This is a genomic window from Legionella cincinnatiensis (assembly GCF_900452415.1).
Lineage (GTDB): Bacteria > Pseudomonadota > Gammaproteobacteria > Legionellales > Legionellaceae > Legionella > Legionella cincinnatiensis.
Map to the genome: position 1 here is coordinate 173,015 of NZ_UGNX01000001.1, position 57,671 is coordinate 230,685.

A 57,671-nucleotide genomic window follows, 5' to 3' on the forward strand; every position below is an offset into this window, starting at 1 on the left:
TAATGTGAGTTCGACATAAAAAATAAGGTAATTTTTTATAGGGAACTATTTCAATTTTAAAAAGGGATCCCGTATAAATGCTGCGCATTTTACGGGGTAACGTTCGTTTAGCGACATAAGACATTTCGATGCCTTTTATGTCGAACTCACGCTATTTAATTCGATTTTTTTTCAAGTATGTTAAAATTCGCACTTATTATATCCATGAATTAAATTGATGCACGCTTTTATTAACAGTTCTTTGAAAATTGGATCTTTAACGCTACCTCATCGACTTATCCAAGGTCCTTTAGCCGGCTATAGTTGTGCTCCATTTAGAACATTATTTCATAATTATCACCCGCCAGCGTACTGCGTGACTGAAATGAGTTCTGCAATGGATATTCTTTACAAGCATTCACGGAGTTCTCGCTATGTTTATCGGGCTCCAGAAGAACAAATTCTCTCTTATCAAATTGCAGGCACAGAACCACGCCTTTTGGCACAAGCAGCGCAAAAGCTACAACTTTATGGCGCAGATATTATTGACATAAATTGTGGTTGTCCTAAGCCTAAAATCCGTAAAAAAGGTGCTGGAAGCGCATTACTTGAAGTCCCTGACCAATTGGTGAAAATTGTTAAAGAAGTACGTGCGGCCATCACGATACCTTTAACTATTAAAATTCGCATCCAAGGGAATGAACAGGATTTTATTTTGGCAAAAAAAATTGAAGAAGCTGGGGCTGATGCATTGATTGTGCATGGTCGTCGTTGGATGGATGATTATGAGGTACCCCCTGATTTACGACAAATTGCATGCATCAAGCAACGTTTAGGGATCCCAGTTATTGCTAATGGTGATATTCATGATCGTGATAGTTTACAAAGAACTGTGGCACTAAGCGGTTGTGATGCTTATATGATATCGCGTGCAGGAAGCGGTAAACCCTGGCTCTATCAAGAGTTATTAGAACAACAAAATGTGGCAGTGAGTTTCTCTGAAAAAGTTAATCTGTTTATAAGACACTTACAAGGCCTAGCTCTATTAGAAGATGAGTATAAAGCTGTTTTACAAAGTAAATCTTTGATACGTTACTATTTTGGAAAAGTGTTCGATACCTCATTGTTGAATCGTTTTTATCAATTGGATTCTTTAGAAAAAATAGCGCATTTTTTCATGTTGCTGCAGCAGGCGCAATTGACTGAAAGGGAGATTTAGTAATGGTAAAAAATAGTATTCAGTGGGGAATTATCGGGACAAGTTATATCTCTGATGTTATGGCACGGGCCATTGAAGAATCTTCTTCGGGTCAATTAGAGGCTATAGGTAGTCGTTCAATAGTGACGGCACAATCATTTGCAGAAAAATTTGCAGTGTCTCATTATTATGATGATTATCAAGCGGTACTTGATAATTCAGAAGTTGATGTAGTTTATATTGGGTTGCCGAATCACTTGCATCACGAATGGATTATTCGTGCTGCTTTAGCAGGGAAACATATTCTATGTGAAAAACCTTTAGTAATGAATGTACATGAGTTGCAAGAAGTTATTTCAATTACTGAAGAATCTCAGGTACTTTGTATGGAAGCATTGATGTATCGATGTCACCCTTTGACGCAAAAAATAAAAGAAATTATTCACAATAAAAGCATCGGAGAGGTCAAACTATATAACGCGACTTATACCGCAAACATTGCTGAAATTGCTAATCCTATTGCCGGTGGATGTATTCGTAATCTAGGATGTTATCCCATTTCGTTAATACGATTTTTATCTGATGCTGAACCTATTGAGATCAAAGCAATGGGTAGAATAAATCCTAGAAGTAAGAATGATAATCAAGCAAGTATTCTTTTAAAATTTGAAAATAACGCAATGGCAGTTGTATCTACGGCCGATGATATTGAGATGTACTGGAAATTTGATGTTTATGGGACTGAAGGTCATTTGACCGTAGTAACTAATCCTTGGCTTCCTACTCAAGATAACAATCAGCTTTTAATTTACCGACATCATGAACCTGCAATGGAAATTCACGTATCGGCTGAAGCTTCTTTATATACATATCAAATTGATTTAATGAATCATATGATTCTTAATGAAGATGCATTAAATTCAAAACGGATATCTTTATTAGAAAGTTATGGCACTATCTCTGTTTTAGAAACCTGGCTTCAGCAAATAAACGCTCAAAATTAATGACAAGGCCTCCATCAACATGAGGACCCATGTTGATGGAGGCTTAATACTCCTATAGGAATGGATTTTCCGCTTTCGCGAAAATGACGAAACTCTTAAGTCAATGGCCAGTGTTCCTCCTGCTCGAACACAGCCAGGTAGGCCTGGAGCTAATAAAATCCCTATCCCGAACTTATGTTATACGGCGTTAGGCATAGGTAATGCACTATCAGTATTTTCTTGATCTGATTCATCATCATCCTTCACCGTTTTGTTTTGATTGTGTACGTTCACTATACTCGGTTCAGTAGATGGTCTTTGAGGTTGCATTTTTTTTGCGAATAATCCCATTGTTATAACAAAAGTTGTGGCGGCAACTGCAGTAATAACAACCGCTGCAGCCAAAGTAATTGGAATAAGGGGTGGAAATGCGATTGCCAGGACACCAACTGCCAATGCGCCAACACTGATCCCAGAAAGTGCTCCCAAGCATTTCAATTGAAATGAATGATTATGAGAGAATTGGGCATCAAAATTAATCTCATAATTTCTTCTCGTTTCTTTTTGAAAAGCGTCAATGATCTCAGGTTGTTTAATGTTGTTACTATGCAGCTTATTAACAAGATTAGCTAAAATTTTTATTTTATGTTCATAACTTATATCAACTAATTCTTGATTATATTCATCAATAAGGTGTCGGATTTCTCTCGGCAATTCATCAAATTTTGGCTCACCTTTTTTGAAATGAGATAAATAGTTAGTCTCAATTGAATCAAGTGGTTTAGGTGCAATACCTGCATTTCTCATTAAATCGCGAGCTTTTTCATTGAGTTCCGATAGAGTAACTTGGACTTTAGCCATATAGGCATCGTATAAAGAGGGATCGGTTACACCAAATTTTTCCAGTTCATTAGTGGAACAAAAAGCAGTAATGCCGCCTTGTTCGAGTAAAAAGCGAGAATATCCAGCGCAATTGTGATACCTACTAAAAAATTTATAATAGGTTTCTTTGACTCCTCGATGTACAATATTTTCTGGATCTTCAAATTTTTTTATACCGTTTTCTATTCCTTGTACATTTAATCCGAATAAATTTAAATGCTCAAGATAATCATCTTTATCATCTAAGGTAAGTGAATTTCCTAACGGTAAAACCCACTCTTTAAGAGGCAATTTACCATACATCGTTTCTTCATCGGCGCCGTCCACGTCAATTCCCAAGCCTTTTTGGCTCTTAAGTTGCTCTACAAATTCTAAAATAATATATTTTTTTTCAAGGGCTGTTTTCTCTTCTCGAAGTTTCTCTATCAGAGGATGTAATGCCTCATAGGCTTCTGCTTTTATTAATGATTCAGCGCGTTTTTCTGACCCTGTTTTAGCAGCAATCCCTGCTTGTCTCAAGATATCAATGTCATCGTCTTCATAACCGTCTTCTAAATCTTCATCATCATCAAATGCATGGTGCTCAATCATGATTTGATAAAGTGATTTTAATAACTCCACCTGATCTTCACGAATATAAAGCGAACAATCCTCCCAAAAATCATCAATAAATGAAGGATGTTTTCTTTTTTTATTATCAAAATAAGTGTTAATAAAATCTTTAAGTGTTTCTGGGACAATGGTTGATGTGCATTTTAACTCCGGATCGCTATCATGTGTCAGCGCTCGGAATTTTTCAGAATGCAGTCGATTTTCTTCCTCATCATACTTGGCAGAAAATGTGCCATCCTTATAAACATGTTCGCCTTGGGTAACATTAAGCGCAATATGATTCGCGCTCCAGTAATATACCGTAACACCTTTCAAGTAGTTCATTTGAAACCCTATAAAATTGTTATGTAGGCATGTATTGTAGTTGACTTATATTAAGGCAATATGATTAAATCATGATAAAAATATATAGGGTATTCTTTTTTGGAAAAATCAAATAAGAGTATTGCTTGATAACAAGCATCACAGTACCGATGAGAAAGATATTTGCATCGATGGGGGACTAGGTAAGTATACTTCTTCCCCCATCAACTTTAAGAATTTGTCCAGTGATATAAGGATTTTCAGCCAGAGCTAAAATGGCTTGAGCAATGTATTTTGGATCGCCGTGCTTTTTTAAGGGTATTTTTGCAATGATTTTTTCTTGTATTTCTGGGCTCAATGCATTGGCGCTTTCTGGCCACATAATCGCCCCCGGGGCAATTGCATTCACTCTGACTTGAGGCGCAAATTCGCGAGCTAAGCTTTTTGTTTGCATTTCCAAGGCAGCTTTGCTTTGGCAATAGACAGAATATCCTTTCAGGGGGTTTTCAGCATGGATGTCAGTGATATTGATAATGGAGCCGGATTGTTTTGCTAGTAAAGGACGGGCTGCAAGACTTAGCAAAAAAGGGGCCTTAACATGAATATCGAACAAAGCATTCCAATCTGTTGTGCTAAAGGAGGTAGTTTTGGTACGTATGAAAAGAGATGCATTGTTAATGAGTAAATCCAAGCGTCCAGCCCAATCATTTACTGCAGCCATAAGGTCTTCAGCAGCGGTAGGCTCAGATAATTCCTTTTGGACCACAAAAACACTGTTTGCGCGTTGGGCATTTAAGTTTTTTGCAAGGAGTTGGGCTTCTTGCAATGATTGATGACAATGGATAACTACTTTATATCCTATGACATGCAATTTTTGAACTATTACAGCACCAACACGGCGTGCTCCACCCGTAACTAAAGCAATTTTTGCTTCTTGTATTTTTTCGGATTTCAAGGTATTTTTCCTGGATTTTTTGGTCATTTTTGTTATGAGTATACTACAAACACTGCAAGTACAGCTGGCGCAACGACAAGCAATTCCCTTTGCAGAATTCATGCAACTTGCATTGTACGCTCCAAGTGAAGGCTATTATAGTTCAGGATTGCAAAAATTGGGGAAGTATGGCGATTTTATCACGGCTCCTGAACTAACCCCTTTATTTGGTAAAACTTTAGCAAATCAATGTTTGCAAGTGTTCGATGTTCTTGAATCACCTTCACTCTTTGAGTTTGGTGCGGGCTCTGGGGCACTTTGTGTCTCTATATTAGAGCATCTTGCAGAACATAAGTCTTTGCCCAAAGCTTATTACATCCTGGAGGTCAGCGCTAACTTATGTCATCGTCAACGTGAGATGATTACACAAAAAATCCCTCATTTAGCGCATCTTGTCACTTGGCTGGATCGTTGGCCAGAAACTCCATTTAATGGTGTGGTTTTGGCAAATGAAGTTCTAGATGCAATGCCCGTGCATCGTTTCATGAATACTGAACAAGGAATTATGGAAAGTTATGTGTGCCTCAATGAGCATCAACAGTTGGTTGAGATTTTCAAACCTTGTCACAATCAACGTTTGCAGAACTATATAAATCATAAAATACCTGCGTTAGGTGTCCCTTATCTTTCAGAGGTCAATCTTTTTATTGATGATTGGATTTTAAATAATTATCGTATGTTGAAGCAAGGTGTGGTTTTTTTGATTGATTATGGATTTCCGCGCCATGAGTATTATCATCCAGATCGAAATCAAGGGACGTTGATGTGTCATTATCAACATCATAGTCATGCAAATCCTTTATTGCATCTTGGTGAACAAGATATTACTGCGCATGTAGACTTCACTCATGTAGCAGAAGCTGGGCAACAGGCAGGCTTTCATATCGCCGGTTATACCAACCAAGCCTCTTTTTTGCTGGCCAATGGTTTGTTAAGCTTTATTAATTCCTTGCATAGTGAAGTGGAACAGATGCGCGCCAAACAAGCGATAAAACAATTGACACAACCGAGTGAAATGGGTGAGTTGTTTAAAGTAATTGCGTTAAGCAAAGAGATAGATGTTGCTTTCCAGGGGGTTCAACTAAATGATAAACGAGTGAGTTTATGAACGAGAAAAAATATCTTACTACGGTAGAATTACAAAAAGAATCAATGAAGTTTTCTGCGGGTCATACTACAATTTTCTCTGCCACAGAAAGAGAACCATTGCATGGTCATATGTATGGCGTTTATCTTGCATTGACTACCTGGGTTGAAGAAAATGGGATGACCTTTGATTACCGTTATTATAAAGAGCGTATCCATAAATTATGTCGTTATTTGAACCAAACTTTTTTGATGCCGCAATTTTCACCTTTTTTGGAATATGCTGAAGATGAGGCATATTATTATTTTACGTTTAACCATAAAAAAATTCCTTTTCTTAAGGAAGATGTGACTCTATTACCAGTAACCAATATTACCGTCGAAGAGCTTTCAAAGTGGTTTGTTCATGAGTTAATTCAAGATAAGGAGGAGCTGGAGAGGCATCGCATCGAGAAGGTTATAGTCAAAGTTTTCTCTGCTCCGGGACAATCAGCCAGCCATGAATGGCAAAGAGCGGATGAATAAATCTCTTTTCCAATTTACTGCGGAGCTAAAAATGCCAGAAGACACAGAGTGCAGAACTGGAGCTCCTATGAATTTAGGCGAAGAATCAAGTGTCTCATTAATACCTAAAATGACAGTGAATACTGTTTATCAAGTGTGTATCCCCCATACCCATCGAGATTATTTTGATTATATTGCAGACGAATTTACTCCATGTATAGGTGCTCGAGTTTGGGTTCCGTTTCGTAAACAAACCCGATTGGGAGTTGTAATCAGCGCCAATGAATCTTTGCAGGATAGTGGAGCCTTATTAAAAAATATCAGTGCTATTATTGACGAAGAGCCTTTAATTGATGAAAAAATATTGATTTTATGCTCATGGATTGGGAGTTATTACCAATCGCCTTTATCGGAAGTATTGCCTTTGGCTTTACCCAAGAAATATCGTCTAGGCCAAGCCTGCCAATTGCCGATGGGCGATTTTTATCAATTAGCATTACCTTTGGATGAGGCTAAAAAACGCATTCCCATTCGTGCACACAAGCAGCTACAGCTTATCGAATTTTTAAGTACTCAAAAAGAACCTGTTGCTCAACGAGATTTAACCCAAAAAGGATTTAATAGTACTCAATTGGGTCACTTACTTGCAGCACAAGTTCTTTCTTTATCACAACAAATCTTAATTCCTCAACCAGCAGAAATGTTGCAGTTACCGCCACTGATGCTGAATTCAGAACAAGCGGTTGCTGTCACTGCGATTAAAGAAAAACTGAATCATTATCAATGCTTTTTATTACAAGGAGTTACGGGTAGTGGTAAGACGGAAGTTTATTTGCAGGTGATTGCTGAAGTTTTAGAGCAAGAGAAGCAGGTTTTAGTTTTGGTTCCTGAAATTGGGTTAACACCACAATTGGTCGCTCGTTTTACGGCACGCTTTAAACAACCTATTGCGGTGATCCATTCTGGCTTAAATGAATCCGAACGCCAAGTTTCTTGGCAATTAGCAAAAGAAAATAAGGTTAAATTGGTCATCGGCACCAGAGCTTCCATTTTCACACCAATGCCTGATTTAGGATTAATTGTGGTTGATGAAGAGCATGATCCCTCATTAAAACAAATGGAGGGGGTGCGCTATTCAGCTCGTGATACGGCATTAATGCGGGCAAATTTGGCAAATATTCCTATCATTTTGGGTTCAGCGACACCCAGTCTTGAAAGCATTTATAACAGCAAACAGCACAAATATAAATTGTTACGCTTAACTCATAAAGCGTTATCGACGACGCCACTGCATTACCAACTCATTGATCTGCGCTCTCAAGTAGTGCAACATGGTTTAGCCACTCCAACCTTACATGTGATTCAAGAACATTTACAGAAAAAGAATCAGGTTTTAGTATTTATTAATCGGCGTGGTTTTGCACCGGTATTGTTATGCCATCAATGTGGTTGGATGGTTGATTGTCGTGCTTGCGACAGCCATTTGACGCTTCATAAACAAGTAGGTCAGATGATTTGTCACCATTGTGGTTTGACGCAAAAAAAACCAGCGCATTGCTCGAGTTGCCAAAGTATGGAACTGATTCCCGTAGGAGCAGGTACTCAGCGTATTCATGAGTTTTTAAGCGCATATTTCCCTAATACAGAAGTTGTGCGTATCGATAGGGATGTAGTTCGTAAAAAGAATTCCATGGATGAACATTTGGATAAAATCCATAGTGGAGAGGCTCAGCTCATTGTTGGTACGCAAATGTTGGCGAAGGGCCACCATTTCCCACGTTTATCTTTAGTGGTGGTACTTGATACGGATGCTGGACTTTACAACCAAGATTTTCGTGCTCTAGAGCATTTAGGACAATTATTAACTCAAGTTTCAGGTCGTGCAGGACGTGAAGATGATGCAGGGCAAGTTTTAATTCAAACCCATTTACCGGATCATCCATTACTTAATGTGTTGATTCAGCAGGGCTATGATCAATTTGCAGATGTCTTATTAACAATGCGCCAACAAGCTGAAATGCCTCCGTTTCACTATCTAGCAGTAGTTCGGGCACAAGGAAAAGCAGCAACAAAGGTATCAAAATTTTTACAGGCGGTTAAAGATCAGATAAAAACACACTCTATTATCGTTATGGGACCCGCACCAGCACCTATGCCTCGTAAAGCCAATCAATACCGCATGCAATTATTGATTAAATCCTCTTCAAGAAAAGTTCTAAAAAATGCTTTAACCCAATTGCGTGAATGGCTCACAAAAAATAAATTAAGTAATGGTATACGTTGGAATGTAGATGTGGATCCTATCGATTTATCTTAATAAAAAGTCAAATTGGAATCTAAAATGAATGAGCTAAAAGTTGAAATCCATAAAAAAGTGTTCTCTATTGCGTGGGGCGACATGGATGCATTAGGGCATGTAAATAATGCACGATATTTTGAGTATTTTCAGGAAGCCCGGATTGAATGGTTAAGGGACTTAAATATTAAGATGACGGGAAAAACAGGTCCAGTAGTGATTCATGTTGCTTGTACCTTTTTGAAACCGGTAATTTATCCTGCTACGGTTACTTTATGTTCTAAAATTCATAGCCTGGGTAATTCCAGTATGATTATGGATCATGAACTTTATCAAAATGAAGTGCTTATGGCCCACGGTAGTTGTAAAATTGTTTGGGTGGATTATACGCAAAATAAATCAATACCATTACCCGATATTTTTCGTACTCTTTATGCAACACCCTACACTTGAAAAATATTTTTGATTCTATCCATCATCATTACAATGGGTTTATTACCCTACCGCTGAATTTGATCGGTTATGTATCAAAATTGTTGATGTCTTATTACGCTAGAGTTTCATCATCCTTAGTTTTGACCGAAGGATCCATCGATGAGCAAAGACCTTGGAGCTTCCGGTTAAGCCGGAAGATGAAGTAATAAATGTAAATCAACAAATTTGTTACACCTCCAATGTGATCTGACAGACTTTCGCATTAAGGATTCGCAATAGTTGGAGAAGAATGCTGCTCCGCTAGTTCAATTGCAATAGTATTGATGTCTGTTTTGATCTCATTATATCGTTTTGTGGCTTCTTCCAGTTGATTTTTAGCGATCATTTTAGGGAGCTCACTTTCCAATTCGGCTAAAGCATTTTTTTGCAAGCTCTCTACCATGGGTAAAATTTTATTAGAATCAAAGTCTCTATTGATGAGTGCTCGAATTTTTATTATTTGAAAAGTCGCTTCATTATAATTTATTAGGTCGCTCGTATCTTCAAGATCTGGTTTTTGTAGATTAGCCAGTTTGATTAATGTACTTCTTACTTTTTCAATAAGTTCTTTATGAGACATAATATTCTTCCTAAAATGTGTTGGAGATTTGTGGAGCTACTTCTTTTTCTAAGTTATTGTTTTCTGCAGAAGTGTTTTTTAATTGGGCAAATTGATTTTTATAATTATGGAATTGGCTTATCTGCTTTAATTTGAGGCCTTCCATATGTTCGTTATATTTCTCCATAGTCTTAGGTGGGATAGTTTGTTCTAATTGAATTTGTCGTTCAATAACTCTTCCCCAACCCGCACTCATATTGGCGCCATGGCTAATCTCTATATGATTTTTTGCTAAGAAATCGCCAGTCAGTAATACTTCAACTAATTGTTCTTGTGTCTCTCCATATAGGGTACTGCCATCTGCAGTGATTAAAAGCCATGCTCCCTCTAAATTACTCCCGTATGGATTTCTCATATCAAAACCATGCTGGTATAAATCATGGACATTTACATCATGATGTAGATGAGGGATAACATAAGGAATTTCATTTTTAGTAGCGAAGACGAAATGTGAGGCCATATGCTCAGTAATTTTATTCAACATGGTTGAGGATATGTTATTCTGTACCAGCATCATTTCTGCTTGCACTAATCGTCTAGATACATCCATAATATTATCCGGGGTAATGACATCTTTTATAGATACTAATATATCCATAGCTCTTTGCACTGCATCAGTATTATATTTTTCACCGTAGTGAGTATTTAATTTATCTCTATAAGCATGATTTAACACTTGTTGAAAAACAAACTCATGAGGGGTAATACAACCTGCACGCGCTAGAGCGAAATCACTTACTATTTCAGTAATACTTGGTATGGATAATGTTTTTTCTTCAAATGAAGACAATGGCATATTCTTTAAATTTTTCTCTTTGGCTTTATCTTGGATTTCTTTTAAATAGGCATCTGAGTATGCTAACAATTTTTCCTTATTTTTTATCCCTTCTTCTTTTGGTGCAAATACATTGATCACTTCCGCATATTTAGAATCTAAACCAGGAGGATGGCCTAAGGCCATGCCATCCCAATCACCAGCGACAATACGGCCTCCTTTGTTATATACCTCTAAAATGACCTGATTTGCTGTTTCTTCCTCTAAATGAGTTTTTAATTTATTTAAAACTTTTTCAAGTGATGTACATTCTTTTATTAAACTATAGTGGGGATGATCGACTCCCATCGCGTGTTTAAACTCTTCAGCACTACGAGCCCTATTGGCAAAAACTTTCGCACTTTTAAGTTCAGATTCGTTTGGATTAGCACTTTTAGATTCGGTATAGTGCAGTTTAAAAGTATGATTAAATATTTGTTTATAGAGTTCATCGGGTATTGCTTCGAGTTCAGGAGGTTTTTTAATAATACCTTGACTCGCATCCCAATTTTTATCGTGTTCCGCTTTATCCCATTCGCGTGAGTAAAAAATAGGATTATTTTCCCCTGCTGATAGGTTTACAACAAATTGACCATTGAATCCAGTGGGAGAATCATCGGTTTTCGGTCCATGCCCTTTTTTATATTCAAATCGTAGCAGTCTACTTTCTGGATTAAATCCTAGGACGTGTAAATCGCCATCTGGACCAACTTCACGCAAAATATCTCTCATATTAATATCAAGTTGCATAGTATGTTGGTAGTCAGTATGCGTCGGCTTTAATAAAAGATGGTCCCTATCTTTGGCGTTATGAGGCAGGGGCTCTCCATTTTGCTGGATACGAGCAAAGCGAAGTTCTTCTGCAAGTGACCCTTTAAAGAATCCTTGTTTGCTGGTTTTACTTAAGTTAACCCCACTTTTCGGACTCCTATTTTTATTATATTGAGGAGGATCTCCTGCTCTTAATATGATGCTACTGTTAAGTGCATGAGCTTGCATAATATTTGCAGTTACAAATTCAGATTGAGCACCCGCAGCAATCATGGCCTGTGCACCTATAAGAATTCCCTCGTTTGTTTTGTTATTCGCTACGGTAACTTTTGGGTTAGAGGCTACTTGCATTGCAAAAGGCAGACTGCCTCTTGCTTTAATATCTTCACTTTTAGAGTTACTCATGATCTTGTCTTCATAAATAAGATGAATTTCTTCAGCCCTTATTAAAAATTGTAACAAGCTAATATTATGAAATGCTGACAACAGAATTCCTATTTGGAATGATATTTCTCCCAATGGAATACTGCTCTGAGGAAGGGACAATCAGAAATTAAGCGGAGTAAAAAAGGAGATAATACTGGTTTTGTATTAATTCAAGATATCGATCAAAATCAATTTCAGCGAATCATAGCGCTTAAATTAGGGCAATTAGAGCCCATTTTCGAATTAGAATTACTATTGCAAGCAATCATTGGGATAAAAACTCCCGAGCCATGGTTGCTTCTCGCTCTCATAGATGTAACTATAAACGTTGCGCTGCCGATGTATCATTGATTTGAGATAGTTGTTTGAGGATACCATGAAAAAACAAAGGATTGTACTTAGCTTATTCTGTTCGTTTTATCTCATTTTAAGTTTTGCCGATAACTCATTAAATAAGGAAAAGCAAACAACAGGGGTTAATAGTAATCCTTTATTTTATCTGCAAGGCATTTATAGTTATCGAGATTTCAAATTTAAATCCGTTAAATCTGCAAATTATAACAGCTTTCAAGGCCATTCCAATTTCTATGCATTAGGGGCAAATAACCTGCAAATAATGAGAGGGCTTACTGGAGGTTTATTTATTTACAGGGCCGATATGAGTTTGGGCTCCGACGTGCTTATTTTTCCCACGTCGCTTATTCAAACAACGCAATCAATCCATAATAATTCACTTTTTGGCCATGTAACAAAATCGATTAAGCCACATCTATTTGTCGATTTTTATGGTGGTTATGGACAAAATAAGCTTAATTACCTCACATTAATGGCGCCTAATACGTCCAATCAACAAATTGCCTCAGCTACGAATCATAGCAATAATTGGTTTGTAAGTTTAAGTACTTTATATAACACTATTTTTCATAATTTTTTAATTACCGGTGCTTTTAGTGTTTTGCATAATGAAGTGAAACAAAATGGATTTACTTATTTTTTTCGCCCTAATTTAGTATCAAATACCATAGCACCACTAACTAATAAGTCCTCATATCTTTTGGAAAATGCAGAAATAGGCTACAAGATCACGCAAACCATAGCGCCTTTTATCAATGGAGGTTTAATTCAGGTTGTCCAGTTTTCCAATAGCCGACCACTCATATCAGGTACTTTAGTGAGTACTGCGCCTGAATTTAATTTAAATCAAAATGGATTCCAAGTGGGTGGGGGAGTGAATTTTACATTGAAAAAGGTGACTCTGCGTTTGGAACAACAATATGTACAACGTACTAATGTTTATCATAGCAATCTTTCCATAGTTTCATTAAAGATTGCTATGGATTAGGGGCCTTTCTTTGATTAAAGCAATTAAAACCAGAACAATACAATTAGGTTTGGGGAGTTTATGCCTCATTTTTATTCTTTTATTACAGAGTGAACAGCCTTCTTTTTTAAATCGTATTAATGGTCTTATCTATGATTATTTATCCAAGTTGAGTTTGCATCAGAAAAAAAACTTCCCTCGAGTAGCGATTATCGATATTGACGATTATTCTGTCCAACAAGAAGGTCGTTGGCCGTGGCCGCGTGATAAAATCGCTCTCCTATTGAATAATCTAAAAAATCTTGGGGTAAAGATTGTTGCTTTTGATATCGTGTTTTCTGATGTTGAAAAAAATTATGCCCAGAGCCTAAAAGAAAAAGTAGCTCAATTACCTTTTGCACAAAAGGATATGCAACGGCAAATTATGCACTTGTTGAATGAGATAGAACCTTATGTCGATAATGATCAAATTTTCGCCTCCACTTTATCAAGTAACAATGCTGTTCTCGGTTATTTATTACATTATGATGCCCAGGTAAAAAAAGGTTCTTTACCTCAACCTTTGCTTAATCAAAATGCGAAACCTATTGATGCAACCCATTACATTGTACCTGAATTTTTGGGATATAATGGGATTTTACCCTTGTTTTTAAAGGCATCTCCTCATGCTGGTTTCGTTTCCAATATTCCAGATCTTGATGGCGTTATTAGACATGGAAGCCTATTAGGAAATTATGCCAATAAATTGTATGCAAACATTGCACTTGCAGCAGCAATGCAATATTTAGCGACGGATCACGTAAAATTGGTGACGCATACGAGTCATGGTAAAGAACTTTTAGATGGGATCACCATTAAAAATATTTTTATACCCACGAATCATAAAGGACAAATACTGATTCCATTTTGGGGATTACCAGGTACCATTGATTACTATTCAGCAAGTGATGTGTTACAAAATAAACTGTCTCCTAATGAACTTAGTGGTTCAATTGTGATTGTTGGTTCTACCATGGTGCTTTTAGCAGATCTCCACCAAACGCCTTTATCTCAAACTTTTCCAGGCGCTGAAATAAATGCTAATATAATTACGGCAATTTTGACTCAAGAGGTATTGGTCGAATTTAATTGGAATACTGTTACGGGCATACTGGCGATTAGTGCATTAGGAGGTCTTTTAGTTATTCTATTTCCTTTTTGTAGCCCTTTTATCTTGTTACTTTTTTATTTCCTTATTCTTACTGTAATTTCAGGCATTTCTTTTTTAGTGTTTAATTATCAAAATACCTTTATTGCCCCCGCGATAATATTTTTGTTAACTACTTTATTAGCAATCATTAATTTTTCTTATGATTTCATTCTGGAAAAGCGGCAAAAAAATAAAATAAAACAATTGTTTGGACAATATGTTCCTCCTTCTTATGTAAAAAAACTCACTGATTTTTCTGAAAACTACAGTATGGAAGGTGAAACGCGTGAGATGACGGTTTTTTTTGCTGATATTCGTGATTTTACTACCTTAAGTGAACATTTAGAGGCTAAAGAGATTAAAAGGCTACTCAATGAATTTTTTACGCCAATTACTGATATTATTTTTAATCATAAAGGCACAATCGATAAATATGTGGGCGATATGATCATGGCTTTTTGGGGCGCTCCTTTAACCGATAATGAGCATTGTTATCATGCTATTTCAGCTGCTTTAACGATTAAAGATAATCTAGAAGAAATTAATAAAAAATTATTAGAGGTGAATTTGCCTTACATCAGGATAGGTATGGGACTTGCCACTGGATTAATGGATGTAGGGGACATGGGGTCAGAGTTTCGCCGCTCCTACACCGTTCTTGGTGATACAGTAAATTTAGCCTCCCGGTTACAAGATCTAACCAAATACTACCAAATTTCCATTTTGGTTAATGAGTCATCACAAATGTGGGATACTCCTTTTCTCTGGTGTTTGGTGGATCAAATTACCGTGAAGGGACGGCATATTCCAGTGAAGATTTATGAGCCCCTAGGCTATAGACAAGAGGCTTCACCAGAGCTTTTAGCAGAGTTACAAGAATATGAGCAAGGATTAAAATGTTATTATGCCCAAGAGTGGGAAAAAGCAAAAGAACGATTCCGAAATTTACTTGCACAAAATCCTGAACGGCATCTGTATCAAATTTTTTTAAGTCGTATTGAAGATTTTATTCAACAGCCACCGCCGAAAGACTGGAACGGAGTATTTGTTCATATGCAAAAATAAGAGTTGTTTATTATTTAATCAATATATTGCTAGGAAAGCAAATGAAAAAATTAATTGTTATCAATGTGCTTCTCTATTCTATCAATGTAGTTGCACAACCTGTCGCCAAAGTATTAAATGTCACCAATACAGCAATCGCTAAAAAGGGTAACATACAACGAATACTATCTCCCGGCTCACCAATTCATATAGGTGAATCAATCATCACTAAGGCGAATGCCAAAATAGATATTCAATATGAAAACGGTACTCTTGTAGCGGTACAAAAGAACTCCAATTATGAAACGGTGGCTTATAAACCAAAGGCAGAATTAAAATTAAAAGCCAAATTAAATACAGGTGCAATTGAATACAAATCAACTGGAAAAAAGAAAGGCCTCATACAAACGCCCGTGGTTGCACTCGCTATTGAGGGAACGCAATTCAAACTTATTGCAACTCCACAAAAAACATACATTCAAGTTACTGAAGGAATGGTAAAAAGTGGTAATGAACTTCTTGGCCCTTCACAAAAGTTTGCCAGTGGTTCGTTTGATAAAAATCAAAAATTTACTCCAGGTTCTATTCCCTGGAATACTTATAGCAGTTTAGGGGCTACAAACATGACAGTGCCCACTCAGAATCAGACTGTTATGCTCAGTAATGAAATCAATATGGACTTAGTTGCGAATATGAGTACAAGTGCTGCTGTAGACAGTTTAGTGACTATGCCACCAACTGAACTAGCAGAGCTTATTATAGGTTGCCCATAGAAGGACATAGCGTTTCTTAAATAAGTTCATCTAAAGAATAATTGAGCCCATTTAAGATGAAACAATTTATAGCGCCACCCACTAAGTTTGATACAGCGTTAAAAGCTCTCTCGGCTCCATCATGTACTTAAGTACATGACTTCACCTCACTTGACTTGCGCCTTGTCAAGAACTTAGTGAATGACGCTATAGAATCAAAGATTTCCAGTGATTGCAATGCCAGTTGGGTTATTAAATCCACTTCCAGTTGTTCCAGGACAACTCAATTCACCAGTACTTTGAGTAATGTTACATAGAGATACTGCACTATTGCCACTATTGGCTATATAAGCAATAGTATTTGCGGAATTGATAGTAATGCCAAAAGGTTGATTAAATCCACTTCCGGTTGTGCCTGGACACGTTAAGCCTCCCGTACTTTGCTCTATGCTACAAAGAAAAACTTCACTAGGGCTACCACCGCCAAAACCGTTACTCACATAAGCAAAGTTTCCCCCTGGATTAAGCGTGATACGATTAGGATGATTAAAATCCCCTGCATATACAGCGCAAGAAGTAAAATTACCAGTACTTTGATCGATAACGCAGGCAGAAATATTATTAGCCAGCTCATTAACTATATAAGCAAAAGTACCTGCTGGATTTACTGTAATACCCCCAGGGCCGTTAAACCCACTGCCTGTTGTACTCGGGCAAGTTAACTCACCAGTAGTTTGGTTAATAACACAATGAGAAATGGTATTATTTCCACTATTAGTGACATAGGCCATAGTGCCTGCAGGATTGATAGCAATGTCAATAGGACTCTGAAAGGTGCCGCCTGTGGTTCCCGGACAATTTAATGTTCCTGAGGTTTGATTCACATTGCAAAGAGTAATTAAGCCATTATTTTGATTCACTATATAAGCAAAAGTACCTGTTGGATTAATATGAATGGCACGAGGATTGTTAAAGCCACTACCTGTTGTTCCTGGACAAGTTAATACCCCGGTAGTTTGATTAATATTGCAAAGAGATACAGTGTTTGCTCCACTATTGGTTACATAGGTATATAAAACCACGCAAGTAACGCTTATGTCCGTTACATCTGCCATAACATTGGAGCCAGAACCATTATTCACACTACATTTTAGCCCACTAGGTTGTTGCAGTACGGTCACTTCATAGCCTCCACCTTCTGCAATAGGTGTAGAAAATTGAAATGAGGTTGCATTCGCAGGAACGGATAGATTATCGCCGCCATTATTTTGGAGTACCAAGCCGTCCGCGGTTAATCCCGAAATGGAACCTCCAATTGTATACGTCGTTACACTACAGACAATGCTTATATCGGTCACATTCGCCATAACATTGGAGCCTGTCGCATTATCAATGGTACAGGTTAATCCAGTTGGCTGTTGTTGGATGGTAACTGCATAACTTCCCCCTTCTGCAATAGGTGTCGCAAACTGGAATGAGGTTGCATTCGCAGGAACGGACAGATTGTCGCCGCCATTATTTTGGAGAACCAATCCACTCGCTGTTAATCCCGAAATGGAACCTCCAATTGTATACGTCGTTACACTACAGACAATGCTTATATTAGTCACATTCGCCATAATATCAGTGCCCGAAGCGTTATTGATGGTACAGGTTAATCCAGTCGGTTGTTGTACTATGGTCACATCGTAGCTTCCCCCCGCTGCAACAGGTGTTGAAAATTGAAAAGAGGTTGCACCAGCAGGTACCGATAAATTGTCACTCCCATTGTTTTGGAGAATCAAGCCACTCGTTGTTAATCCAGAAATTGAACCTCCTATTGTATAGGCCGAAGCAACAACTTCCATGGCAATGTAAGAAGTACTTGTTCGAGTACCGACAATAGGTATAGAAGTGACTGTATGTGCCGTATTACCAGGCAAAAATTTAAGGACACAACCCTTTTGTGGGGGTAAAACAGCGCAATTAGAGGCATCTTGGGAAACATCGGTCCAATCAGAAGGTAAAATAGCGCGAATATTAGATGCGGTTACTCTTTTCGAGTTATTAAAAATGGTTACAGTAGCTGGGACATTAGAACCAGCGGTCATTTGTACGATACAATCACCAAGATGATTTCTGCTCAGACAATTTTTATTAGGTATAATGGACAAAGAGGCATTAGCCTGGACTAGAATTACTAACCAACCCATTAAAATCATTATAAGCTGTGCGATTTTATTTTTATTCATTAAAGATCCCTTTTCTTTTTAGAACAATGCTTGTCGTACGTATTCAGATGTATGTTTATTTCCTCTTTGCGATATTAAAACTCGACTTCGTGCGGCTAAACCGGTTAGAAGTCGAAAGTTAAATGAACAATATTTTACACAGCAATTGGGGCTTTAATCGCAGGATGCGATTGATAATTCAAAAATTCAAAATCATCAAAAGTATATTCAAACAACGATTGAGGCTTACGTTTAATCTTTAAAGTGGCTAAAGGCAGTGGCTCTCTCGTTAATTGAGTGCGTGTTTGTTCCAAATGATTCAAATACAAATGACAGTCACCACCCGTCCATATAAAATCGCCTGTTTGTAAATCGCATTGCTGGGCAACCATATGGGTGAGCAAGGAATAAGAGGCGATATTGAAAGGTACCCCCAAGAATACATCAGCAGAGCGCTGATATAACTGACAAGAAAGAGTATTATTGGCAACATAAAATTGGAATAAAGCATGGCAGGGCATTAGCGCCATTTGATCCAGTTCACCTACATTCCAAGCACTGACAAGTAAGCGACGCGAATCAGGATTGGATTTAATTTGTTGTATCACTTCACTAAGCTGATCGATTGTACGCCCATCCGTTGTTGGCCAACTTCTCCATTGTTTGCCGTAAATAGGGCCTAAATCTCCTTTGCTGTCTGCCCATTCATCCCATATAGTGACCCCGTTTTCATTTAAATAGGCGATATTTGTATTACCGCTTAAAAACCAGAGTAATTCGTGCACAATACTGCGTGTATGCAGCTTTTTGGTGGTTAATAAAGGAAATCCCTGGCTTAAATCAAAACGCATCTGATATCCAAAGATTGATAAGGTTCCAGTTCCTGTTCGATCTGTTTTTCTTGTCCCATTTTTTAAAATATGCTCTAACAAATTCAAATAAGTTTTCATCGTTTAATCCACCATAACCAAATTCCCAGCACCAACATGGGAAGAGATAAAATTTGTCCCATTGTCAACCATCCGAAGGCTATAAAGCCTAATTGAGGATCGGGTTGTCGAAAAAATTCTGCAATGATACGGCATACCGCATAGCCCATTAAAAAAACAGCAGACACTCGCCCAGTAGGGCGAGGTTTACTTGCATAAATCCATACGAGTAAAAATAAGCACACTCCTTCCAACCCAAACTCATAAAGTTCTGAGGGATGACGCGGCTGATTATCTACATGGCTGTAAACCATACCCCAAGGCATGTCTGTGACTCGCCCCCAAAGTTCGCCATTAATAAAATTACCGATACGCCCCGCCCCTAAACCTATAGGAACTAATGGTGCAATAAAATCGCCAATTTCCCAGAAAGGTTTACTTTGTCGGGAAGCAAAGATCCAAAGTGCCGCTACTACGCCGAGCAAACCACCATGAAAAGACATCCCACCTTGCCAGATTTTAAACAAGGACAGAGGGTTATGGGCCAGTTCAGGAAAATCATAAAAAAGCATATAGCCTATACGACCACCAATAATTACTCCAAGGGCGGCATAAAAGATCAAATCGCTGATTTGTTCGGAGGTCCAATCTAATTTATAGTGTTTACTGCGCCAGTGAGCCAATAACCAGGCGCTGACAAAGCCAAGTAAATACATTAACCCATACCAATGAACTTGTAATGGCCCTATTGAAAAAGCTACTGGATTTATATAGGGGAAAGTGAGCATATATTTTTAGGTTCCTTTTTTATATAGCGCCACCTTCTAAGTTCTATACATCGGTGCAAGTTCGTGCGGTTCAGTCATGTACTTTTGTACACTTCTTCACTCCCTTTACTTGCGCCTTGTCTTCGTGGATAGCGCTATAGCCATGCTTCGTGTAATAAAAAATGGTGTCCATTGTAGCTTGGGTGGAGGTGAAGAATCCAGATTTAGAGCGCATAGAATTCCAGGGCTTACCTCATTTCCCAGGATATAATTTTTATCATATTGATATTTATAAAGATTTTCCAGCTCTGATGAGACTACCTAAGCCTACTTCTTCCAGAGATTTTTGCAAATGAAAGCGTATTTGTGCGGGATGTTCAAACTCTAGGACTTCTGCAAGTATTTTGCGTGCACTGGCAATAGCAAAATTACGAATAACCCATTTTACTCTTGGTAAACTAGATGAATTCATACTCAAGGTATCAAAACCCATGGCAATTAACAAAATGACTGCTAATGGGTCGCTAGCCATTTCGCCACAGATGCTCACCTCAACTCCTGCAGCGTGGCCTCCTTCTACTACTTTGAGTAAAACCCGTAACATTGCTGGATGCATCGCATCATAAAGACCTGCGACGCGAGCATTATTTCTATCTACAGCTAAGAAGTATTGAGTTAAGTCATTGCTACCTACAGAAATAAAATCAACTCGTTTAGCAATTTCACGTGCTAAATAAGCAGCCGCAGGTACTTCGATCATCACTCCTAATTTAGGTTTTTCAATGATGCATCCTTCTTCCAATAACTCAGTAAAAGCTTGTTCAATAAGATAAGCAGCTTCCTCGACTTCACTTAAATTGGTCACCATAGGTAACATGATACGCAGATTATTTAATTCTTCACTTGCACGCATCATGGCACGTACTTGCATTAGAAATACATCAGGATGATCCAGGGTAACCCGAATTCCTCTCCATCCTAAATAAGGATTATCTTCTTTTACTGGGAAATAGGGGAGTACTTTATCTCCACCGATGTCTAACGTGCGCATAGTTACAGGGCGTGGTGCAAAAGCTTTTAATGTTTGTCTGTAAATAATGGTTTGTTCGTCTTCCGAAGGGAAATGATCGCGACTCATAAAAGGGACTTCAGAGCGATATAAACCAACTCCTTCTGCTCCCACACTCATTGACAAGCCTGCATCCATCGCCAAACCGGTGTTGACTTGCAAAGAAACTTTATAGTTATCAATGGTTTCTGCGGATTTATCCCGTAAACTGATTAGACTTTGATTTAATGCCTGTTCTTCTTGCTCCAGAAGTTTAAATTCGGCAAGAACAGATTTAGAGGGTGAAATATAAACTTGGCCATAATATCCATCAACAACAATAGCACGCTTAGAAATAGACTCTAATTTTAAACCACGCACTCCCATAACGGTGGGTACACCCAAGGCACGAGCTAAAATAGCAACATGCGAGTTATTGGAGCCTTTTGCTGACACTACTCCGGCTAAATAACCTTCGGGTACTTCTGCTAGGGCAGCGGCGGTGACTTCTTCTCCGACAAGAATAGTTCGTTTAGGATAAATAATTTCTTCTTGTTGCGACCATTGTAATGCAGCTAAAACACGACGTCCCAAATCACGAAAATCACTGGCACGTTCGCGTAAGTAAGAGTCTTCCATGCTTTCAAATTGCGCGATGTGTTTTTTTACAACTGTAGCTAAAGCTGCTTGGGCGCCAATTTTTTCTTTGCGAATGACATGCTCTACTTCGACTCCTAAGCTGTCTTTATCGAGAATGCGTAAATATACGTCAAAAAGTGCATGCTCATCTTCTGCTACAACTGCTTTCATGCGCCTGCTTAAACGATGCATATCCTCTCTGGTGGATTCAAGCGCTTCATAAAATGCTTTGATTTCTTCATCCAATGTTTCGACAGGATGAAGTGGAACTGCATCGATATCTGCTTGAGGATACACCACTACAGCACTGCCTATTCCAATACCTGGTACTGAGCCAATTCCAGTTAGAGCTGCTGAGCTTACTTCGACTTTGGCCACTCCTATGGGCTTGGGTAGCGTTAATTCGGCTAGTTCTCCTGTAGCCTCTGCGTGGGCAATGATCCCCCAAGCTGAGCGGCCAAGGTAATTAAAAAGGACTCTTCTGTATCATCAAAATGACGTTGTTCTGCCTGCTGAACAATGAGAACACCATAGAGTTTTCGATGCTGAATAATCGGCACGCCTAAGAAGGCCTTAAGATGTTCTTCACCTAATAAGGGATTATGGTAAAAATCAGGATGAGCGGGGGCATCTTCAATGTTAATCGGTTCTTCACGTCGTCCAACAAGTCCAACAAGACCACTATCTAATGAAATGCGTACACGAAACTGAGCTTGCTTGTTTAAACCTTCGGTAGCGATAAGTACATATTCGGCATGTTTGGTATCGATAAGGTAAACGGAAGCAGCCTCCGCATTTATGGCTTTATTAATTTGCTGCACTAAAACACCAAGCGCCTCGGAAAGCTGCCTTGCTGCAGTGACTTCTTGAACTATCCGTTTAAGTACCTTGAGCATCTCTAGCTTATTACTACCTCTTTCTTCGTTTGATACCGTAAGGTGTACGGCGATTTTTTATTTTTAATAAAGGCTCTAGCTCTTTTAAAGCCTGAATATATACTTGGCGTTTAAAAAAGATAACCTGTCCTTCGGGTTCATGAAAATCAACCCAACGCCAGCTGTCAAATTCAGGAGAATCACTAAGATCAAGCTTTACTTTTTGTTCGCTGGCAGTAAGCTTTAACAAAAACCATTTTTGTTTTTGTCCAATGACTAAGGGTTCGCTGCCATGGCGTAGATATTGTTTAGGTAATCTATATCTAAGCCAACGTTTCGTAGAGCCTATGACCTCAACATCTTCTTTGTCTAATCCTACTTCTTCATGCAACTCTCGAAACATTGCTTCTAGTGATGTTTCACCAGCAGCTAATCCTCCTTGTGGAAATTGCCAAGCATCATGACCGCTTCTTCTTCCCCAAAAAACTCTGTTCTGTGAGTTGACAAGGATAATTCCTACATTCAGCCGATATCCGGCACGATCAATTACCATGATGTCACTGTTTTCAATTAAACCACTAATATATTGATTCTTTCATAAACTACAAGACCTTGGCAATTAAATCTGTAATTATTATTTAAAAATGGGTTTTATTCGATGAGGGAAAATATCACAAGGGGTTTAGATGAAGCATTTATAATAAAAATAAGGTCTGAATGCTCGTTATATAAATCCCAATTGCTGTTTTAAGGTGCTGATTTGGAGGTATTAAAAAGCCATTCCGAAAACACTATTCTGTGGCATTTTTGAAATGCTTGGTGGTTATTCCGAAGCGGGGAGTTAAATTTAGAGTCAATCTATGTCTCATTTTATATCCATCTTTTTTTCCGGTGAGATGGCACCTTCTTATCTACTGAGGTCAAGTGTGGGCTAAGTGACCGAATCATTAAGTAATGATTCGGTTTCAGGTAAATGATTACTCTTACATACGTATTTCAGTGTTTTTCACTTCTTTTTCTATTTCTGTACTTAGTTGTTTGTTCAGCTCATTTTTATAATCTTTAAATTTTTGAGCAAGTGAAGCTTCGCCCACAATTTTTTCCTCCTTCTTGTCGTGAAGCGCATCATGTAAATAACGACTAAATGAATTCTTGTTTGTGCCGGAAGTGTTAACCGTTTCATTTGCCACTTTTAATATATTAGCCATAGGTGTATCTTGATTATTAATCATGTCTAATAATTTTTGAGCTTGTTCTCTCCCATATGAGCCATGAGATAAAAAACTAAACCGAAAACCTGAAGCGTTATTCTTAGACCATTCTAAATAATTTGTCGCAGCACTTCGAATTTGCTCAACCATTTCGCGTACCTTGATTTTTGCGTCAAGCTGGCTTCCAGCTTGTTGTTTTAGGGTCTCAATTTTCTCTTGCAATTCACCATGGAATTTGTCTGGCAGGGTATTTTGTTTCTCTTCAACATCTACTATTTTGTTTAAAATCTCTTCATATTTCTCGTGTGCTCCTTTCAGCGTTCCAAATTTATTTATATCTTCGGGCTTAATGTCGTTTAATTCTCGAATCAACGCATCAAGAGGTTCTCTTTCCTTTGTTGCAAATGCAGATTCAATTTTAATCCTTGCCTCGTCAATCTTTTGTTGAAATTTTTCCTTAAATTCCTCATTAGGCAAGGTTCCTTTTTTCTCTTCAAGCTTTCTTAATTCTTCCAGTGAATCAGTTTTGAGTCGAGTGGCCTCTTCTATTGAGATAGCTTTTGTGATTTGAGTTGCGATTTGATCGGGCTTAATGGCATTTAATTCTTGACTTAACTTCACAAAAGGATGGAAACTTGTCCCTACGATTGCGAGAGCCGCTTCTCTTTGTTGTCTTCCTACTTCTGCATATTTTGCCATTGCACTCTCAAAGTTATCTTTATCATCTCCTGTTAAATTTGTAATCACTTCGTTTCTTTCTTTATCTGTTCCCTTGCTCTTTTGGTCTTCTCCTACTTTTTTTAGTATAGCGGCTTCTTTTTTTGTGAATACTGGTCCAGGTATTTTGGCGAGTGCCTCATTTACGAGTTTAACGGTCTCTATGGCCATTAATACTTGTGGCGTGTTGGCTATTGAATCGGGGAAAGGTTTCTCTTTATCCTCAGCCCCAGCAGCGATGGCGATTAGTTGACCATAGGTGTACCCATCTACTTTAATCCGACCGATCTCATTTCCCTTAAATGAACTTCCTTCGCATCCAGGTTTAAACGATAGACCCTCTTTACCTACCTTGTTTACGACGGCAATACCGCCGCGATTAATGAACGTGTCATAAGATCTATTATTGGTATGATCTTCGATCCACATATGTTCAGGAACCAGATCATCACGTCGAAAACCTCCGCAAAGGAACATATTCTCCACCGGCAATACAGTCTCTTCTGTTCTGAGTTTAAGAATTTCCCCCATGTTGAACATGCGTTCTTCACGTATTTCTTCTGGTGTTAGCCTGGGATAGGGTTGTATGACATATCTTGGGTCTTCTCTCTTTTTATCTTCTTCGTCAAGATCATGATTAATCTGGAGCTGTAAGCGGCGCATTGCTTTCTCAGTACCGATAGTTTCATACTTTTTGTTAACTGCATCTCTTGTCTCCCAATTAGGCGCACTCACTATGGCGAATACGTGACAGGACTGTCCGGTATCAACTATGGTTCTTTTATTTTTTCCAATTGTAGGAGCTGTATGTTCTTGAAACAGGGCATTGTATGCTGGAGTTGTGTTAGATGATTTAGGCATGATGTGACCTCATTGACATCTTGATGATCATAATTTTAATTATAGATAATATTTATTTTTTTTGGTGCATGATTAAAAAATTTGCAACATATTGGATTAGTTGAAAATGGAATAATCAAAATTATTCTGTTGCTTTTAACGGATTGTTAACGGTCATCTGTTCCACGTAATCGAGATTCATTTTGATGGAGGCTCAATGCGCGTATAGAAATGGATTTCCGCTTTTGCAAAAATGACGAAGCCCTTAAGCCAATGGCGGTGGTGGTGGGTTAGGATACTCAACAGTTATACAAAGGAGTTGTTCAGCACATAATTAGAAAAGTTGTTCAGAAAAAATGCCAGGAGATCGTTTGATTCTGGGAGTAATTTTATAATGTGGCAGAGCTTCATTCTGCGTATAGTTCCGTAATTCCAGGAAAAACATGAGCGCTTGTAAATCTACCATCGTGTCACTACCAAGGTAGTGACACTTTAAAAATAATAATGCTGGTCCTAATTTGCTGGCTAAAACCACGAGTTGTGAGTCTAGCGTAGGCTAAGATTATTTTGATCTTCAGGTTTTGATGGAGCATGTTTGTCATTTTGGCCTGAGAAGATTCCTGATTGGGATGGTTTGGGGGCAAAAGCAGTTAAAGCAGCTACTTGTCCAGCAGTATAACCACTTACTTTGACTCTAAATATTTCATCCCCTTTAAAAGCACTTCCTTCACATCCGGGTCTGAAAGGCATGCCATCAATGCCGACACTTTTGATTCGTATAATTGGCTGATCGATGAAAGTATCATAAGTATAGCCGCTGGCTCTGTCTTCTAGCCACAAATGTTCAGGACTAACTTGTCCTTCTCTAAACCCACCGCAGAGATACAGTTCATCAGCCTCTTCCACTGTTTCATCTCGAAGCTTTGCGACAAGATTCATTACTTGTTGTCTTACATTAAAAAGCTGATTTTCATTTAATCCTTCACCGAAGTTAAGCTTAAATCCTATTCTATTGGTTAGATCTTCAAAAAGCTTATTAATATCTCTTTTTCCAGTAACATCGCCACTTAAAGCAAATGTATGGCAAGCTTGATCTTTTATACTGATTTGATTTGGCATTATAATCACCATTAAGATTAAATAGGGTAATTATTGTAAATAATTTGGATCTTTTTTTCAAGATATGCCTCAAAATTTAGCTGATTTGACATGTATGGTTCAGTACTGCGAATTTATCTTATTGCCATCATCATGATCCCGAGCAACGCAGGGATGACCTCTTATGCTAATAAAATTCTTATCCTGAGTTTACGCTAAATTAATGCAATACCACTAAGAATTGAAGTGAGTAGTCGCTCATTTAGTTATATAATTGGAACAAAACTTCTAATTGACAATCTTATGCGCAAACGAATTTTAATACTTAATACTGGTGGCACCATTAGTTGCATCAAAACTAAAAATGGTTATGAGCCATCCTTGGGTTATGTGGCATCAGCATTACAGCAGATTCCTTTGCTTCAACATCAAGATATGCCTGAATATATCATCAAGGAATATCAGCCTTTACTCGATTCATCCAATATGACCGTGCATGATTGGAACAGAATTGCTAAAGATATTGCGGATGATTATGATCATTTTGATGGCTTTGTTGTTTTTCATGGCACAGATACGATGGCTTACACGGCTTCAGCTTTATCATTTATGTTGGAGAACTTGGGAAAGCCTGTGATTCTTACTGGTTCTCAGATTCCTTTATCTGAAGTTCGTAATGATGCTATTGATAATGTGGTTACTTCGTTATGGTTATGTGCACATCAACCAATACATGAGGTATGTATTTATTTTGATCAACATTTGTTGCGTGGAAACCGAACGCAAAAAATAAGCTCTCAGGGGTTTAAAGCATTTGATTCTCCCAATTATTCTCATTTAGCATCTATAGGGATTGACATTAAAGTACATAAGAACCTTTTGTTAAAAAGGCCACAAAAGTCATTTCATTTACAAACTATTGAGCCCCAATTTATTGCTAATTTTAGGTTATTTCCAGGTTTTGCCACGGATGTTTTAGCATACATATTAAATCAGCCCTTATGTGGTTTAATTTTAGAGACCTATGGTGCAGGGAATGCCCAAAACAATGATCCGCGTTTTTTAAAACAACTTACAGATGCTTGCGCACGCGGGGTAATTATTATTAATTGTACTCAATGTCAGCAAGGAGGTGTGGAGATGAGTCAATATGCTACGGGACATTCTTTGAAAGAAGCAGGACTTATTAGTGGTCATGATATGACTCCAGAGGCAGCTCATTGCAAGTTATTGTATTTATTGAGTAAAAGATTGGATATTGTCACAATAAAGCAATTAATAGAAACTGATCTTTGTGGTGAGTTAACTTCATAGCCTAGATTTCCCCAGGCTATGTCTTGCAAGAATTAAAGCGAGAGTGGATCCATGACCACTGATTTTTTAAGCGAAGCAATTTCTTCGAGTACGTGCTGCATGCAAACTTCTAATCGACCTCTACTTGGTTTGAGTGTGGGTGCTTTCACATTTGCTGTTGCAAAAAATGAGAGACTAACTGGAACACTTGTTATCGGTTGTGCTTGTCTACAAATTTCAGCATTTTCTCGTTTAATCGCATCTACTTCTCGAAGCACCAATTCTTGACGCATCCCATCATATTCCTCACCCTCTTTCACCCCTTTTAAGAGGTCATCGCATTTTTTCAGATGAGAAAGTAAACACGCTTCTTTGTGCTCTCTGACACTCACAGTGGACGTAGCGCCAACAAGTGATGAAACAGCCTTAACAATGTAGCCTTCATCGACGGGGTTAAAAATATTTTCACCGAAATAGTATGCGGCATGGGCACAAAGAATATTAAAGGGATGTTTTGAGTTTTGTATATCACTAAGGGGAAAGGATACAGTTGTCTCATTAGCCTTAAAGGTCAAGGTGGAAATGGTATTATAAAATCGTTCTAAATTGGAATTCATTTCGGTTAAGGTTGTATTCAAATTCCCACGAGCATATTGATATTCTTTGCGCTTTCCTTCGACTTCCGCATCGAGCTCGGCGATTGCTTTCTTTAAGGCAAGCAAACTTTGTAAATCTGTTTCCTTGGGAACAAAGTCATCAATTTGTCTCCTTAGTTTAAGGGTTAACTCTTTTTGTGCTTCAGAAAGCTCTGCGTTTCTAAAGCCACCAAACCAGCTTTGGTTTTTGGCACTCGAGTCTTCCATCGACTTGTCTAGGCATTGAAGCATTAATCTTTTAGCTGCTCTAATAAAAACGGTCATCGCTCTACTCCTTGAACTGCAATTTAGTTATCATACCTTTATTGCTATTTACATTAGGTAGATTGTTTCATTGCATACCTGTTATTGTTTTTAACCTAGGAAATTATAATTTCATGAACTTACAAATTGTCATTTTAGCTGCAGGCCAGGGTAAACGAATGTACTCCAATATCCCTAAAGTACTTCACCCGCTTGCGGGGAAGCCCATGCTGGTTCGGGTAGTGGAAACCGCGCAGCAACTAAATCCTGATGCAATTCATGTTATATATGGTCATGGTGGTGAACAGCTTAAGATCTCACTCCCTGACTTACCTGTGCATTGGGTATATCAAGCAGAACAATTGGGTACAGGACATGCAGTGATGCAAGCCTTGCCTTTTATTCCACCACAAACACAAGTTCTTGTTTTATCTGCTGATGTGCCGCTTATCCAAGAAAGTACATTAAGAGCTTTAATTGAATGCAGCAATCCAGCAAATTCTTATCAATCCATTTTGACACTCTTGGTTGCTCATCTTGAAGATCCCAGTGGTCTTGGGCGTATTATTAGAGACAATCAAGGTGAAGTTTCCATCATTGTAGAAGAAAAAGATGCAAATGAGCAAGAAAAGAATATAAAAGAAATTTATTCAGGGATTTGCTGTGCAATTTCCGATGATTTAGAAAAATGGTTGCCTAAATTGAGTAATGATAATGCTCAAGGCGAATATTATTTGACAGAAATTATTGCCTTAGCCGTTGCCAATAAAACATCTATTCGAACACTAAGCGCAAAAGATGACACAGAAATCCAAGGAGTCAATAATCGACTTCAATTGCATGAGTTAGAGCGTATCTGGCAAATAAGAAAAGCGAAGGAATTATTACAACAAGGAGTAACCATTGCTGATGCAAATCGTTTTGACTTACGAGGAGAATTAATTTGTGGCAAAGATGTGTCTATAGATGTTAATTGTGTGTTTCAAGGAAAAGTAGTACTTGGTGATGGTTGTACTATAGGGCCTAATTGTATCTTGACAGATGTAGTTTTAGGAGCAGGCAGTGAAGTTTATGCTAATAGTGTATTAGAGGGTTGCGATATAGCAAATGCTTGCATGATTGGTCCTTTTGCTCGTTTAAGATCAGGAACACAGTTGGCTGCAAATTGTAAGATCGGTAATTTCGTAGAAACAAAAAAGGCAATATTTGATGAAGGATCGAAAGCCAGTCATTTAAGCTATTTGGGTGATGTCGAATTAGGAAAAGAAGTTAATGTTGGTGCGGGCACTATTACCTGCAATTATGATGGTGTGAATAAGCACAAAACCATCATTGAAGATGGCGTCTTTATTGGATCAGATACCCAATTAGTTGCCCCAGTAACAGTAGGTGCTTATGCAACTGTTGGTGCTGGTAGTACGATACGTAAAAATGTTCCTCCTAGTGAATTAACTTTAACGGAGTCAAAGCAAAAAACAATATATGGTTGGAAACGCCCTGTTAAAAAGAATTAGAGTAAAATCTCTGCACAGATAATGGCGCCAATGTAATGTTGACAGGGTATGTTCTTTTTTGAGTGTCGTACGAACGAAGTCAAGTATATCCAGTTCCAATTCTCAATGTGAGCGCGTTCTGGATATGCTTTGTCAATGTCCGCAAATACGAAATAAGCACACCTCTGATAGATGCATAGAATCCCCGGTCAATAGGCGTATCGTCACCTAGGTTGCTTTATTTAAGGAACAGGCACCTTGTTTAATCATATTGTAAGGCAGTTACAGTTTTATTTTTTTCCATATGGGCGCATAGCCATAGAATGAAGGGTAAAGAAATCAACGTCATTAGTAATTTGTAGTTCCATACATTAGCTACTAAATTAATGATTTGATCATAGGGATAAATTCCACCAAATAATAAGCTGTAATCAATCAAACACAATAAAGAATTCGCACAAATATTAGCAATTAGGATGCGAAGAGGGCGCTGTAAAGCCCATTTAGGTTGTTTTAAATGATGCAGTAACATCGCATTACTGATAAAGGCAAGAAACAATGTCAAAGATGCGGTAGGTAGTCTTTTGAGCATGATGTAGCTGTAAAAGGGATTTAAATTAAGAAAGGTAGGGGAGGGTAAGGCTACAATAATCATTAATAAGACATCAAAGATAAATTGAGTAGCAATAAGTACTAGACATAATTTTAGGTTTACTTTATAGCCCCATAGTTCACCTAGAATCGTACTGATCACTAAAGTTATAGGAAAAAATAAAGAACTTGCTGATAGGATATTGTGCTTGCTAATGAGTGTAATTATTCTGTATTCGCAAGCCAAGCAGATCAGCATTACGATGATTGCAAAACAAATAAGATAATCATATAAAGGTAATTTTTCACTGCCTCGCTCAGGGGTGAACGATGTATTTTGATGTTTGAGTAAAAAAGTCAAATAAAAAACCCCAATCATTAGCAATATGAGGGCGGCAATCATGGACGAATCAATAAAAATTTGTTTGAAATTAGGCAGGTATGTCCCAGAAAATAGAAGAAAGAAGTCCAAACCGAAAAAGCTTAAACCACCTAATACCGCCAAAAGCATGCACTGTTTTGAGGTAGGAAGCGTCTTACTGGATTTTGGATAAAACAGTAGGTGGGGTAAGTAAAAACTTAGTGCAAAAGCTGTAGTAGTCGCAAAGAATTTTTTGGGAATATCTTCAAAAATGATTTGGTACACTGGATTATTATGCATATATTCGGCAGCAGGTAAGTTCACGAGTACAAACACCCCGATACAAAATACATATACAGTCATTAAAGAAATATTCAAAAAATGTCTTTGTTCTTTAATAGTGAAGTTTCTTAAGGCTAATAAATATAATCCTGCAACTAGTGGACAGATTAAACCGTTCACCGAAAACATCAGCCCTTGTAGTAAAACGATTTTAAACGATACATTAATTAATAAAATAAGAGAGGTAATGGCGCTTACAGTCAAAAACAAAAAAACAGGAGAATTCTGTGCAGGCAACGATTGATTCATTTGTGTCGAATTTCCATAAACAGTCCTGGCTTTTCTACGATAATTGCTGTGTAATGAGCTAGTTCGTGCGCAAATATAACACTATAGTGTTTAATATGGCAAGTAATTAACTGCAGTTTGAATAAGGCTTCTGGGCGCTGTCTCTTCGTCAATTGCAGCATGAAGAAAAAGGGAGGGAAATCGGTTTCTTTCTCCCAACTAATTGATGTATTTGAAACGAAAATCGCTCCGAAAAATACCCACAGAGCTGTATATTTGCACCTAGGCTCCAATGCATCCAAACCCTGTGAAAGATCCTCTTGTGGCTTGTTGCAAGAGGAACATCGTGGGCCCTCCTTCTTCTATGAACTTTCCAATGTTTCAGAGGGCCAGATATATTGCAATTCTCTAAAATTGATTAGTTGTATTGTAATTGCATCTCCTCAATTTTAGACGTGCTGGTTAGATTTTTCCGTTGTTTGGTAGAGAATAAACTATTAGCAGTTATTACAGATGATGGTTTGTGAGAAATCAACTGTTTTGCATCAACGATCATTGATGGGCGAGGTGTTTTTAACTCCTCTACGGATGGAGGTAATGTCGTTGATTTTTGTGTCTCGGGTGGAAGTTCGATTATCTTATCTGTTTCGTGTAATCCGGCTTTAGAATTTATTTTAGTTAAAATGATATCACGAGAGACATCATTTCGTTCAATCCAACGTTTAAGTGCAGTAACAAAATTCCAAAAATCCTCTTTTTTACTTAAAGATAAAAGAAATTCAGACAATTTTATAGGTAAACCAAAGCGATACCAAAGTATTTTAGGTAATGTGTATCTAACGGTAGAGGCAATTGGTCTAGCCCCTGTTGTTAAGGTTTGAATAGGTTTGGTAGATTCAACAATATCTATAATATTAAGTAAGTCACTGCGTATCTCTGGCCAAAACTGCTTGATCACCGGATCATTAACGGCATTTTTAGGATTGTGAAACATATTCGGTAAAACAACCCTGGTGGCTTGCTTAAAAAATCCAGGTTGGGAGACCTGTACTTTTTCTAAATCACTTTCCAGTATTTTCGTGAAAAACTTAAATACGGTTGAAAGTGGAATAAAAGGTTTTGCTCCTTCAGGCGGTTTAAAATCGATAGGTACTCTTTTCATTAAACCTGCAAAAACCACATCAATAATAAATCGTTTCGTCCGGTCATACAAAAATAAGGGATCAATTGGAATGGCTACATCTTTTTGTGGTTTGACTAAGGGTAAAGACATATGGGAAGCAACATTAATATGCAATAAAAGCAGTAAATGTTGTAATGTTCTGTTATAGAGATAAGGAGGTACACCCACAGTGGACGCAAGCGCGTAATTCATAAGCGCTGAGGTTCCAGTGTATGCCAAACCTAAAGAAAGTATCGATTCTGATTTCATGCCTTTATGTCGTTCACACCGCTCAGGTGTGGCCATATACGTAATATATTCACCATAGAAATAAATACCTAATATCCATGCGATTTGCTTACCACCATACGGAAATTGGCTAATTCCCCATAGCACCAGATCATTTAAAGCTAACCCTATGGTTCCTCGTAGAGAACCTTTAAATTTTCGTTTAAAATTACACTCTTCTTCGACACAAAGTGTAGGCGTTGACGGAACCAGTGCTTTGTGTTCGTTAAATGCAGAGGGGGCTATTGTGTCGAGAACTAAAGTATGGGCTACTAATTTAGTTGCTTGCCTATAGTTATAGAGTTGCACTCCATAATTGACTAAAGACAGGGTGGATAAAAAAAGAGCATATGGAGCCAAGAGTGAACCTTGTTCTTCACTATAACCTTCACGAAAATAACTCTGAATACCGTTATTTACATAGTTGACTGCTACTACTGGAAGTACATCATGGAATACTATATTTCCCATGCCTTTAATAACTTTTTGCACCGACTCCATTGGGGGTGTCATTTCTTCTACGCGAGTTTTAAATGGGGCAATCAGAGCAGGAATTGCCTCGCGTAACGCTAAGACTTGTTCGGTTACATAAAACGCTGTATCTGCGGCATAGTTCACTACTTGTGTGATAGGGGCCTTACTCAATGCCCAAGCTGCTCCATCACTCAGTGATTTAGCTCCATCCATTACTGACGTCCACCAGTTCATACTTTTGCTCTCCTTGCAACTAGGAAATCTCATTGTATGAGGAAAAAATAATAAATGCTAGCCTTTTTCTCATGAAGTACAGGAACACTACATTGTGCTATGATTCTACTATTATTTATTGATTTTATGACGTAAAAATTCTTAATTTTGTTCCTGGCTTTTATCTTCTAGAGGAACAACAGCAATATCGTCACTGATTAATTGTTTTTTCCATGGTAAATCTCTATAAGTTTGTGCTTTACTGAACGGTAAAATTGGATATTTGATGACATCAAAAAATGGGGAAAGATCAAAATCACTTGGTGTATAAAGACGAGGATTTCTATGTATTAATGCATAACCTGTCTTATCTTTTGTAATCAAAGGTAGAATGGGATAATTCACTGATTGAAATACATCAGCGATCATTGAAGAACAAATATCTTCTGTAGGCTGTAACATGTTATGTTGGAATAACGAAGAACGCCATCTACGTGGAAAAATACTCCAAGGAAAAATAAAACGTGCAAGATCAAAAAGATGCCGTAAGCTGTAATTTTTTCCAATTTTATGAATCGCTAACGCAATAACTTTTTCTCTATCTTCTGGTAACAAAAAAGAAGGTCTTAAAATCCGTATGTGCTCATTTTTGTATTCATCGACACAGGATATTCGCGTTCCTTCTCCGAGTATGCTTTCAATAATTAACTGATCTGAAGGCAGATTTTTTATATGTTTTTGTAGTGAATCATGTAACTCTGGAGCAGTGATGTCACCAATGCGGCCAATATATAAAGCTGCATGAGTCCAAGTGCTTTCAGAAATGAGTCGAATAATATTACCCATGCGGGTGTGACTTTCAACTAGAAGAACATCGCCAGGTTTGATCTCTTGGGTCATTTGCGCAAAATTATATAAATAAGTTCTTTTTACTACACGATCTTCTTTTGATAAAAAGCGATAGAATTTTAAGAGGATTTTATTTATAAAGGTATTTTTATGATGTGCATTCATTATTGTTATCCATAACTTCCTATTGTATTTGTCAGTGAAGACGAAATGCTTGTCGCTAATAGTGCACTCAGGTTACGAAAAATTGCTTCGTGTAGTAATTATGATAAATTTTTATCAGGATATTCGCAAAGATCTTGAATAATGCACGATTTACAATGTGGTTTTCGTGCAGTACATACATAACGTCCATGTAATACAAGCCAATGATGCGCGTCTTTTAAAAATTCAGGTGCTGTATTTTTTATTAGGTTTTTTTCTACTTCCAAGGGAGTCTTACCCTTGGCAATCCCCGTCCGATTCGCTACTCGAAAAATATGTGTATCCACCGCTACTGTAGGTTGTCCAAAAGCAGTATTGAGCACCACATTAGCTGTTTTGCGGCCTACGCCAGGCAATGTTTCTAATGCTTCACGTTGCTCAGGGACTTTTCCATGGTAATTTTTGATCAGTAATTCACATGTTTTTATAATATTTTGGGCTTTGCTGTTATATAATCCTATAGATTTTATATATTCTTTAAGTTTCTCTACTCCTAAATCAAGAATGTCTTGAGGGGTATTTGCTACTGGGAATAATTTAGCTGTTGCTTTATTTACCCCCACATCAGTTGCTTGAGCTGAAAGAATAACAGCGATTAATAATTCAAAAGAAGAATGATAAACCAACTCCGTCATTGGGTGTGGATTTTGCGCTTGGAAGCGTTGAAAAATTTCACGGCGTTTTTGTTTATTCATGAGCTTTTTTCGCGTTCACACGTGCCAAAGCGAGTTGGATATAATCTTGTTTGGCCTTTATCTCTTGTGTTTTATCAGTGGCTTGCATCGCTAATTGGCGTTTTTCTCTATAAGCTTGTTGCTTTTCATGGTCTTCGCGTAATAAACGGGTTTGTTTGGCGTGAAAACGGATCCGCGCTAAATCTTTATCATATTCTGTAGCGGGTAACTCCACCATCTCAATACAATCTACAGGACAAGGGGCAACGCACAAACCACAACCCGTGCATTCATGGGTTATTACGGCATGCATTAATTTACCGCTACCAATTATTGCATCTACAGGGCATGCTTTGATGCATTTAGTACAACCTATACACTCAGCTTCGCGAATGACGGCAATGGATGCAGGGCGAGTGTTTGCTCTTACTTCATTCAGATACGGTGTAGGATCGATATTGAGCAAAGCACCTAATGCTGTTGCTGTAGCAACGCCACCTGGTGGGCATTTATTGATCGAGGTGGTGCCCTGAACAAGCGCTTCAGCATAGGGCAAGCAACCCGAATAACCGCATTCGCCACATTGAGTTTGTGGCAAAAGTGCATCTATTTCTTTAACGGAGGCCATGATGCACCTGTTTTGATTGCTCCAGCATGGCTTGAATTTTTTCTTTTTCAACGCGGACCATTAACGGCTGGAATGCATTGATTTGATGGTTCAATAAAGGAGTATTGATTGCTTCCCAAGTTAAGGGTTTGCAATTTAAGAAGGTTTCTGCCGCATGGCTCATGAGCGGCAATACTGGTTTTAAGTACGTGATTAAAATGCGAAATAAATTAATTCCCATAGTACAAATATCTTGTACTTCAGAGAGACGCTCTTCTTCTTTTGCCAATACCCACGGTTTGTTGGTATCAATGTATTGATTGACTTTATCGGCACAGTCCATAATGTGGCGAATAGCACGTGCATAATCACGCGAAATAAATGATTCAATGATTTCACTACGTGCTTCGAGGAGTTCTCCATATAATTGAGGTTCACTTAAGTGGTTGCTTAAGGTATTGTCAAATCGTTTATTGATAAATCCTGCACATCGACTTGCTATATTCACTACCTTACCCACGAGATCGGCATTAATTCTACTGGTGAAATCATCAAAATTTAAATCCAGATCATCGACACGACCATTGAGTTTGGCGGCAAAGTAATAGCGTAAATATTCAGGGTGTAAATATTCAAGATAAGTACGTGCTTCAAGAAAAGTCCCACGTGATTTAGACATTTTTTGTCCGTCAACCGTTAAAAAGCCATGGGTATAAACTGCTGTAGGCGTGCGATGACCACTAGCAGCGAGCATGGCAGGCCAAAATAAAGCATGGAAGTAAACGATGTCTTTACCTACAAAATGGTACAATTCGGTAGAGGAGTCTTTATCCCAAAATTCTGCGAATGAAATCCCATGCTCATCACAATATTTTTTAAAGCTTGCCATATAGCCTATGGGAGCATCTAACCAGACGTAAAAATACTTATCAGTCGTTCCCGGAATAGGGAAGCCAAAATAAGGTGCATCACGAGAAATATCCCATTGTTTTAATCCTGCTGCAAACCATTCGTCTAATTTATTGGCAACCTCTGTTTGCAAATGGCCACCGCGAGTCCACTCTTTTAAAAGATTTTCATAACGTGGTAAATCAAAGAAATAATGTTCTGAATCTTTTTCGATAGGTTTAGCCCCGGAAATTGCAGAGACCGCATCAATGAGATCCGTTGGCGAGTAGGTAGCACCACAGACTTCACAGTTATCACCATATTGATCTTTAGCACCGCACTTGGGGCAAGTTCCTTTGACGTAACGATCCGGTAAAAACATTTCTTTCACTGGATCATAAGCTTGATGTATGGTTCTTTTAATGATTGAGCCATTTGCTTGAAGCTTTTCATAAATTGCCGCAGCTAAAGCCTGATTTTCTGGCGAATGGGTGGTGTGATAACAGTCATAATCTATGGCAAAAGCTTTGAAATCACGTTCATGGCTAAGTTTTATTTCGGCAGTTAATGCTTCTGGACTAACTCCCATTTGTTCTGCTTTCAACATAATTGGGGTGCCATGCGCATCATCCCCACAAATACTGATGCATTCGATTCCAGACATTTTATGAGTGCGAACCCAAATATCAGTTTGAATGTGCTCCACTAAATGTCCCAGATGTAAATGTCCATTTGCATAAGGTAAAGCGCTGGTAACCAGCATTTTGCGTTGTTTCATCAATATAAAGCACCTACTTGTATGACAGATGGTTGATTATAACGCAAAAGGGGAGTAAATGCTTTAGCAAGAGAAGTAGAATTGTAAACAGACTTTAATAAAAAAAGCAGCAATAAAAAACGCGACTTAAGTCGCGTTTTTCATAACCTATTATTTACATGATTAACAAGATAGACGAAGCTCTTCTACTTGTTCTTTCTTCTCAACAACTGGTTTTGTAGTTGAGAATAGATCTGTAAATTGTGGTTCAACATGGCTCTCTTTAGTAGCAGTATTTGTATTTTTAGTAGGAGCTTGTGAACTTAATAAAGTGAGGCTTGGGTTAGTATCAGGAATGTCATCATGGCTATGGCTATGTGAACTTTCTTCACTTAAAGATTCTTCATTACTAGCAACTAATTTTTCTGTTTTGCTAGGACGCTTAAAGTAACTAGCAATTGCAGAAACACTGTTTACTACAGCCGCAGTTAAGTAAGTACCAACAGAAGCAGCAGCACCAGCTAATCCAGCAGCAAAACCAATTTGTAGTGCAGTGTTAGCGCCAACGATGCCTGCAATAGAAAAACCGTAAACTGTAAAAGTAGCAACAGCAGTTAAAGCAGCAGGCCACAAGAATAATGTAAGGCCAACACCACCAGCTGCAGCTAAAGAAAGCCATGCAGCAACAGAAATTGCTTTTTTATGTGCCGCGATGAAATTAGCAGTAGATTGAGCAATATATTTAACGCCGTCAAGAAGAAGACCTAAAAGACCTCGATTTGTCTGGGTTTCACCTTCTTTATTTTTTTGAGAAGAACCTAATGCTAAATTAACTATCCCACTAAATGCATCAGCAGGTAAATAAGCAACCGTCTTCATAAAGTTTTTAACGTTCATGTTTTACTCCAAGGTTATAAATCAGGACGGATGATAGCAATGAATTTGCTACATGTGAATCAAAAATGCTCAATTTGTTGTAACAAAAGTGTAAAATAATTTGACTTTGAGTAACTTATTGATTAATTGTTTTCCACATTTATTATTATTTATTCTAAAAGAACCGTTTTTAATAAATTCTATTTTTTCGCCGATTGTTGACGTCTATTTTTATCGGGTGCAGCAGGATGTCTCCATACATTTTGTAAATTGCTTCAATGATGTTGACGTTAAATAAAAGGAACGTTTCCTTCTTATGCCCTCAATTGTCGTCCCGTGGCTTGTCCCTGAGAGATCAATGGTGGTGAGAGATTTCTGGATCTCGCGAAACAAGCTGCGGGACGGAAGAATAAAGATAGATTTCTTAAGTTAACGTCAGTTATAGATAAGAGATCGGGTTATTCCGTCGACCCGTTGGGGCTGAGGAGGCGCAGCAGCGCCGCTTCGAAGCCTTGGCGGGTACTTTCGAACCCGATGCCAAGGCTTCGAGACGGCGTCAACGCTTCCTCAGCCCGAACGGGTCATGACAGAGACTCGTTATAATTATATCTTTATCCATAACTGACGTTAAGTTAATGGCTGTGTTGCATCATTAGGTTCATACAGGTAAAGGGATCCTATTCTTGACGACGGTATAATGTAGGGTCATCAATTCCTGCGCCAATAAATCCACGTTGTCTAAAGGTACAACTATCACATTGACCACATGCTTCGCCTGCATCATTAGCCTGATAGCAAGAAACAGTGAGGCTATAATCGACGCCTAAGCTTATTCCAAGTTGGATGGTTTGCACTTTGCTTAAATATTGTAGCGGGGCGTGAATGGTGAACGGATCGCCCGTCACTCCTGCCTTGGTGGCTAAGTTTGCTAGAGTTTGAAAGGTGCTAATAAATTCAGGGCGGCAATCGGGATAGTGAGAATAATCCACGGAGCTTGCCCCGATAAAAATATCTCTAGCGCCTATAGATTCTGCAAAACCCAAGGCCATGGCTAGAAAAATAGTATTGCGTGCAGGAACATAAGTCACTGGAATCTCTGTGTCTTCCTTAAAAGCAGGGACATTCAAGTTGGAGTCAGTCAAAGCAGAATTACGAAATAATTCGGTATCTAAGGTGACGATATGATGTTCTGCTACCTTATAATGCTTTGCGATACGTTGTGCTGCAAATAATTCTGCTGAATGTCTTTGTCCATAGGAAAAGCTTAGTGCATAACAAGTAAAACCTTTTGATGCAGCTAAAGCGAGGCAGGTTGTCGAATCGAGTCCACCTGAGAGTAAAATGACTGATTTTTTCATTGAAAGTCTCCGTAAATGACTTATTTTTTAACTTAAATGGCATTTGTTAGTCATGTTTGCAGTAAAGATAAGCGCTTTTTTTAGGTTAAAAATACTGTTAGAATGCCCCAATTATGCCATAACATGGAACTTTATGACGACTACTCTTTATCCCATTATTCTTGCAGGAGGTTCTGGGACTCGTTTATGGCCTTTGTCGCGAAAAAATTATCCCAAACAGTTTCTTGCCCTCAACGGGGAGTTGTCTCTTCTGCAACAAACTGTGAAAAGAGCACAAAGTCTTGTGAGTTCGCATACCATTATTGTAAGTAATGATGCGCATTACTTTCTGTGCCAGGAGCAACTCAATTCTTTTGCTCATCCAATAACTTATCTCTTGGAGCCGTGTGCACGCAATACGGCACCGGCGATTGCAAGTGCGGCTCATTATTTATCCCAAATTGCTGGTTCTGATGCCATAATGTTAGTGTTGCCTTCAGATCATTGGATTGCTGACGATTTGGCATGGCAAGAAGCGATGATAATTGGCGCGCAATTTGCCGCGGAGCAACAAGCTTTAGTGACTTTTGGTATTCAACCGGATAGTCCTAAAACCGGTTATGGCTACATAGAGGCAGGAGCATCATGTGCTGAGAAAATACATCAAGTTTTAAGCTTTAGAGAGAAGCCTTCAACAGATACGGCAAAAGAGTTTATTGCGAGCACTAATTATTTTTGGAATAGTGGTATTTTTGTGTGTCGTGCGGGTGTATATCTAAATGAGTTAGTGGAACACCAACCCGATATTCATTATTTTAGTCGACAAGCTGTTTTAAATGCCCAGCATCATCATGATTTTTTACGTCTTGATTTGGAAGAGTTTTCACGATGTGAAGCAGAGTCAATTGATTATGCAATTATGGAAAAGACAGATAAAGCAGTCGTTATTCCTGTTGCAATGCAATGGAGTGATTTAGGATGCTGGTCTGCAGTTGCAGATGCGAATAAGCCCGATGAAGATGGGAATACAGTGACTGGGAAAGTAGTTGCTCAAAAAAGCAAAAATTGTTTTATTCATAGTACCGATATTTTAGTGACAACAGTAGGAGTAGAAGACAAAATTATTGTTGCCACTCAAGATGCGGTTTTGGTCGCTGATAAGCAGTATTCACAACAAGTTAAAGATTTAGTTAATTCATTAAGCAAAGATCATCATCAATTAATTCAAGATCACCAACGAGTATCGCGACCTTGGGGGTATTATGAAGTTTTAGCTGAGGGCGCATCTTTTAAAGTAAAACGACTCATGGTGAAACCTGGCGCACGACTGTCACTGCAAATGCACCAGCATCGAGCAGAGCATTGGGTTGTGGTTTCAGGAAGAGCGGAAGTCATTAATGACGCACAAACTATTTATTTATCAGTAAATCAATCTACTTATATTGCGCAAAATACCCTTCATCGTTTAAGTAATCCAAGTAATGAACCTCTTTATGTAATAGAAGTCCAAAGTGGTGCTTATTTAGGAGAGGATGACATTAAGCGATTCGATGATATTTACGCACGCGATCTTTTGTAATTCTTGAGCAGAAATTTAGAGTATTTGGGTTTTTATACTTTAGCGCTTTGTGCCCTGTATTAAGCGCTAAAGTGCCTACTTAGACTATTTTATTAGATTATGCAAATTTTAGTTTCAATACTGTAAATCAATCAATGTTCACCTTGTTTTTAAAATTAGTGCTATGTTATAAAAAAGAACACATTAATTTTTACTGTGATTAAATGAATGGGTCGCCAAAGACTCATAAACACAGAGGTAACATTATGGCAACCAGCAGCGGAATTCTTCACTCTTTTCTTAACGATAAATTAAATAAAAACAAGAAAGTTGCTGATTTGCACTTTAAAGATTTTCTTAAGCTTCGCAAAGAGCTTCTTGAATATAGTAGAGCAGAGTGTGGTCTCATTGAGGTTGATTTTGATCCCAGTAACAAATTTACTGAGGTTACCCCCTTACTCTACAATAAAAATATGGTGATTGCATACCAAGATAAACTTTATTACGCGGATACAAAAAATCAAAAAGTTATTACACTTGAAAAAACCAAAAGTAATAGAGAGGACTATGAGCAATTAAAAAGAAAATGCACATCATCTTATAAAAGAGCAAAAGGTCAAACATTAGACTTAGTGAGATCAATTACTGGTCGCTCTTTTAATGCACATCGTAGTGATGATTTTCTCCCTTCTTTAAATTTTTATTTGGGGGTATTAGGCAATACGGATAAAGTAATGTTTGCCTATATGAGTGACGAGCAAAAAGAGCAATTGCGATTTGATCTAAAAATGACATTGTTGCTTTTACTCGCTCAACAACAACATGAGATAGACTATCAAAAAACTGAAAATCGAAAAGCATATACCCAGCACATTAAACGATGTGTCGAGTTTCTTCTCGTACTTGATCCTGAATATCAAAATTTCATTATAAAATCTCCAGAGCAAGCCGAGCTTAATCCGGATAAGCCGCTAAAATACTTAGGGTGGGCTGTTGGTTACGAGCTTGGCCAAAAAATAGTAGATTGGACTGATACTAAAACCGAAAAAGGTACGACCAAAACAATTAAAGAATACATGGGTTCTCTAAATGAAAAAAGATTGAATTGGGTTTGGGAATCAACCTTTTTAAAAACAGTAATTGATTTAGTTCCTAAAGATCATCCTAATGCGGGTCAAGCTGCGCAGGCAATCAGATATCCTGATCCTTATACAGGTACTCTGAGCTGGGCTTTATATTATGCGCGTTTTGCATTAAATCTCTCTTTATTACTAAAACATACTATTAAAGGTCCTTGGATGAGTGAAGAAGAGGCAAAAATGCCTTGGTATGAGCGTTTTCAAACACAATGGGATCAAAGAAAATTTAGTTTATTGAATGATTCCCTTTGGGGAACAGCAAATTTAGTTTGCTTTTTTTGGTTAAATGGTAAGAGTATTTTAGGAACTTGGGGTGATGCACTCACCGTTGCTTTATTGATTTTTGACATCAGTATCACTCTTTGGGATTTTGAGGAGCAAAAAACGAAATACAATAAAGCCATGCTGCAATATTCTGAAGATATTGCCAGAATAGAAAAGCGACTTAAAGCGCTTAAAAGCAATACACAACAAGAAGGTAAACAAGAGCGAGCTGCTGAAGAACGACAATTACAGATGCAGCTGCATGCTTTAAAAAGAGAACAAGCAAAGTGTGCGAGAGAATGGCAAATGAACAAACTCTCATTAATTAGCAATATTGCCTATGCCGTGGGTTTAATGCTGGCTTTTGTCCTTTTAACGATGCCATTCTTACCTGTTGCTGCACCCGTTGCTGCTACATTAGCCCTTGTTGGTGCGGTTGTTTGTCTTGCTTTAACTATTATTAATAATGCGATAAAAGGTGGTCTCGAATTATACACCACTCATCAAACAAGAAAGGAAATTAAAGAGGAACTTGATCTTAAAATGGATTTCTTGAAAAGAGAAGGACATAAGTTAACTGACGATCAAAGAAAACTTCTTTTCTTGGAAATAAAGAAGCTCAAAGCAGAAACAGAATATCAAAAACAAATGATGATTTATCAATCAGTGAATTTAGTACGTGGTATTGTACTTGACATTCTCATCCCTGCGATTGTTTTCATAAGTTTAATCTGCATGCCTTTAGGGTTTGGGATACTCACTATTGGTGCTGCGTTGGGATTTGCGCTGGGTACTCGCTCTTTGGTTGACTCATTATTTAAACCAGAGGAAAAAAAGGCATTAGCGTTCGACCAAGAAGAATACACAAAATTTTATGCTTCGCTTAATAAGGTTGAAACGAAAAAGCCACATGGTTTCTTTAAGAAAACATCTACAGACCCCATGAAAAAACCATTACTTGACGAAAAGGATTTTGATTCTTCAATGGATTCGGAAGAGGGGCCACTTTATTCAAACTAGCTCTTGGATAAGTTGACCATGCAGTCTGCCCTTGTGGTGCTTTATGGATGAAGAGTCCTCAGCCATAAAGTGCAACTCGTAGGCAGAGACAACCAATGGCTTAATTTAATTTGATATTAAATTACGTGGGTATCTGATAAAGAATCTATTGAGATCCAGTCTCCATCTCGAACCGTTCGGGCTGAGGAGGCATTCATGCTGTCTCGCATCCTTTGGCCAGAACTTGAAAATTTGTCCTAAGGTTTCGAGACAGCGCTATGCGCTTCCTCAGCCCGAACGGATCAAACTAAAACCACGTTCTCTTATACGAAACTCACGTTAATTCAATTAATTAATCTGAAATAAAGAACTGGCATTCATTATCTTCTTCTGTATAATGTCCCCAAAGAAGCCAATTGAAGTGTCTTCATGATAAAGTTTATTGCTTTGTTATTGCTTGTTTTTTCAATTAACGTGCATGCTATTGAACAGCTAGGCGATTCCTGTGATAAGCATGCGGGTTTGTCCGATTCTTATGTTTTAGCATTAAGTTCACAACCTGGTTTCTGTCAAACCTACGGATATGAAGCCGGTAAACCAGAATGTGCGCATTTACCGAAGAACTCCTATCAAGCAAAACATCTTACCCTGCATGGATTATGGCCTAATCAAAAAGCATGTGGTCAAAATTATGGTTATTGTGGTGTAGAACAAAAGACGAATCATTGTGCCTATCCCCCATTGGATTTATCACCACAGGTTGCTGAGCTCTTAAAAAAGATAATGCCAAGCTACTATTACGGAAGTTGTTTGGAGCGGCATGAATGGAATAAACATGGTAGTTGTCAAATTTTATCTGCTGATCAGTATTTCGCTTTGGCTATTCGTTTAGCAGAGACAGCTGATAATTCTTTATTTGGTCAATACTTAACGCAACATCAAGGGCAAAAAGTTCAATTAACTTATCTACGAGAGATGATTGCTCAGTCTTTTGGTCCAACGAATTCAACAAAGATATATTTAGGGTGCAAAAAAGGTATTTTAGTTGATATTTACATTCAATTACCGGCACTTATCTCCGATAATGACTCTTTAGAGTCTTTAATTGAGGAGGCTCCTGATTCGCAAATTAATGATACTTGTCCTACTACTGTAATTCTTTCTAATTTTAATACAGAGTCTTCATACGATGTAGGTTGAATTATTGGTTCACATGCCCTAAACCTTGAACATTGTTAAAACTTCCTCTAATGTAGAGTAATTATGATATAGGGATAAAATTTTATGCAAAAGCGGTGCTATGTATTGACTCTTATTGTTTTTTTATTAACTGCTTGCGCACATCATGTGCCTAAAGCTCCTGCTTTACCTCCAGTGCCACAAGGTATTAAAACAAAACAAGTCAAAGCAGTTAGTGCTTTTAATCATGTTGATGTTCAAGGACAAATGAATGTTACGGTGCATACGGGGTATAAAAAACCGCAAATTATTTTAAAAGGAGATACTCGTGATTTAGCTGCTCTAAAAACAGTAGTGGCGCAAAACACTCTTTATTTGAGTCTAGGAAAAGGTTATCCATCTTATGGACCTGTTTCTGTTGATATTAGAGGTCAATTTCTTAATCGTTTAGCGGTTAAAGATGCAAATTTTGTTGTAGGCAATCAATTGCATACAAGCGTATTAGATGTTTATTTGGTAAATACCGGAACTGTAAGATTAAATGGAGCCATTGGTTTACGTGTGCTGGATATTAAGGGCAAAGGCTTAACTCAAATTGGTGGTATTTCGAGTCAAAACTTACAAATCCATTTGCAGGGTAGTCCCAAAGTACAACTTTCTGGGGTTGCTAATTTAGCAAATTTAACCATGCAAGGTAATGCTTGGTTTAGTCTGTATTGGGTTAAAACAGATACTCTAACTATACGTGCAAAGGATGCATCAACGATTCAATTAGCGGGTGCAGTAAATAGATTAGATGTTGAGCTTTGGAATAATGCACGATTTAAAGGACGTTATTTACGCGTTCAACGTAGTTTTGTGAAAACACATGGGCGTTCTGTGGCAGAAATTTCTGTAGCGAAGCATCAAAGCAATTTTGCTACCGATGCAAGCGATATCTACTATTATAATTTACCTAAGACCCGCGCTGATTTTATGGCTTTTGATGGTTCGGTATTGGATATGCGAGCATGGAACCAATTCGATTTGAAAGACTTTAATCGTTACAACAAGCAATTTCCTTAATTAATATGAGCTTGAAAAAGGCATGAAAATGCCTTTTATTTTATGTTTACAAGTATCTCTTTACATTAAGTGTTGGATGATATTATCATGCCACCAAAAATGGTGGGTATGTTCTATAACTTTAAGATTTTGTTAGGAAAATTCCTACCTGACCATTCCCCTAATTAAATACCGCAGACATGACAAGGAGCGTGAATGAAACGGAGTTTTTTCCTATTAACCCCAATCGCTAGGGTTATCTCTTATTTAGTAGTAGCGACAATTATGAATCCTCAAAATCAACCTAAATGGGCCTTGCTAGGCAGTGGGAAATAAAAATATGAAACAAATTCACTTTCTGATGCAATTAATTGTCGGGTTATTTGCTTTTTCATTCATGAGTATGGCGCAAGCTGGCGGGCCTTTATGGACGTTTACACCGGTTGACGGCTATCCTTCTGCTCTGACTATCAGTAAAACGGGTACGGCGACGGTTAAATACACGGTAACCAACCAAACTAGTAAAAAACGCACCTTGATGATGCAACCTCAGGTGGGAATAAGTCAAACTCAACCGTGTATTGTAGGGCCCAAAGGCTCCGCATCGTCTTCATGCACACTCGCGTTAACGATTAGTGGCAGTCTATTACCGCCTTCAGGCGTTTCTGGTGGGCCTAATCTTTGCCAAGCAAACCCTAATGGAACTCCCAATCCTAATCTATGTTATCAACCAAGTCCTGCAAATATTTTAAATGTTAAAGTAACTTCCGAAGCAAGCTTGGTTTCTATTGACGTTACACCCGTGAATCCAGCAATTGCGCAAGGGCTAACTCAGCAATTTACCGCGACTGGAATTTATTCAGATAACACCTCCAAAGACCTTACGAGTTCAGTGACTTGGTCTTCATCGAATACGAACATTGCTGTAATTTCCAGCACTACAGGATTGGCTGAAGGTATTGCTCAAGGTACGGTAACCATCACCGCCACATCAGGTGCGATAGCAGGTACTACCAATTTAACCGTGAGCACAGCAAAATTAAAGTCGATTGTTGTTAAGCCGACAAATCCACAGATAGCGCAGGGAACTACTCAGCAATTTATAGCGGTGGGAGTTTTTACTGATGGCAGCACCCACAACATTACCAGCTCAGTGGTTTGGTCTTCGTCAAACACTACTGTAGCGCTCATTTCTAATCGACTAGGAAACAATGGCTTAGCTGCAGGAAGAACGGCGGGGGCGACAACCATCACTGCTACCCTAGGAACTATATCGGGGACTACGACGCTCACGGTGACCAATGCCGTTTTACAGTCCATCTTTGTTTCTCCAGTGAACCGAACGATTGCTCAGGGTATAACGCAGCAATATAGCGCGACGGGCATTTTCTCGGATAACAGCACCCAGGATCTTACGAGCTCTGTAAACTGGTCTTCATCGAATACGGATATTGCCACGATTAACAATACTGGAAAAGCTACAAGTATTGCTCAAGGTAAAGTGCTTATCAGAGCAACATCAGGTAGTGTATTCGGTACTACGAGTTTAACGGTGACGGCAGCAACTTTAAAGTCAATTGCGGTGACTCCTGCAAACGCAAGCATCGCTAAGGGGACTACTCAGCAATTTATCGCCACTGGAACTTTTACAGATGGTAGTAAATCTGATATTACAAGTTCCGTATTTTGGTCTTCATCACAGCCTGAATTTGCGACGATTTCTAATGAAGCTGGAAGTAATGGTTTAGCTACAGGAGAATCTGCTGGCCAGACAAATATTGTCGCAACATTAGGAACGATATCCGGCAGTACACCATTTACGGTAACTACTGCGACTTTAGTCTCTATCAGTGTTTCTCCAGCGAATAAAACAATTGCTAATGGGGTAACTCAGCCATATACCGCGACGGGTATTTTTTCGGATAACAGCACACAAGACTTGACTTACTCGGCTTCGCTGATTTGGTCTACGTCTGCTCCCACTGTTGCCACAATTAACAGTATTGGGCAAGCTACAGGTGTTGGGCCAGGCACAGCGACAGTTACAGCGACTTATGGCGCCTTATCAGGTACTGCAAATTTAACGGTAACAGCAGCAACGTTGCAATCGATTGCAGTGACACCGGCAAGTGCAATGATTCCCCAAGGCGCTACTCAGCAATTTATTGCTACTGGGACTTTTTCTAATGGCAGTACGTACGATATTACAAGTTCCGTAACTTGGTCCTCTGGAGATGAGAGTGTGGTCGTATTTTCTGAGCCAGGACTCAATGGATTAGCCACAGGGAAAAACCGTGGTTCGACAACAGTCAAGGCAACATTAGGCACGGTATCCAGTCCTACTGTGAATGCAACAGTAACAGATGCAACTTTAGTGTCGATTAATGTAGATCCAGTAATCAAATCGATTCCTCAAGGTCTAACCCAGCAATTTACTGCTACAGGAGTTTATTCTGATGGTAGTTCTCGCCCGCTTACAAGCTCGGTGCATTGGTCTTCGTCAACCTCTGCCGCGTCGATTTCTAACGAGCTAGGAAGCCAGGGTTTAGCCACAGGAGATTCTACGGGTACAACAACCATCACCGCAACTTACAGTGATGCATCAAGTACTGTATCGGGTACAGCTACTTTAACTGTGACGAATGCAACATTACAATCGATTGCAGTGACGCCAGCAAGTGCAACGATTCCACTCGGTACTACCCAGCAATTTATAGCTACAGGAACTTTTACTGATGGTACTACTCATGATCTCACCAGTACGGTTACCTGGGATTCGTCTACCCCTGGTGTTGCAACAATTTCTAATAATTTAGGAAGCTATGGTTTAGCTACAGCAGGAATGAGTCAGACTGGTTCGACAACTATTAAAGCAACCTTGGGTAGCCTATCTGGGAGTGCCACTTTAAATGTGTCAGGCGTAGTTTTACAGTCCATTAGCATTACGCCAGCGGCAGTAGCTATTCCTAAAAGCACGAACCAGGCCTTTGTTGCGACAGGAATTTATTCGGATGGTAGCTCAAAAATTATCACTGATGTAACCTGGTCTACATCGGATGCGAGCATTGCTACGATTGACAGTGTTGGGGTAGCTCAAAGCAAAAACATACAAGGATCAGTGACCATCACCGCAATCTCAGGTACAGTATCTGGCACTGCAACTTTAAGCGTGACAGCAGCCACGTTACAATCAATCGCGGTCACCCCTGTAAATCCAAGTATCGCCAAGGGTACAACGAAGCAGTTTATCGCTACAGGAACTTATACTGATGGCACTACACAAGATATTACAAGCTCTGTGACTTGGGATTCGTCCAGCTCTAGTGTTGCTACGATCTCAAATGATCCAGGCAGTAAAGGTTTGGCCCTCGCAAGCACTACACCGACTGGGACAACTACTACTATAACCGCAACATTAAATGGTGTATCTGATAGTACCACCTTAACCGTAACAACGGCAGTATTGACGTCCATCGATGTGACTCCAGCGGCAACAGCCATTCCTCAAGGCACAAGTCAGCCCTATACTGCGAGGGGAATTTATTCAGATGGCACCTTACAAGTTATTACTGATGTAACCTGGTCTACATCGGATTCGAGCATTGCTACGATTAACAGTGCTGGGGTAGCTCAAAGCAAAAACAGACAAGCATCAGTGACCATCACTGCAACCTCAGGTACAATATCCGGTAATGCAACTTTAACCGTGACAGCAGCAACGTTACAATCAATCGCGGTGACCCCTGCGAACCCAAGTATCGCTAAGGGCACTACCAAGCAGTTTATCGCCACTGGAACTTTTACTGATAGCACCACACATGACATCACAAGCTCTGTGACTTGGGATTCGTCCAGCTCTAGTGTTGCAACGATCTCAAATGATCCAGGGAGTAAAGGTTTGGCTACAGCAAGCACTACGCCGACTGGGACAACTACTACTATCAAAGCAACGTTAAATGGTGTATCTGGTAGTACCACTTTAACTGTAACAACGGCAGTTTTGACATCTATCAACGTTACTCCAGCAACAGTAGCCATTCCTGAAGGTACGAACCAGACCTTTGTTGCGACGGGAGTTTATTCAGATGGCACCTCGCAAACTATTACCAATGTAACCTGGTCTACATCGGATTCGAGCATTGCTACGATTGACAGTGCTGGGGTAGCTCAAAGTAAAAACATACAAGGATCAGTGACCATTACTGCACTATCAACATCAAGTATGGTATCCGGTACTGCAACTTTAATCGTGACATCAGCAACGTTACAATCCATTACCGTAACGCCAACTAGTCCAAGGATTGTAATGGATACTATCCAGCAGTTTACTGCTACTGGAAATTTCTCCGATGGTAAGTCATATAATCTTACTAGCGCGGTAACCTGGTCTTCATCCGATGAAACAGTCGCGATTATTTCTAGTGCTCCAGGAAGCTATGGCTTAGCCACAGGAGAGGGCGTGGGTTCAACAACCATCAAGGCGGAATTAAATGTTGTATCCGGTAGTACGAATTTAACTGTGGAGACAGGAGTTACCTTAGGGGGGACTCTCTCTAATCTTACCACTGGTTCAGGATATACTGTCACTCTACAAAATAATGGGGGCGACAATTTACTTCTTGAAGCCAATGGCTCGTTTACATTCCCAGAGAAATTTCTTTCCGGTACATCGTATAGTGTTACAGTCTTGACTCAACCTACAGGACAGCAATGTAATGTCATTCATGGAACGGGAACATTTTCTAATGTTGATGTTACTAATATTAGTGTAGAGTGTAATGTATTAATTTCTAGTGACACTTTTAAGGGTACCTCGGCTACCTTGCCTTGGATCACATTAGAATCATCAAATGCGCAAGCGTGTCTTACTGCAGGTGATAATACTGGGTCTATTCCTGCATGTCAGGCTGGAACTGAGGGAGCGGGAACTAGTGATGGACTTACTCCAGATAATAATGGAAATGGCGTATTACGCTTGACAACTACACAACCTACATTTCAGGGAAGCGGTATTATCGAGTCTACTCAAATTCCTACCGCACAAGGTTTAAGTCTTGATTTCAAAGTTTACTCCTATTCTGATAATGTTGAGTCTGGTGCTGATGGGATAAGCTTTATGATTATTAATGCTGATGCTGGCTCTTTTCCTACTGCACTTGGCTGTGTCGGTTCTGGTCTTGGTTATGGTCGGATTTCCAATGGCTATGTGGGCATTGGCTTAGACGAGTATGGCAATTTTTCTAAGGAACCAGTCTGTTCTTCAGGAGCACCAATTAACCCCAATAACATTGGTATCCGCGGAGCAACGACAAATAACGCTGACACCTCTAACCCCTATATTATTGGAAATAATCCGGGCATCTCTATGTGGCAGCGAGCGCTTCTACGCAAAGATGTAACTCCTTTAAACTATCATATTACCTTTACAAGCGCGGGAGTGGTGAGTGTGTTTCTTAATGGAACTCCTTATCTAGCAGGGGTTAATGTGGTTCCAGGTGCAGGAACACCTCCGGAAATGTTGTATTTTGGTTTTGCCGCAAGCACGGGAACTCATTACAACATTCATGAGATTCAAGATTTCGCGATTTCAATTCCAACCTCCCCCAGCCTGGATTTATCTGTAACAGCGCCTGATGAATTAATTGTTGGTGGTTCAGGACAAAATTACACCTTTACCATTAGAAATACAGGAGGTTCGTCGACGTCGAGCTCAGGGACTATCCAATTATTCGATAATGGCTTACCTGCTGGTGTTACCTTAGCTGGGCCTTTAGTATTAGGAGGACCAAGTATTGGTAGTGCAACTTTGAATGGATGTAACAGCTCTGGATCATCCATAGGCAGTACTTGTCAAATTAATAATGCTGCAATTTCAAGTGTTGACCCTAATAATTATTTGACGGTTACTGTACCTATAAATGTCTCTAGTGGAGGTACTAAAACTTACTCTGCTTCAATTTATTCTACTTCACCAACACCAGGTGGAAATGATGCAGGCTGTAATAGTGCAGTATATAGTTCCTATTTATGTTCAGGATCAGCCACTGTGAATGCGGAATAAGGTGTTAATATCGATGTTCGTTGAGAGGGCACGCAGCAGGGGTATAAAGCCCTGCTGAAGATGGACAATGCCCACTAAACATCACTTTCCTCTATCGGTACCTTCCGAAACAGCGGAAGGCCTAAAAAAGCAATAAATCGTGCTAGAAACCTCATCTTGCAGTAGAGTCTTTAATAGACTCTCTGCTTATGCAGAGGGTGGCGCTTTTCTAAACATCACTTTCTGCCTATGTACATTGATTAACACACCGAACGATCTGCTCCAAATCATTATCTAAGGGCAGAACATGGGCTGAGTTTGCAAGCCAATGTATGGTTGTATTAGGTAGATTAGCAAACATTTTTTCTACTTCTTGGGATGCTACAACAATGTCATGCTTGCCTAAGAAAAGATCTACGGGGCAGTTAGGAGGTATCCATTGATGTTCTTGGATTAACGCAAACAGCTCAAGTAGTGCAGAAAGAGGGACTCTGCGATAGGAGATTTCAGTGTGATTGTCACTGACAAGATTGCCAGCCATGCCACGTAGCTCACAAAAACCCAGACTCTTAAGCAGAGTAATTAATTTTATATTGCGATTAATATTCATCTGCAATTTTAAGGCAGGGGCTAAAAGAAACATGTGATTAAATGAATAATTTAGGCTCAGTTTACATGCCAACAAAGCACCAAGGGAGACGCCCAATACATCTATTTTTTGATATTCTTTAAACAATAGCTCACATTCTTGATGAGCGTGCGATACCCAATCATTTTTTTTGGCTTTGCTGAAAGCAGCAATACTGTCGGCATGCCCGGGTAGTGCCGGACATACTACGGCATCATAGTTTTTTAATTGAGGGATAAGGTAACGATAAACAGCGGGGGACGACGTGAAACCATGAAAAAGCAGTAGGGCGCGATCTTTTTTTGTGCCGCGTTGATTAATGGGTTTAAGAAGTGAAAAGTCATCTTCTTTTAAAGCAAGAAGTTGTTTTCCACGGCACATAAAGCGAAAATCATTATAAATCATGAGTAATCCATTTTGTTTGTATTTATTTTGAAAATTTAGTGTAAATTGATTTCATGCACAATTCATCAAAAATAATTCTTGATAAGATTATAGTATACAATAGCATGTTAGTACTGTTTCTAGAGCATTGCATTTGATGATGTGCTATCTTTAAAATAATAGGGGTAGATTACTGAGGTTCAATATATGAGTGAAGATAAATCAATAAGTAAAGATCCAACACCCACAAAAGATCCTACACCAACACCTAAAACAGATACGGTTGCTCCGCCACAGCCTGATCAGATCACTGTGCCATCAACAGATGGGCCTAAGCCTGATGCGAAGAAAGATAAAGATGAGCCTAAGAAAGGCGGTGAAGAGCCTAAATCTGACAAAAAGGATAAAAAGGGGTTCGATTCAGGCAGCCAAGATCCAAAGATGAAGCTTATCGATGAACTGTCTGTGATGGTCGAAGAGATTAATGATGATGTCAATAAATTGATGGGAAAAGGTGTTGATAAACTTAAAGACAAATTCAAAGAAACAGAGTTGGGTCAAGAATGTATGAAATTAAAAGAAGAAATGGGAAAGGCTAAAGATAGGTTAGGCCAAGCAGCCCTTAATGTAGCAAATGAAAAATGGGATGAGCTTAAAACTTCTAAAGAGTTAGCACCTATTGCAAATGCTTTGTCCTCCGCTAAACAACAAGTTGCTAATATGGGTAACAGTCTTAGTCAAGGGCTTGTTTCTGGGGTGAAAGGTCTTACCGAAGGTGTCAAACAAATTGGTATGGAGTCCCCAAAAAGTAGTGATGTTACACCTACTCAATCAGTGAAATCCAGTGTTGATGAAGTTGATGGGACAAAACTGGAACAATCATCGCCTAAGAAAGAGGAACCAGAGAAGGGTAAAGATTTGGAAAAAGAAGGGCCAAGTTTTGGCAGTGGTAACTAGAGTTCGATCTTAGATTTAGCTGATTTTTTTAAACAAAACAGACCCTGTAAATATTGTTTATATGGAACAGGGTCTGTTTTGTTTGATTATCGCTTAAGTTCGTTTTTAACCTAATAACTTATGAGGCAAACTTTCAATGCGTCCAGCTTGCGTGACAATGACGTAATTTAATTTACGTTGCAGTTCACTAATCGTATCCGCGCCTGCATAAGTTAAACCCGATCTTAAACCTCCAACAATATCGGCAATAATTGCATCAGGATTGTCTTTAAAAGGTACTTCTGTTGCTACACCTTCGGCGGTTTTCCACTCATGCATTTCACCTAAGAAATTCTCTTGTGCCTCTTTAGAAGCCATGCCTCGGTAACGTTTCACTTTGCTGCCATCATTTTTTTGAATGACTTCGCCAGGAGTTGGGGATGTTCCCGCTAACATGCCGCCAATCATCACAAAGTCGGCACCAAAAGCTAAAGCTTTTACTATATCTCCAGATGTTTTAATTCCACCATCTGCAACAATAGAACGATCTGCGCGTGAGCAATCTTGGATACAGGTTAACATAGGAACTCCAAAGCCCGTTTTGATGCGAGTACTGCATACAGAACCACCGCCAATTCCTGCTTTAATGATGTCTGCGCCACAGGAGGCAAGATAATCGGCACCAGCATAGGTGGCAACATTGCCTGCCATGATACAACGATCAGCGAGAATTTTGCGTAAGTTCTTTAGTGTTTTGCCCACATATTTGGCATGCGCATGGGCAACGTCCACGCAGAAATAATCAGCACCTGCATCGCGTAATGCCTCAGCTCTTTCTAATTCAGCAGTAGAGCACCCAACAGAGACGAAAACAATACCACTACACTTTTTAAATTCTTCGATATTATCTTTGACAGACATAAAGCGGTGTAAGGCACCCATAGCTCCTTTAGAGGTCATGAAATTTGCCATAGTGCTTTCAGTAATCGTATCCATATTGGAACTGATTACAGGCAGTTCCAAAGTTAATTTGCCTAAGCGGTCTTTACTGGTGGTTTCTACTACTCTTCTTGATTCATGATGATTGTATGAAGGAACAAGGAGAACGTCATCAAAGGTGATGGCATGGTCTGTCATGGTAAATCCTTAAAGTGCATACTATAACTCACATTTTGCACTAAATCTATTTTTGTTTATTCTTCGTTTAAGATGATTTTTTACTGTTCATATGTCCACACAAACAGCCTTGATCGAATCAAAAGTGATTCGATCAGACAAATAAAGATACTCTTCTGTACAAGAAAATAGGGGCTATAAATGTTCTGCAGCATAAAATGCAAGTCTTGAGCGTTCCCCACGAGTTAAGCTCATGTGGGCGCTGTGTTCCCAATGTTTAAAACGATCCACTGCAAACGTTAAACCAGAAGTTGTTTCACTTAAATAAGGGGTATCGATTTGTTTGATATCTCCAAGACAAATAATCTTCGAGCCTGGGCCTGCGCGTGTAACCAAAGTCTTAATTTGCTTCGGAGTCAAATTTTGTGCTTCATCAATAATGATATAACGATTTAAAAAAGTACGACCTCGCATGAAGTTCAAAGAACGAATTTTAATTTTATTTTGCAATAAATCCTGGGTTGCCCCACGTCCAAAACTACCTCCAACCTGTGAGCTATGGAGTACTTCTAAATTATCCATCAACGCCCCCATCCAGGGAGTCATTTTTTCTTCTTCGGTGCCAGGAAGAAAACCAATATCTTCCCCTACAGGAATAGTGACACGAGTCATTAAAATTTCAGAGTAGCGATTTTGATCCAAAACTTGTGTTAATCCTGCAGCGATAGTCAGGAGCGTTTTTCCTGTACCTGCAGGGCCTTGTAAGCTTACAAAGTCAATCTCCGGATCCAAAAGTAGATTTAAGGAAAAGTTTTGTTCGCGATTTTTAGCGTGAATTCCCCAAACTGAATGTTTGGTATAATCACGAATTAATTGAATGACCGCATGATCATGTTCTAGTTTTTTGACGATGGCTTGAAATTGATCATCTTCAGTACTGAGACAATCATTTGGATTCCATTGTTTAATTAATGGACCCGCTACTTTATAAAAAGTTTTGCCACTTTCTTGCCAAGAGCCCATGTCTTTCGCATGGGTTTCCCAGAAATCATTCTCCAGTATATGTAAGCCTCGATGCAGAAGATTGACATCATCAAGTACTTGGTCACTGTAGTAGTCTTCTGCAAGAATCCCAAGTATTCCTGCTTTAATGCGTAAGTTAATGTCTTTGGATACAATAATAACTTGCTTTGTTCCCGCATGTTTTTTTTGTAATCCTAAGGCTGTAGCGAGAATAGTATTATCTACCTTGTGTCCAGGTAATGTAGATGGAACCACTTGGTCAAATTCATCGGTTTGAAAAAACAGTTTGCCGCTGCATTTTTTTTTATCTGAATAGTTAGGGATTGGTAAGCCTGAGACAACTTGCTCGTGAGAGGAATTGCTCATAAGTTCTACCAACATACGATTGGTTTGTCGTACGTTGCGTGCTACTTCCGAGGTACCCGTTTTATGACTGTCTAATTCTTCTAATACAACCATTGGCAAATAGATATCGTGTTCTTCAAAATGATAGATGGCTGTAGGATCATGCATTAAAATATTAGTGTCGAGCACAAACAGCTTCGGAGTGGTATTGCTTTTATCCATAAATTCACCTTTTATGATGGAGCCATTGTCATTAAAATCTGTAGCCTAGGCGCGAAGCAAGGCGAAACTGGATTTTAGGCCATGAAAACCTGGGTTTCATCCAGGTAACTATTCACTGTTATTACGTTAAGAGTGTAGGAATGATAACTTCCTGAACTTAACGCGAGTTCGGATAAATATCCAGTTTCTCTATCGATCCGTTCGGGCTGAGGAAGTGCATAGCGCTGTCTCAAAGCCTTGGCACGAGTTTCGAATTTTGTGCTAAGGCTTCGAGATGGCATACATGCCCCTCAGCCTGAACGGATCGACGTAAAACCACGCATTTAAAATCTGAAACTCACGTTAACTTAACGTCAGTTATGGATAAAGATATAATTATAACGAGTCTCTATCACGCTCCGTTCGAGCTGAGGAGGCGCACCAGCGCCGTCTCGAAGCCTTGGCATCGGGTTCGAGAAAGTACCTGCCAAGGCTTCGAGATGGCATACATGCCCCTCAGCCCGAACGGGTCGAAGTAATAACCCGATCTCTTCTCCATAATTGACGTTAACTTAATGGTAGCGAAACTGCTACTTTGTTATTAATTTTCGTTTATTGTGCTTAGGGAATGAAACTCCGTCAAGGGGAATATCCTTATTTTAAAGTATCTAACACTTCATCCACATGACCATTGACCT

At 38.8% G+C, this 57,671-nt stretch carries 41 protein-coding genes and 1 pseudogene (1 of these 42 cut by a window edge); 17 read left to right on the forward strand and 25 right to left on the reverse strand.

The genetic code is table 11. The features are described 5' to 3' along the window. The first annotated feature begins 217 nt into the window (after nt 1-217). Both DYH34_RS00795 and DYH34_RS00800 read left to right on the forward strand, forming a co-directional pair. Nucleotides 218-1,198: a tRNA dihydrouridine synthase gene (locus DYH34_RS00795; RefSeq protein WP_058464096.1), complete on the forward strand. Its 981-nt coding sequence runs from the start codon at nt 218-220 to the stop codon at nt 1,196-1,198. 2 nt (nt 1,199-1,200) lie between these two features. Next, complete coding sequence (locus DYH34_RS00800; RefSeq protein WP_058464095.1) at nt 1,201-2,181, forward strand: Gfo/Idh/MocA family protein; 981 nt, start codon at nt 1,201-1,203, stop codon at nt 2,179-2,181. 177 nt (nt 2,182-2,358) lie between these two features. On the opposite strand, the gene DYH34_RS00805 is transcribed toward DYH34_RS00800, so the two are convergent. Both DYH34_RS00805 and DYH34_RS00810 read right to left on the reverse strand, forming a co-directional pair. Further along, nucleotides 2,359-3,978 (reverse strand): hypothetical protein, encoded by a 1,620-nt coding sequence (locus tag DYH34_RS00805; RefSeq protein ID WP_058464094.1) that lies wholly within the window; start codon nt 3,976-3,978, stop codon nt 2,359-2,361. A gap of 178 nt (nt 3,979-4,156) precedes the next feature. Beyond that, nucleotides 4,157-4,912: a pteridine reductase gene (locus DYH34_RS00810; RefSeq protein WP_058464093.1), complete on the reverse strand. Its 756-nt coding sequence runs from the start codon at nt 4,910-4,912 to the stop codon at nt 4,157-4,159. A 34-nt stretch (nt 4,913-4,946) separates the two neighbouring features. Here DYH34_RS00810 and DYH34_RS00815 point away from each other — a divergent pair, with 34 nt between their 5' ends. The 4 genes from DYH34_RS00815 to DYH34_RS00830 all read left to right on the forward strand — a co-directional run bounded on the left by DYH34_RS00815 (nt 4,947) and on the right by DYH34_RS00830 (nt 9,290). Continuing rightward, complete coding sequence (locus DYH34_RS00815) at nt 4,947-6,059, forward strand: class I SAM-dependent methyltransferase (protein ID WP_058464092.1); 1,113 nt, start codon at nt 4,947-4,949, stop codon at nt 6,057-6,059. Next, on the forward strand, nt 6,056-6,562 hold the full coding sequence (locus tag DYH34_RS00820) for a 6-pyruvoyl trahydropterin synthase family protein (protein ID WP_058464091.1): 507 nt from the start codon (nt 6,056-6,058) through the stop codon (nt 6,560-6,562). The genes DYH34_RS00815 and DYH34_RS00820 overlap by 4 nt, the downstream gene beginning before the upstream one ends. 115 nt (nt 6,563-6,677) lie before the next feature. After that, entirely contained in the window at nt 6,678-8,858 is a 2,181-nt protein-coding gene (locus DYH34_RS00825; RefSeq protein WP_172465426.1) for a primosomal protein N', read from the forward strand. A gap of 24 nt (nt 8,859-8,882) precedes the next feature. Beyond that, nucleotides 8,883-9,290 carry an acyl-CoA thioesterase gene (locus tag DYH34_RS00830; RefSeq protein WP_058464090.1) on the forward strand — a complete coding sequence of 136 codons (408 nt, stop codon included), beginning with the start codon at nt 8,883-8,885 and terminating at the stop codon, nt 9,288-9,290. 244 nt (nt 9,291-9,534) lie between these two features. Here DYH34_RS00830 and DYH34_RS00835 read toward each other — a convergent pair whose 3' ends face one another. Continuing rightward, a complete protein-coding gene (locus DYH34_RS00835) occupies nt 9,535-9,891 on the reverse strand; it encodes a hypothetical protein (RefSeq protein WP_058464089.1) in 357 nt (118 codons plus the stop codon). A gap of 10 nt (nt 9,892-9,901) precedes the next feature. Then, entirely contained in the window at nt 9,902-11,920 is a 2,019-nt protein-coding gene (locus DYH34_RS00840) for a hypothetical protein (RefSeq protein ID WP_058464333.1), read from the reverse strand. A 397-nt stretch (nt 11,921-12,317) separates the two neighbouring features. Here DYH34_RS00840 and DYH34_RS00845 point away from each other — a divergent pair, with 397 nt between their 5' ends. From DYH34_RS00845 to DYH34_RS00855, 3 genes are read left to right on the forward strand one after another with little or no spacing between them, the layout of a single operon-like run. Beyond that, nucleotides 12,318-13,283 carry an autotransporter outer membrane beta-barrel domain-containing protein gene (locus DYH34_RS00845; RefSeq protein WP_058464088.1) on the forward strand — a complete coding sequence of 322 codons (966 nt, stop codon included), beginning with the start codon at nt 12,318-12,320 and terminating at the stop codon, nt 13,281-13,283. Between the two features lie 10 nt (nt 13,284-13,293). Further along, entirely contained in the window at nt 13,294-15,516 is a 2,223-nt protein-coding gene (locus DYH34_RS00850) for a CHASE2 domain-containing protein (protein ID WP_238589442.1), read from the forward strand. Nucleotides 15,517-15,557: 41 nt separating this feature from the next. After that, nucleotides 15,558-16,268 carry a FecR domain-containing protein gene (locus tag DYH34_RS00855; RefSeq protein ID WP_058464087.1) on the forward strand — a complete coding sequence of 237 codons (711 nt, stop codon included), beginning with the start codon at nt 15,558-15,560 and terminating at the stop codon, nt 16,266-16,268. Nucleotides 16,269-16,462: 194 nt separating this feature from the next. Here the strand turns inward: DYH34_RS00855 and DYH34_RS00860 are convergent, their stop codons facing one another. The 7 genes and pseudogenes from DYH34_RS00860 to DYH34_RS00890 form a co-directional block, all read right to left on the reverse strand. Next, a complete protein-coding gene (locus DYH34_RS00860; protein WP_058464086.1) occupies nt 16,463-18,478 on the reverse strand; it encodes an NHL repeat-containing protein in 2,016 nt (671 codons plus the stop codon). Between the two features lie 134 nt (nt 18,479-18,612). Next, nucleotides 18,613-19,407 carry a thymidylate synthase gene (gene thyA / locus DYH34_RS00865; protein ID WP_058464085.1) on the reverse strand — a complete coding sequence of 265 codons (795 nt, stop codon included), beginning with the start codon at nt 19,405-19,407 and terminating at the stop codon, nt 18,613-18,615. Then, complete coding sequence (lgt, locus tag DYH34_RS00870) at nt 19,404-20,174, reverse strand: prolipoprotein diacylglyceryl transferase (RefSeq protein ID WP_058464084.1); 771 nt, start codon at nt 20,172-20,174, stop codon at nt 19,404-19,406. The genes thyA and lgt overlap by 4 nt, the downstream gene beginning before the upstream one ends. Before the next feature lie 268 nt (nt 20,175-20,442). Further along, a pseudogene (ptsP, locus tag DYH34_RS00875) lies at nt 20,443-22,736 on the reverse strand (phosphoenolpyruvate--protein phosphotransferase). 13 nt (nt 22,737-22,749) lie between these two features. Continuing rightward, complete coding sequence (locus DYH34_RS00880; RefSeq protein ID WP_058464083.1) at nt 22,750-23,268, reverse strand: RNA pyrophosphohydrolase; 519 nt, start codon at nt 23,266-23,268, stop codon at nt 22,750-22,752. A 430-nt stretch (nt 23,269-23,698) separates the two neighbouring features. After that, nucleotides 23,699-25,504, reverse strand: coding sequence for a hypothetical protein (locus DYH34_RS00885; protein ID WP_058464082.1), 1,806 nt, complete (start codon nt 25,502-25,504; stop codon nt 23,699-23,701). A 525-nt stretch (nt 25,505-26,029) separates the two neighbouring features. Beyond that, nucleotides 26,030-26,602, reverse strand: a complete 573-nt coding sequence (locus DYH34_RS00890; RefSeq protein ID WP_058464081.1) for a hypothetical protein — start codon at nt 26,600-26,602, stop codon at nt 26,030-26,032. Nucleotides 26,603-26,884: 282 nt separating this feature from the next. Here DYH34_RS00890 and ansA point away from each other — a divergent pair, with 282 nt between their 5' ends. Continuing rightward, nucleotides 26,885-27,895 carry an asparaginase gene (gene ansA, locus DYH34_RS00895; protein WP_058464080.1) on the forward strand — a complete coding sequence of 337 codons (1,011 nt, stop codon included), beginning with the start codon at nt 26,885-26,887 and terminating at the stop codon, nt 27,893-27,895. Nucleotides 27,896-27,927: 32 nt separating this feature from the next. Here the strand turns inward: ansA and DYH34_RS00900 are convergent, their stop codons facing one another. Next, complete coding sequence (locus DYH34_RS00900) at nt 27,928-28,794, reverse strand: hypothetical protein (RefSeq protein ID WP_058464079.1); 867 nt, start codon at nt 28,792-28,794, stop codon at nt 27,928-27,930. Between the two features lie 113 nt (nt 28,795-28,907). Between DYH34_RS00900 and glmU the strand changes: the two genes are divergently transcribed. Then, nucleotides 28,908-30,287, forward strand: a complete 1,380-nt coding sequence (gene glmU, locus DYH34_RS00905; RefSeq protein ID WP_058464078.1) for a bifunctional UDP-N-acetylglucosamine diphosphorylase/glucosamine-1-phosphate N-acetyltransferase GlmU — start codon at nt 28,908-28,910, stop codon at nt 30,285-30,287. 241 nt (nt 30,288-30,528) lie between these two features. Here the strand turns inward: glmU and DYH34_RS00910 are convergent, their stop codons facing one another. The 8 genes from DYH34_RS00910 to queC form a co-directional block, all read right to left on the reverse strand. Further along, a complete protein-coding gene (locus DYH34_RS00910; protein WP_058464077.1) occupies nt 30,529-31,809 on the reverse strand; it encodes a VUT family protein in 1,281 nt (426 codons plus the stop codon). A 397-nt stretch (nt 31,810-32,206) separates the two neighbouring features. After that, on the reverse strand, nt 32,207-33,946 hold the full coding sequence (locus DYH34_RS00920; RefSeq protein WP_058464075.1) for a hypothetical protein: 1,740 nt from the start codon (nt 33,944-33,946) through the stop codon (nt 32,207-32,209). 141 nt (nt 33,947-34,087) lie between these two features. Next, nucleotides 34,088-34,939, reverse strand: coding sequence for a YiiX/YebB-like N1pC/P60 family cysteine hydrolase (locus DYH34_RS00925; protein ID WP_058464074.1), 852 nt, complete (start codon nt 34,937-34,939; stop codon nt 34,088-34,090). A gap of 98 nt (nt 34,940-35,037) precedes the next feature. Beyond that, on the reverse strand, nt 35,038-35,673 hold the full coding sequence (gene nth, locus DYH34_RS00930) for an endonuclease III (RefSeq protein ID WP_058464073.1): 636 nt from the start codon (nt 35,671-35,673) through the stop codon (nt 35,038-35,040). Continuing rightward, on the reverse strand, nt 35,666-36,280 hold the full coding sequence (locus DYH34_RS00935) for an RnfABCDGE type electron transport complex subunit B (protein WP_058464072.1): 615 nt from the start codon (nt 36,278-36,280) through the stop codon (nt 35,666-35,668). The genes nth and DYH34_RS00935 overlap by 8 nt, the downstream gene beginning before the upstream one ends. Continuing rightward, nucleotides 36,267-37,910 carry a methionine--tRNA ligase gene (metG, locus tag DYH34_RS00940; protein ID WP_238589461.1) on the reverse strand — a complete coding sequence of 548 codons (1,644 nt, stop codon included), beginning with the start codon at nt 37,908-37,910 and terminating at the stop codon, nt 36,267-36,269. Before metG ends, DYH34_RS00935 begins: the two co-directional genes overlap by 14 nt. A gap of 177 nt (nt 37,911-38,087) precedes the next feature. Further along, nucleotides 38,088-38,801, reverse strand: coding sequence for a hypothetical protein (locus tag DYH34_RS00945; protein WP_058464070.1), 714 nt, complete (start codon nt 38,799-38,801; stop codon nt 38,088-38,090). Nucleotides 38,802-39,457: 656 nt separating this feature from the next. Beyond that, on the reverse strand, nt 39,458-40,138 hold the full coding sequence (queC, locus tag DYH34_RS00950; protein WP_058464069.1) for a 7-cyano-7-deazaguanine synthase QueC: 681 nt from the start codon (nt 40,136-40,138) through the stop codon (nt 39,458-39,460). 133 nt (nt 40,139-40,271) lie between these two features. Between queC and DYH34_RS00955 the strand changes: the two genes are divergently transcribed. From DYH34_RS00955 to DYH34_RS00975, 5 genes are all read left to right on the forward strand, one after another. Continuing rightward, the gene (locus DYH34_RS00955; protein ID WP_058464068.1) at nt 40,272-41,696 is read left to right on the forward strand and encodes a mannose-1-phosphate guanylyltransferase/mannose-6-phosphate isomerase; all 1,425 of its coding nucleotides are present in this window, start codon (nt 40,272-40,274) and stop codon (nt 41,694-41,696) included. Nucleotides 41,697-41,941: 245 nt separating this feature from the next. Then, the gene (locus DYH34_RS00960; protein WP_058464067.1) at nt 41,942-44,098 is read left to right on the forward strand and encodes a hypothetical protein; all 2,157 of its coding nucleotides are present in this window, start codon (nt 41,942-41,944) and stop codon (nt 44,096-44,098) included. A 408-nt stretch (nt 44,099-44,506) separates the two neighbouring features. Beyond that, nucleotides 44,507-45,277 (forward strand): ribonuclease T2 family protein, encoded by a 771-nt coding sequence (locus DYH34_RS00965; RefSeq protein ID WP_058464066.1) that lies wholly within the window; start codon nt 44,507-44,509, stop codon nt 45,275-45,277. 84 nt (nt 45,278-45,361) lie between these two features. Continuing rightward, nucleotides 45,362-46,321 carry a GIN domain-containing protein gene (locus tag DYH34_RS00970; protein WP_058464065.1) on the forward strand — a complete coding sequence of 320 codons (960 nt, stop codon included), beginning with the start codon at nt 45,362-45,364 and terminating at the stop codon, nt 46,319-46,321. Between the two features lie 319 nt (nt 46,322-46,640). Beyond that, nucleotides 46,641-52,361 carry a beta strand repeat-containing protein gene (locus tag DYH34_RS00975; protein ID WP_058464064.1) on the forward strand — a complete coding sequence of 1,907 codons (5,721 nt, stop codon included), beginning with the start codon at nt 46,641-46,643 and terminating at the stop codon, nt 52,359-52,361. 226 nt (nt 52,362-52,587) lie between these two features. On the opposite strand, the gene DYH34_RS00980 is transcribed toward DYH34_RS00975, so the two are convergent. Then, on the reverse strand, nt 52,588-53,373 hold the full coding sequence (locus tag DYH34_RS00980; protein WP_058464063.1) for an alpha/beta hydrolase: 786 nt from the start codon (nt 53,371-53,373) through the stop codon (nt 52,588-52,590). 186 nt (nt 53,374-53,559) lie between these two features. Between DYH34_RS00980 and DYH34_RS00985 the strand changes: the two genes are divergently transcribed. Further along, complete coding sequence (locus DYH34_RS00985; protein ID WP_058464062.1) at nt 53,560-54,309, forward strand: hypothetical protein; 750 nt, start codon at nt 53,560-53,562, stop codon at nt 54,307-54,309. A gap of 105 nt (nt 54,310-54,414) precedes the next feature. Here DYH34_RS00985 and DYH34_RS00990 read toward each other — a convergent pair whose 3' ends face one another. The 4 genes from DYH34_RS00990 to DYH34_RS01005 form a co-directional block, all read right to left on the reverse strand. Beyond that, on the reverse strand, nt 54,415-55,425 hold the full coding sequence (locus DYH34_RS00990) for a guanosine monophosphate reductase (RefSeq protein WP_058464061.1): 1,011 nt from the start codon (nt 55,423-55,425) through the stop codon (nt 54,415-54,417). A 174-nt stretch (nt 55,426-55,599) separates the two neighbouring features. After that, on the reverse strand, nt 55,600-56,994 hold the full coding sequence (locus DYH34_RS00995; RefSeq protein WP_058464060.1) for a PhoH family protein: 1,395 nt from the start codon (nt 56,992-56,994) through the stop codon (nt 55,600-55,602). A 74-nt stretch (nt 56,995-57,068) separates the two neighbouring features. Further along, nucleotides 57,069-57,275, reverse strand: coding sequence for a hypothetical protein (locus tag DYH34_RS01000; RefSeq protein WP_058464059.1), 207 nt, complete (start codon nt 57,273-57,275; stop codon nt 57,069-57,071). A gap of 352 nt (nt 57,276-57,627) precedes the next feature. Further along, on the reverse strand, nt 57,628-57,671 hold the end of the coding sequence (locus tag DYH34_RS01005; protein WP_058464058.1) for a peroxiredoxin. Its footprint extends 409 nt past the window's final position; 44 of the gene's 453 nt are visible here — the last part of the coding sequence; its start codon lies off the right edge, out of view; its stop codon occupies nt 57,628-57,630.

Coding starts and splice junctions, on each gene's coding strand:
- DYH34_RS00855 (WP_058464087.1), top strand. CDS start 15,558: ATGAAAAAATTAATTGTTATCAATGTGCTTCTCTATTCTATCAATGTA.
- DYH34_RS00970 (WP_058464065.1), top strand. CDS start 45,362: ATGCAAAAGCGGTGCTATGTATTGACTCTTATTGTTTTTTTATTAACT.
- DYH34_RS00935 (WP_058464072.1), bottom strand. CDS start 36,280: ATGGCCTCCGTTAAAGAAATAGATGCACTTTTGCCACAAACTCAATGT.
- DYH34_RS00900 (WP_058464079.1), bottom strand. CDS start 28,794: ATGACCGTTTTTATTAGAGCAGCTAAAAGATTAATGCTTCAATGCCTA.
- metG (WP_238589461.1), bottom strand. CDS start 37,910: ATGCTGGTTACCAGCGCTTTACCTTATGCAAATGGACATTTACATCTG.
- nth (WP_058464073.1), bottom strand. CDS start 35,673: ATGAATAAACAAAAACGCCGTGAAATTTTTCAACGCTTCCAAGCGCAA.
- DYH34_RS01000 (WP_058464059.1), bottom strand. CDS start 57,275: ATGCCATCTCGAAGCCTTAGCACAAAATTCGAAACTCGTGCCAAGGCT.
- DYH34_RS00795 (WP_058464096.1), top strand. CDS start 218: ATGCACGCTTTTATTAACAGTTCTTTGAAAATTGGATCTTTAACGCTA.
- DYH34_RS00830 (WP_058464090.1), top strand. CDS start 8,883: ATGAATGAGCTAAAAGTTGAAATCCATAAAAAAGTGTTCTCTATTGCG.
- DYH34_RS00880 (WP_058464083.1), bottom strand. CDS start 23,268: ATGGTAATTGATCGTGCCGGATATCGGCTGAATGTAGGAATTATCCTT.
- DYH34_RS00960 (WP_058464067.1), top strand. CDS start 41,942: ATGGCAACCAGCAGCGGAATTCTTCACTCTTTTCTTAACGATAAATTA.
- DYH34_RS00840 (WP_058464333.1), bottom strand. CDS start 11,920: ATGAGTAACTCTAAAAGTGAAGATATTAAAGCAAGAGGCAGTCTGCCT.
- DYH34_RS00965 (WP_058464066.1), top strand. CDS start 44,507: ATGATAAAGTTTATTGCTTTGTTATTGCTTGTTTTTTCAATTAACGTG.
- DYH34_RS00995 (WP_058464060.1), bottom strand. CDS start 56,994: ATGGATAAAAGCAATACCACTCCGAAGCTGTTTGTGCTCGACACTAAT.
- DYH34_RS00980 (WP_058464063.1), bottom strand. CDS start 53,373: ATGATTTATAATGATTTTCGCTTTATGTGCCGTGGAAAACAACTTCTT.
- DYH34_RS00860 (WP_058464086.1), bottom strand. CDS start 18,478: ATGAATAAAAATAAAATCGCACAGCTTATAATGATTTTAATGGGTTGG.
- DYH34_RS00975 (WP_058464064.1), top strand. CDS start 46,641: ATGAAACAAATTCACTTTCTGATGCAATTAATTGTCGGGTTATTTGCT.
- DYH34_RS00990 (WP_058464061.1), bottom strand. CDS start 55,425: ATGACAGACCATGCCATCACCTTTGATGACGTTCTCCTTGTTCCTTCA.
- DYH34_RS00945 (WP_058464070.1), bottom strand. CDS start 38,801: ATGAACGTTAAAAACTTTATGAAGACGGTTGCTTATTTACCTGCTGAT.
- thyA (WP_058464085.1), bottom strand. CDS start 19,407: ATGAAAACTTATTTGAATTTGTTAGAGCATATTTTAAAAAATGGGACA.
- ansA (WP_058464080.1), top strand. CDS start 26,885: ATGCGCAAACGAATTTTAATACTTAATACTGGTGGCACCATTAGTTGC.
- glmU (WP_058464078.1), top strand. CDS start 28,908: ATGAACTTACAAATTGTCATTTTAGCTGCAGGCCAGGGTAAACGAATG.
- queC (WP_058464069.1), bottom strand. CDS start 40,138: ATGAAAAAATCAGTCATTTTACTCTCAGGTGGACTCGATTCGACAACC.
- DYH34_RS00815 (WP_058464092.1), top strand. CDS start 4,947: ATGAGTATACTACAAACACTGCAAGTACAGCTGGCGCAACGACAAGCA.
- DYH34_RS00885 (WP_058464082.1), bottom strand. CDS start 25,504: ATGCCTAAATCATCTAACACAACTCCAGCATACAATGCCCTGTTTCAA.
- DYH34_RS00910 (WP_058464077.1), bottom strand. CDS start 31,809: ATGAATCAATCGTTGCCTGCACAGAATTCTCCTGTTTTTTTGTTTTTG.
- DYH34_RS00985 (WP_058464062.1), top strand. CDS start 53,560: ATGAGTGAAGATAAATCAATAAGTAAAGATCCAACACCCACAAAAGAT.
- DYH34_RS00845 (WP_058464088.1), top strand. CDS start 12,318: ATGAAAAAACAAAGGATTGTACTTAGCTTATTCTGTTCGTTTTATCTC.
- DYH34_RS00920 (WP_058464075.1), bottom strand. CDS start 33,946: ATGAACTGGTGGACGTCAGTAATGGATGGAGCTAAATCACTGAGTGAT.
- DYH34_RS00925 (WP_058464074.1), bottom strand. CDS start 34,939: ATGAATGCACATCATAAAAATACCTTTATAAATAAAATCCTCTTAAAA.
- lgt (WP_058464084.1), bottom strand. CDS start 20,174: ATGCTCACTTTCCCCTATATAAATCCAGTAGCTTTTTCAATAGGGCCA.
- DYH34_RS00835 (WP_058464089.1), bottom strand. CDS start 9,891: ATGTCTCATAAAGAACTTATTGAAAAAGTAAGAAGTACATTAATCAAA.
- DYH34_RS00805 (WP_058464094.1), bottom strand. CDS start 3,978: ATGAACTACTTGAAAGGTGTTACGGTATATTACTGGAGCGCGAATCAT.
- DYH34_RS00800 (WP_058464095.1), top strand. CDS start 1,201: ATGGTAAAAAATAGTATTCAGTGGGGAATTATCGGGACAAGTTATATC.
- DYH34_RS00820 (WP_058464091.1), top strand. CDS start 6,056: ATGAACGAGAAAAAATATCTTACTACGGTAGAATTACAAAAAGAATCA.
- DYH34_RS00955 (WP_058464068.1), top strand. CDS start 40,272: ATGACGACTACTCTTTATCCCATTATTCTTGCAGGAGGTTCTGGGACT.
- DYH34_RS00890 (WP_058464081.1), bottom strand. CDS start 26,602: ATGCCAAATCAAATCAGTATAAAAGATCAAGCTTGCCATACATTTGCT.